Source organism: Streptomyces sp. NPDC006624, assembly GCF_040611555.1.
In the GTDB taxonomy this organism is placed as follows: Bacteria; Actinomycetota; Actinomycetes; order Streptomycetales; family Streptomycetaceae; genus Streptomyces.
Map to the genome: position 1 here is coordinate 1 of NZ_JBEXOM010000035.1, position 55,172 is coordinate 55,172.

The following is a 55,172-nucleotide window of genomic DNA, read 5'->3' on the forward strand; positions in this document are numbered from 1 at the left end:
CATCGGGCGGCCTGTCTGTTTGTCCGCTCTCGCCTCCTTTTCCGCGGCCCGTCCGGCGGGGGCGCCCCCCCCCCCCCCGCCCCCCGCCCCCCCCCCCCCCCCCCCCCCGCCGGCGGTTTGTCAGTGCCCGTGCGGCGGCTGCGGCGCGAGCACCAGCATCGTGACGTCGTCCCCGACGTCCGGGCAGTGCCGCACCAGGTCGGACCACACCCGCTCGGCCAGGGCGGCCGGGTCCTCGGCGGCGAGCCCCGGCAGCCGCTCGGCCAGCGGATAGAAGACCCCGGCGGCGTCCCTGGCCTCGGTGACCCCGTCCGACGCGAGGAACAGCAGGTCTCCGGCGCGCAGCGGCACCGGGACGACCCGGGGCGGCGCGGCCTCGGCGAGCCCCAGCCCGAGCGGTGTGCCCGGCTCGACGTCCGGCTCCAGGACCTTCCCGTCCCGCAGCAGCAGCGGACCGGACTGCCCGCACGCCACGACCCGCACCAGATCCGCGTCGGGGGAGAAGTCCAGCAGCACCGCCGTCGCGAACAGCTCGGCGTGCGGATCGCCCCCCGCGTCCACCGCCAGCCTCCGGTCCAGCCGGCGGGCGACCTCCTCCGGGTCGGGCTGGTCCAGCACCGCCTCCCGGAACGCCCCCAGCAGTGACGCGACCGTGGCGACGGCCGACAGCCCGTGCCCCTGCACATCGCCCATGACCGCCCGGACGCCGTAGGGACCCGCCCGTACGTCGAAGAAGTCGCCCCCGACGAGCGTCCCGCGCTGCGCGGCCCGGTACAGCCCGGCGCACCGCACCGGCCCCACCCGCTCGGGCAGCGGCGGCACGACGGCCCGCTGCGCGACCTCGGCGACGGTCCGCTCGGTGACCAGCTGCGCGTCCCGCCTGCTGCGCACGTACGACAGCAGCACGCTCAGCACCGCGACGAAGCAGACGGTCAGCAGATCCGTACTGCCGGGGTGGTTCAGGCTGAACGTCGGCACGATCAGCACCACGACCACCAGCGCCCCGAGCACGGCCGTCAGCACCGGTCCGTGCGCGAGGACGGCCAGCGGCGGGATGGCGCCCAGCAGGAAGCCGATGTCCAACGGTTCCGGGCTGATCAGCCCCGCCAGGCACACCGCCACCAGCAGCGCGGACGGCAGCACCCGGGCCCAGACCGGCGGCGGTGCGCCGCGCAGCCAGCCCCGCCGGTCCGGGTCCCGGCGGGGCGGCAGACCGCGCACGCTGTTCACATCACCACGCTGCTACGGCACGCGGGCCCCCGCACGCCGGGACCCGGACCGGCGGACCGCGGGCCGGGGCTAGAAGGGCGGCCGGGTCTAGAAGGGCGTGAGCGTCAGCCGGATTCCCGTGGGGGCCGTGTCCTGGATGTAGGAGGCGAAGTCGGCCACGTCGTCGAAGGCGAAGCCGTACGCCTTGCCGTCCCGGGCGGCCGCGTGCATGGCCTTGGCGTAGTGGTTGGTGAGGGCGGTGCCGTAGAAGGACGCGGGGTCGGACGTCGGCTGCTCGGCCGAGCTCAGCAGTGTGGAACGGTTGAACCCGGCGCCCAGGATCGCGGCGACCGGCCCGGTCGTCCCGTCGTTGGGGGCGGCGAGCGCGCCGTCGCAGAACAGCACGTCCCGGGTGGAGGGCCTGCCGAAGGAGACCTCCGCTGGCCCGGTGAAGGAGAACCGGTCGCCGCGCACCCGGCCGGTGAACGTGCCGGCGTTGGTGGTCACCTTCAGGTCCCGGCCGGTGTACGTGCTCCACACCTCGTCGATGGAGGGCGCGAAGTAGTCCCGGGAGAACAGCCCGGCGTCCAGGCCGTGGCCGGGGGCGATGATCCGCGTGTCGTCCACCACCAGCCGCGCGAACTCCGGGACCTCCCGCACCGCGGCGAAGGCCGCCGCCCGGCCCCCGTCCCGCAGCGTGCCCGTCGTCTGGTCCTCGGCACCGGTCAGCCGGATGCTCAGCGGCACGCTGAACATGTCGACCATGGTCGTGTTGCAGAACATCCCCGCGGAGTTGTACGTGAACTCGGCGCAGTCGTGCAGCACCCCGTAGTTGGGGTCCGAGGACACCCAGCCCGCCGGGTACTGCAGGGCCGGGTTGCCGGCCCCGTCGGCGACGACCTTGAACTTGAGCTTCGCGCCCAGCGACACGTAGATCCGGCCCGACATGTACGGCAGGGACAGCCGGGTCTCGCCGCTGCCGGCCAGGGAGATCGCGTAGTCGGTGAAGCCGTCCGGCCCGTTGTCCGACAGGGCCACCGGCGCCAGGGTGCCGTCGGGCCGCAGGCGGACCTGCCGGCCGTCCGCGTTGCCCACGACGTAGACGTGCACGGAGCCGTTGGCGAAGGAACCGCTGTCGTTGACGAGCGTCAGCGGAAGGGCGGCCGCCGCCTTCGGCGCGTTCCGGGACGTCTCCGCCAGCGCGTGGGGGGCCAGCGCGGCGACCGCCGGAGCGGCGACCACCGCGCCGCCGAGGCCCGCCAGGAGCGAACGGCGGGTGAGAGGACGGCGGTGGCGGGGAGCGGGGTGAGGAGTCATGTGGGGGGCCTCCTGGTGTACGGACGGGCAGCGTGCGCGACGGCCCGAATGAGAGCGCTCTCATGTGGGTCGACGCCACGGATGCTACGGACGGGCGGCGCCACAGCCAACCCGTCCGTCACACAGAAATCCCCAAAAACACACCACAGTTGAGGCGCCCCGGGTCGCTTTAAGCGGCTCTTAAGGACCGCTTAAGCCGCTCCCGAAACGCGATGGACGGGCTCCCGGTGATCGCGTAACGTGTGCCGCGCCACGCCCCGAGACGAGCGAAGGAGGGCAGAGCCGTGCAGTCCACACCGTTCCCGCGCTCCCTTTCTGTCGTCCCGGCGTGCCGCGCCTGATCCACCGGGAGCGCTCTCCACAGCGAACCGTCCCGGAGGACACCCATGACCGATCCGGTCATCCGCGCGCTCGACGCGAGCGACGCCGCACTCTTCGACACCCTGCCCGACCCGCTGGGCGCCCGTGAGGGCCACCGGCGCACCCGGCACCGCCCCGACTGGAAACGCGTGGCGCTGCGCGACGGCCGCGTCGTCGCCCGCGGCGCCTGGTGGGGCGGCCCCGACGACACCGAGCCCCTCAACGTCAACTGGTTCGACGTGGCGGACGGCGAGGAGGAGGCGGGCGCCGCACTCCTGCGCTCCGCCCCCTGGCAGGTGGAACTGGAACTCAACCTGCCGTCCGGCTGGCGCGACGACCCGGCCCTGCGCGCCGCCGCCGGAACCCGCGTCACCGCGGCCCGCAAGGCCGGCTACGACCTCCTCGTCGAACGCCTCATCTACCGCTGGACGACCGGCCACGGCCTGCCCGAACGCCGCGCCCGCCTGGAGTACCGCGCCGAACCGGACGACGCCGTCTTCCTCGACGCGCTGCGCCGCATCCACTCCGTCACCCTGGACGCCCACGCCCTGAAGGCCATCGCGGAGGGCGGACTCGACCGGGCCGCCCAGGAGGAACTCGACTTCTTCCACTGGTGCCCCTCGCCCCGCGCGTGGTGGCAGGTCGCGTACACCCCGCAGGGCGAGACGGCGGGCATCCACATCCCGGCCCACAACCCGTCGGGCCCCTGCATCGGCTTCATCGGCGTCCTGCCCGAGCACCGGGGCCGCGGGTACGCCTACGACCTCCTGGCCGAGTGCACCCACTTCCTCGCCGAACGGGGCGCGGAGTTCGTCGCCGCGGCCACGGACCGGGGCAACGTCCCGATGGCCGCCACCTTCGCCAGGGCCGGCTACCCGGTGGTCAAGGAACGCCTCAGCTTCCACCCGGGGTAGGGAGGAAGACCGTCCGCGGGGATCAGCGGGCGTTCAGCAGCCCGTCCGCCGCCGTCAGGACCTCCGTGACACGGAGCCCGAACGCCGCGTCGCACGCGTGCGGGCGGCCCGTCCGGGCGGCGGTGAGCAGGGCGTCGGCGGCCCGCCGGAGAGCGGGCACGGCTCCGCCGGAGTCCTCCGGCAGGACCGCGACGCCGGCCTCCCCGCGGAGTTCGACGGCGGCACCGGCCGCGGCGGGCGGTGCCGTCAGGCTCAGGGTGAGGGTGCTCGACGCGCCGCCCGCGTGGTCGAGGACGACGTGGGCGGTGTCCCCTGGCCCGTACGCCGCCGCCGTCACGTTCCGCACGTCCCCGAGCACCGGCAGCAGCACGGACAGGGCGTGCGGGCCGACGTCCCACAGGGCGCCCTTCTCCCGCCGCCACGGCGTCGCGAAGGGGCTCTCGCTGGTGAACACCGCCCCCAGCCACTGCGCCCGCGCCGTGAACCAGCCCGGCACCGCGGCCTGTTCGGCGATCCAGGCCTCGGCCCCGGGCTGGAAGCGCGTCGTGAAGAACACCACCGAGGCGACCCCGGCCTCCCGGGCGGCCTCCACCACGGCACGGCCTTCCGGCACCGTCGCCGCCAAGGGCTTGTCGAGCAGCAGATGGCACCCGGCCCGCGCCGCCCGCACGGCCAGCCCGGCCTGCACCTGCGGAGGCAGGGCCACGGCGACCGCGTCCACGTCGGCGAACAGCTCGTCGGCGTCGTCGTACGCCCGGACACCGTGCCGCTCCGCCAGCTCCCCGGCGGCCTCGGGGCGGCGCCCCCACACCCCCACGAAGTCCAGCTCCTCGTGCCCGCTCAACGCGGGTGCGTGGGCCAGCTGCGCCCAGGGTCCGGTGCCCAGCAGTCCTATGCGCATGCCGCCGCCTCTCCACGCTGCCCGAAACCGCGGACGGCCGCAGTCCCGGCGGTCGCCCGACGCAGAGCGTGTCACACGCGAACGGGCGCGGGCGAAGGGGGGCGCACAACAGAAAAGGCAAGGAGCGCTCTCCTTGCCACTCTCAACTTATAGCGCACGGGGGGTCTTGCGGCAAGGCCCCCCGTGTACCGCAGACTGTCCGGCCTGAGCCCAGGACCTGCGGAAACGGGAGCATGACGTGACCCCTGTGACCACGAGCGCGTTCGACCTTCCCGACCGCCTCTCACACAAGGCCGACCCGGCCCTGATCGCGCGGGACGAGCGGCACTTCGCCGCGGTCGCCGCCTGCCTGGAAGAGACGATCGCCGACCTGTCCCGCCGCCTGGAGGCCGAACGCAGGGCCCCCGCCGGCAGGGGCCGGCAGGCGATGGACCGCGACGCCGAGGTCCACCGCCTGACCTCCCGCCTGCGCGCCCTGCGCCGCTTCGGACTCGACCTGTGCCTCGGGCACATGGTCGGCGCGGACGACGACGAGCCCGTGTACGTGGGACGGTTCGGGCTCACCGACAGCGAAGGACGCCGGCTGCTGGTCGACTGGCGTTCCCCCGCGGCCGAGCCGTTCTTCGGCGCCACCCACGGCAACCCGATGGGCCTGGCCGCCCGGCGCCGCTACCGCTGGACCGGCGGCCGGGTCAGCGACTACTGGGACGAGGTGTTCACCCCCGACGCCCTCGCCGGGCACGCCGCGCTCGACGACCAGTCGGCCTTCATCGCCGGCCTCGGCGCCCACCGCTCCTCCCGGATGCGGGACGTGCTCGGCACCATCCAGGCCGACCAGGACGCCGTCATCCGCGCCGGCTCCCGCGGCGCCCTCGTCGTCGACGGGGGCCCCGGCACCGGCAAGACCGTCGTCGCCCTGCACCGCTCCGCCTACCTCCTGCACTCCGACCCGCGCCTCGGGCAGCACCGCCGGGGCGGCGTCCTGTTCGTCGGCCCGCACCGGCCCTACCTGTCCTACGTCTGCGACGTGCTGCCCGGCCTCGGCGAGGAGGGCGTGCAGACCTGCATCCTGCGCGACCTGGTCGACGAGGGAGCCACGGCCGGCGACGAGACCGACCCCGAAGCGGCACGTCTGAAGTCGTCCGCCGCGATGGTGGCGGCCATCGAGAAGGCCGTCGGGTTCTACGAGGAGCCGCCCGCCGAGGGCATGACGGTCTCCACCCACTGGTCCGACGTCCGCCTGAGCGCCCGCGACTGGGCCGTGGCGTTCCGGGCGGCGGACCCCGGCACCCCGCACAACGAGGCACGCGACCAGGTCTGGGAGGAACTCCTGACGATCCTCGTGGACAAGCACGAGGGCGGGATCGAGGAAGGACCGCTGCGCGCGTCCCTGGCGCGGGACGGGGAGCTGCGCGCGGCCTTCCACCGCGCCTGGCCGCTCCTCGAGGCGACCGACCTCGTCGGCGACCTCTGGTCGGTGCCCGCCTATCTGCGGATGTGCGCTCCCTGGCTCAGCCGCGACCAGGTGCGCACCCTGCAACGCGCCGACCCGCAGGCCTGGACCGTGTCCGACCTGCCGCTGCTCGACGCGGCACGCCGGCGGCTCGGCGACCCGGAGGCGTCCCGGCGCGGCCGCCGCCAGGAGGCCGCCGTCGCCGCCCAGCGGGAGCGCATGTCCGACGTCATCGACGACCTGCTCCAGGCGCACACCTACGACGACGGCGAAGGCGTGCTGATCATGCTGCACGGCCAGGACATGCGGAACTCCCTGGTCGACGAGAGCGCCCTGCCCACCGCCGACCCGGACCGGCTCGCCGGGCCGTTCGCGCACATCGTCGTCGACGAGGCGCAGGAACTGACCGACGCCGAGTGGCAGATGCTGCTGGCGCGCTGCCCGTCCCGCAGCTTCACCGTCGTCGGGGACCGCGCCCAGGCCCGGCACGGCTTCACCGAGTCGTGGGCGGAGCGCCTCGAACGCGTCGGGTTCGACCGCGTCGGCCTGGCCTCCCTGAGCATCAACTACCGCACCCCGGCGGAGATCATGGCGGAGGCCGAGCCGGTCATCCGGGCCGTGCTGCCGGACGCCAACGTGCCGGTCTCCGTCCGTGCCGGCGGCGTCCCCGTCCGCCACGGGTCCACCGCCGAACGGGACGCGATCCTCGGCGCCTGGCTGGCCGGACACGCCGAGGGGATCGCCTGCGTGATCGGCGACCCGGCGTTCCGCTCGGCGTCGCCCCGGGTCCGTTCACTGACCCCGGAGCTGTCCAAGGGCCTGGAGTTCGACCTCGTGGTGCTCGTCGACCCCGAGGACTTCGGCGACGGTGTCGAGGGCGCCGTCGACCACTACGTGGCGATGACCCGGGCGACCCAGGAACTGGTGATCCTCACCGGCTCCTGACGCCCGCCCGGGCCCCGCGGACGGCACTCCGCGGCCGGCTCCTCGCGGATCCGGTCCAGCATGAACGCCGGCGACGGGGTGGCCCGGCGGGCTGAGGATGTGGCGCAGCCCGCTGGAGCCCTGTGGTCGAAGGTGTCCGCGATGTGCACGTGCTGGAGCCTGTCACCGCGTAGCGCGTCATCGCCGCGACGTCCGCCGCCGGGTCGGCGCCCGAGAGGCGGAAGGGGTGCGGGGCGCAGTACAGGTGGTTCACCCACCGCTTGTTGAGCGCGCGGACGAGGCCGACGGCCGGGGTGTTCCCCTCGCAGAAATCGTCCGGGGTGGGCCTCCAGGTTCAGGGCGATGCCCTCGCGTTGGCACACCGGCAGCAGTTCCTCCAGCGTGCGCCAGAAGGCGGCCTCGCTCGCGGCGGCCTGCTCGGCGCGGCCCTTGAACTCCCAGTTCATCAGCGGGCGTTCGAGGCGGACGGTGATCTCGATCGTCCGCTTCCAGTAGCGGACGGCCGCCTGCCGTTCGGTCTCGTCCGGTGAGGACCACGTGTACAGGGGGAGCACCGAGGACAGGCGCACCCCGTGCGTGCGCAGCGCGTTCTTCGGCTCCGCCACCCGGGCGTCGTCCGCCCGCGGGTGCGGGAAGAACGGCATGAAGTCCTCGCGGGACGACAACTCGATGCACCCGAAGCCCAGTTCGGCGACCGCGCGCACCATCTCGCCGATCGGCAGGGCGCGGTGCAGGGCGTCGTCCGCGGCGGCGTTGACCGGGGCGGTGGCCGGTGTGGTGGCCGGTGTGGTGCCGTCCTTGACGTCCCTGGCCGCTCCGCACCTGCCCAAGCGGGGACGGCGGGTGCCCGACAGAGGAACCTCCCCTCTCGTTTGACAGCGGCACTCCTCCCGCCCACTATGTGAGTGAGCGCTCACACGCTTTGGAGGAATGATGAGTGTGATCAAGACAGCCGGACTCACCCGGCGATTCGGTGAGGTCACGGCCCTGGAAGGGCTGACGCTGCAGCTGCCGCGGGCCGGGGTGATCGGGCTGGTGGGGCCCAACGGGTCGGGCAAGTCGACCCTGATCCGCATGCTGCTCGGGCTGATCGCCCCCACGTCGGGGACGGCCGAGGTGCTGGACGAGCCGATCAGCGCGCCGGGCCGCTACCTGGACCGGGTCGGCGCCCTGGTGGAGAACCCCGCCTTCGTCCCCGGCCTGTCGGCGCGGGCGAATCTCCTGTCGCTGGCCCGGCTGCGCGGCCTGCCGGCGTCGCGGGTGGACGAAGTGCTCCAGGTCGTGGGTCTGACCGGGCGGGACACCGAGCCCGTCAAGCGCTTCTCGCTGGGGATGAAGCAGCGCCTGGGCATCGCCGCGGCCCTGCTGCCCGATCCGGAACTGCTGATCCTGGACGAGCCCACCAACGGGCTCGATCCGTCGGGCATCGTGGAGATCCGCGGGCTGCTGGCCGACCTGGCCCGCTCCGGCCGGACCGTCATCGTCTCCTCGCACCTGCTCGCCGAGATCGAGACGGTCTGCGACTTCCTGGTCGTCATCCGCTTCGGCACCCTGATCTACTCCGGACCCGTCACCGACCTGCTCGCACGCACCAGGCAGCGCATCGAGATCGCGGCGGAGCACGAACGGGACACGGCGGCCCTGCGGGCACTGCTGTCCGCGGACGGCTGGCAGGTGGAGCCCGCCCCCGAGGGGCGGCTCGGCGTCCTCGCCGACGAACGCCAGGGCGCCGACCTCAACCGCACGGCCGCCCGCGGCGGCATCACCCTCAAGTCGATGACCCTGGTGCGCGGCAGCCTGGAGGAGATCTTCCTGGAGATGACCGGCAGCAGCGACAAGGACCTCACGGCAGCCCGCGCAGGGGCTGCGGAACGGAAGGCGTCATGATCAACGCAGTGCGCAGCGAGCTCCTGCGGACCCGCCGCAAGGGCGTCGTCCTCGGCTGGTTCGGTCTGACGATCCTGTTCACCGCCATGATCAACATGGTGATGGCGCAGGTCGTCGGAGCCTCCTCCGCCCAGCCCGAATCAGGTCCCGGTGTCTCCTTCCCGACGCTCGCCCAGTGGCAGGCCGCCGACGGCATCACCGCCGGGCTGTCCTCGGCCGCCGGGATGTACGGGGTGGTGGCCCTGTCCTTCTGGGCGATCGCGACGGCCGGCGACTACAGCAGCGGCCTGATCCGGCTGACCGCCTCCGCCCAGCCCGACCGCGTCCGGCTGCTGCTGGGCAAGGTCGGCGCGCTGACCCTGTGGACGGCCGCCGTCACGACGGTGGCGCTCGTCGCCAACCTGGTCATCGCGCCCATGGCGGCCCGCAGCGCGGACATCGACGTCTCCGCCTGGGGCGAGAACATCGGCCCGACCCTGGCCGGCGCCTGGTTCAACCTGTTCTGCACCCTGTTCGTCTGGGGCGTGATCGGACTGGTGCTGGCCCTGATCACCCGATCCGCGGCCGTCTCGATCTCCGTCGGCGTCGGATACGTCCTCGTCGTGGAGGCGGTCATCACCGCCGCCCTCGACTCCATCGCCGACTGGACGCCCGGGGCCACCCTGGGCGCGCTCGCCAACGGCGGGACCAGCGGCGTGCCGTACGGTACCGCCCTGACCCTCGGCGCCCTCTACACCCTCGTAGGCTTGGGCATCGCGCTCGCCGTGTTCCGGCGCCGCGACATCACCGACTGACCACAGCCCGCCACATGCCTTGGGAAGGGGAACGTGCCATGGCCTCCCGCGGCGCCGCCACGCGCACCAAACTCGTCGACACCACCATCAGACTCGTCGGCGAACTGGGCTACGCCAAGACCACCACCCGGGCCATCGCCCAGGCGGCCGGTGTCGCCGAAGGCACGCTCTACCGGCACTTCCCCGACAAGGCCACCCTGTTCGGCGAAGCGATCCTGCAGCAGAACCAGCACGTCGTCGACTGGATCGACACCCTGCCCGCACGCGCAGGCACCGCGACCGTCGCGGAGAACCTCACCGACTGCCTCACCCAGCTCGCCGCCCTGCGCGCCGACATCCTCCCGCTCGAACTGGCCATGCTCACCGACCCCGAACTCGCCCGTGTCGCCCCGCCCCCCGGCACCCTGCCGGGCCCGCCAGGGCGGCTCGAGGAGTACCTGCGCGCCGAGCAGGGCCTCGGACGCCTGCGCGCCGACGCCGACCCGGCGCACAGCGCCGTCGTCCTGCTGGCCCTGCTGTTCGGCATGGCCATGAACCCGCCCGGCCCGCCGGAGCAGCAGGCGAGTCCCGCCCTGCCCGGCATCGCCGAAGCGGTGGACCTCATCCTCAAGGGCCTCGGACCCGGCGCGGCCTGAAACCGGCCGGCGGACCCTCACGAACCCGTTCCGGGACGCGCCCGGTGCGCGCCGCCCCGTGACGGAACCTCAGCACCGGTGCCCCTCCCCACCCGCGCGAGGCGAGGCACGGGGCGTGGGACGCGCCGCCGTGCCGGGGCTCACCCCTCGTCGGGTGCCCCGGGGTTCCAGTCGTACGGGCCGCCGCCCTGCCACTCGATCAGCTCGGAGTCGTCGACGGCCGTGTCGGCGGTCGGCAGGCCCTCGCGGTGCAGCAGGTCCAGGACGTCGAAGAGGCTGTAGGCGACGCCCATGCGCTCGCCGTGGATGGTCACCAGGCGTCCGCCGTCCGGCGCGGGCGGCTGCACGATGACAGGCGGTTGACCTTCCATAGCCCCACCATGCTCCCGAAACGGCCGTTCCGCAGCCTGATGGACTCCAGAAGCGGGACTGAGGTCTCATCAGGACCCCTCGGCAGCCCTCCGGCAGCCCTCCGGGCGCGCGCGGGTCGATGTCGCCCGGAGGCGGGGGTGGCCGATCGGCCGCGGGGGATTCAGCGGCCCGGGTGCTGAATGCGTTCTCCTTCTTCTATTGGACGTCCGCACCCCACGGCGGCCACGCTGGAGTGGGCCATCGCCCGAACAGCCGAAACGACAGCCGGAAGAGGTCACGAGCCCATGCACACCCGCCGCATCGGTGACGTCGACGTCAGTGCGATCGGTCTGGGCGCGATGCCCATGTCCATCGAGGGCCGCCCGGACGAGGAGCGCTCCCTCGCCACCGTGCACGCCGCGCTCGACGCCGGAGTGACCCTGATCGACACCGCGGACGCCTACCACCGGGACGCCGACGAGGTCGGTCACAACGAGACCCTGATCGCCAAGGCCCTCGCCTCCCACGACCTGGGCGAGGACGTCCTGGTCGCCACCAAGGGCGGCCATCTGCGCCCCGGGGACGGCAGCTGGACGCTCGACGGCAGCCCCCGCCACCTGAAGCAGGCCTGCGAGGACTCGCTGCGCCGGCTCGGCGTGGAGGTCATCGGGCTCTACCAGTTCCACCGGCCCGACCCCCGCGTCCCGTACGCCGAGTCCGTCGGCGCCATCCGGGAACTGCTCGACGAGGGCAAGATCCGCATGGCCGGCATCTCCAACGCGAACCCGGAGCAGATCCGCGAGGCGCACGAGATCCTGGGCGGCCGGCTGGTCTCCGTGCAGAACCAGTTCTCCCCGGCCTTCCGCTCCAGCGAGCCGGAACTGCGCCTGTGCGACGAACTCGGCATCGCCTTCCTCCCCTGGAGCCCTCTCGGCGGCATCTCCAGGGCCGGTGAACTGGGCTCCGAGCACGCCCCGTTCGCCCGTATCGCCGAGGCCCGCGGCGTGAGCCCGCAGCGGGTGTGCCTGGCGTGGATGCTCGCCAAGTCGCCCGTGGTCGTGCCGATCCCGGGCGCGAGCCGCCCGGAGACCGTCCGCGACTCGGCCGCCGCCCCGGAGCTCGTCCTGACGCCCGCGGAACTGGCGGAGCTGGACGCCGCCTGAGCAGACCGAGGGACCCGGGGCGCCGCCCCGGGTCTCATGCTGCGGACACCTGCGACGACACCATCCCCACCCCTGGTGTACTCCAGGCCCGCCAGGGAAGTAAGCGCTTGCCATGCGCACCGGCAACCGGGGAGGACCTCCGTCGATGGCATCGTCGTGGGAAAGACCGCTCGACCACCGCTACCGGGGCGAGCACCCGATCCGCACCCTCGCCTATCTGTTCCGCGCCGACCGGCGGCGGCTGCTCGCGGCCGTCGTCGTCTTCACCGTCAAGCACAGCCCCGTCTGGCTGCTGCCGCTCATCACCGCGTCCATCATCGACACGGTCGTCCAGCACCAGCCCCTCAGCCGGCTCTGGACCAGCACCGGGCTCATCCTGTTCATCCTGCTCGTCAACTACCCCCTGCACGTGCTGTACGTCCGCCTCCTGTACGGCAGCGTCCGCCGGATGGGAACCGCCCTGCGCTCCGCCCTGTGCACCCGCATGCAGCAGCTCTCCCTCGGCTACCACTCCCGGGTCAGCGCCGGCGTGCTCCAGGCCAAGGTCGTCCGGGACGTGGAGACCGTCGAGCAGATGGTCCAGCAGACCGCCGAGACCGGGCTCGGCGCCATCACCGTGCTCACCGGCGGACTCGTCATCATCGCCGTCCGCACACCCGAGTTCCTCCCCGTCTTCCTCGTCGTCGTGCCCGCCGCCGCGCTCCTCGTGGCCCGGCTCCGCGCCCGGCTGCGCACCCACAACGAGCACTTCCGCCACGAGGTGGAAACCCTGTCGTCCCGTGTGACCGAGATGACCCGCCTCATCCCCGTCACCCGCGCCCACGGCCTGGAGGGCAAGGCCCTGCGCCGGATGGACGGCACCCTCGACCGCCTCCTCACCTCCGGTCTCCGCCTCGACCTGGTCAACGGCCGCTTCGGCTCCCTGGCCTGGGTCGTGCTCAACGTCGTCGGCGTGCTGGTCCTGGCCGGCGCGGCGCTGATCTCGTACCACGGCGTCTGGGGCGTCACCGCCGGGGACGTCGTGATGCTCAGCGCCTTCCTGACCACCCTCACCAACTCCACGACCACGCTGGCGGGACTCGCGCCGGTCATCACCAAGGGACTGGAGTCGGTCCGTTCGGTGGGGGAAGTGCTCCAGGCCCCCGAACTGGAGGACAACGAGGGCAAGGCGGAGCTGACCGCCCTGCGCGGCGCCGTCAGCTTCGAGCACGTCGACTACGCCTACGAAACCGACGGGCGCACCGCCGTCCGCGACTTCACCCTGGACGTCCGGCCGGGCGAGACGGTCGCCCTGGTGGGTGCCTCCGGCGCCGGCAAGTCCACCGTGCTCAACCTCGTCATCGGCTTCATCCGCCCCACCTCCGGGCGCCTGCTGCTCGACGGCACCGACATGAACACCCTCGACCTGCGCACCTACCGCCGCTTCCTGTCGGTCGTGCCGCAGGAGCCGACCCTCTTCGACGGCACCGTCCGCGAGAACGTCGCCTACGGCATGGACGACGCAGACGAGGAGAGGGTGCGGGCGGCCCTGCGCGACGCCAACGCCCTGGAGTTCGTCGACCGGCTCCCGAGGGGCCTCGACACCCTGGTCGGCGAGCACGGCGCCCGGCTCTCCGGCGGCCAGCGGCAGCGGCTCGCCATCGCCCGGGCCCTGGTCCGCGACCCCAAGGTGCTGGTGCTGGACGAGGCGACCTCGGCCCTGGACACCCGCTCGGAGGCCCTCGTGCAGCAGGCGCTGACCCGGCTACTGCGCGGACGCACCACGTTCGTCGTCGCGCACCGCCTGTCCACGGTCCGGGGCGCCGACCGGATCGTGGTGATGGGCGATGGCCGGATCGAGGAGGTCGGCACGCACGAGGAGCTGCTGCGCCGGGGCGGGGCGTACACGGCCCTGCACAGCGGTCAGCTCGCATGACGGCGTGATGAGCCGTCCGTCCGGCGGGACCGTCCCCACGGACGATTGGTCGTGAAGCGAATGAATTCGGTCAATGATGAACCGGTGCGCGAGGGGGGTGATTGCTTCGGCACGGTCCGGGCATACGCAGCGAAAACATAGAGAGGGGCGCTTCGTGCTCGTACCGGACCCGAAGGTCGTGAGGACGTTGCTGACGCGGTACGCGTCACTGCAGATCGCGCAGGCGGAAAGGCACACACCGGCCAGGGCACGCGAGGTGGAGGACGTCAGTTACACCCTGTGCGTGATGATGGGGACGTCCGTCATCCATGACGCCATCGCCCGGGCAGACGCCCTGCTGCTCGCCAAGGGGCAGCCCGCGGACGTCACGCCCGCCGACCCCGAAGGGGAGAGCGACCTGTCGCTGGCCGTCTGACACGGCCACGGCCGACGGACCGACGCACGCCCCGACGGCCCTCAGGGGGCCGCCGGGGCGGCGGTCTTCCCGTGGAACGCCGTGCGGTACGCGTACGGCGTGGTGCCCACCACCTTGCGGAACCGCTCCCGGAACGCCGTCGGCGAACCGAACCCCGCCTGCCGCGCGATCCGCTCCACGGAGTGGTCCGTGTTCTCCAGGAGGTACTGGGCGCGCCGCACCCGCGCCCGCAGCAGCCACTGCAGCGGCGTGGTGCCGGTCTGCTCGCGGAAGCGGCGGCTGAAGGTCCGCTCGCTCATCCCCGCGCGGGCGGCCAGCGTGCCCAGCGTCACCTCGTGCGCCAGGTTGTCCTCGATCCACTCCAGCAGCGGCTCCAGTGCCGAACCCCGGGGCACGGGCGGGTGCTCGTGCACGATGAACTGGGCCTGCCCGCCTTCCCGTTCCAGCGGCATGACCGACATCCGGGCGATGTCCGCCGCGACCGCCGAGCCCAGGTCCCGCCGGATCATGTGCAGACACAGATCCAGCGCGGCGGCCGCCCCGGCGGAGGTGAGGATCTGCCCGTTGTCCACGTACAGCACGTCCGGCTGCACCTCGACCGCCGGGAAACGGCGGGCCAGTTCGCCGGCGGCCACCCAGTGCGTGGTGGCGCGCAGCCCGTCCAGCAGCCCGGCCTCGGCCAGCACGAAGGCGCCCACGCACACGGACGCGATCCGGGTCCCGGCCCGAGCCGCCTGCCGCAGGGCCGCCAGCACCCGGGCGGAGGGCGACGCGGCGCCGGGGGCGCAGCCCGGCACGATGACGGTGTCGGCCTCCGCGAGGGCCTCAAGGCCCCGGTCGACGTGCAGGGTGAAGTCGCCGTCCGCGCGTACCCGGGGTGTCTCCGCGCAGAGCCGCACCCGGTAGGCCGGACGCCCGTCCGGCATCCGGGTCCAGGCGAACGTCTGCTGGGGCGCCGCCATGTCGAACGGCACCACTCGGTCGAGAACCAGGATCGCCACGGAGTGCATGACCGCCACCCTAGGCGGGTTCCCGCCAGGCACGGGATACGGGGTCAGAGCGAGCCTCCGGTGCGCGGGCCCATGTCACGGCGGTTGGCGGGAACCCGTGGGAAGCTGTCGTTCCAGCCCATGGGCGCTCGCGCCCCGGCTCCCTAGCGTGAGCCGGGCACCGTCGATCGCACCCATGGAAAGAGCCCCGGTGACCAAGATCCTGCTGTCCCTCCACGTGCTGGCCGCCATCGTCGCCATCGGTCCCGTGACCGTCGCGGCCAGCATGTTCCCGCCCGCGGCCCGCCGCGCCGTCGCCGCCGGCGGTGACGCCCCCGATCCGTCCGCGGCCGGCACCCTCGCGCTGCTGCACCGCATCTGCCGGGTCTACGCCCGTGTCGGAGCGACCGTCCCGGTCCTCGGCTTCGCCACCGCCGCCGCGATGGGCGTGCTCGGCAGCGCATGGCTCGTCACCTCCATCGCCCTGACCGCCGCCGCGGCCGGCGTCCTGGTCGCCTTCGTCCTGCCCCGCCAGGAGGAACTCCTCGACCGGCTGGGCGGCGAACCGACCGCCGACCGCGGCGACACCGTCCAACTCGCCGTGTTCACCGGCGTCTTCAACCTCCTCTGGGCCACGGTCACCGTCCTGATGATCGTCCGCCCGGGCTCCACGACGGGAGCCTGAGGTCCCGGCGGAGCCCGGCGCCCGCCTGTCACAGATGTCCGGTCTGCGTCAAGTCCTCCCCGGGAATTCACACTCCGGGACCTCGGGACGCCTACACTCGCAGTCTTGCCCCTGGACGGGGGCGGCGAGCAGAAAGGCACGTTGACGGGTGTTCCAGGATTCCCCCATCTACGATCGACTCATCGCGGAGCGCGGCGATGTGCCCGGACAGGTGCGCCGCGAGGCCGAACGAGTCAGCAGGGAACTGGAGCTGGTCATGCGGCCCTCACAGTCCCTCGGCTACGACCGCCCGCAGTCCCCGGGCGCCGGCTGGCAGCGCGCCGGGATGCTCCCCGCACCGCGGCCGCAGTGAGCGGTGCGCCAGGTCCGGGCCCGGTGCCTGCCGGGCCCGGTGCTCAACGTACCGTCGTGCCCGAGCCGTTGACGTGCGGCGACGGCTCCAGCGGCACCGGCCGGGCCAGCCACCCGGCGATGGTGCGGGCGATGGGCTGCCCCGTCTCCACCTCCACGAAGCCGAACTGTCCCGACTGATTGCACTCCAGGAACCACCACGTCCCGTCCGCGTCCTCCGCGAAGTCGAAGGCGCCGTAGGCCAGTCCGGCCTCGTGCAGATAGGCCAGGACACCCGGCGCGATACGCGGGGGCACCTCGGTGGGCAGCCAGGGCGAGCCGGGCGCGGCGAACCGCACGTCCACCTCGTCCGGATCCGCGTCCGCCGGGGTCGCCTTACGGGCTGCCAGCATCTGCTCGCCGACCACGGTCAGCCGGATGTCGGCCCGCTTGCTGATCCGGCGCTGCAGCAGCGTCGGCCCGAACGCCACGGCGGAGAAGTCCGTGTCGGGCGCCACCCGGCTCGTCGGCACCGCCCGGGGCGGGTCCTGCGGATGCGCGCCCGACACCGGCTTGACCACCAGCTCCGGGTAGCGCTCGGCGAACTCGCGGGCGGCGCGCGGGAAGGTCGTGATCAGCGTCGCCGGCACGGGCAGCCCGGAACGCTGGGCGAGCCGTAGCTGCCAGGGCTTGTGCCGGGCTCGGCGGGCCGCGTCGGGATGGTTCATCCAGCGCGCGTCGGAGCCCCGCAGCATGCCGTAGAGCGCCTGCGCGGCCTCCTCGGTCAGCCATGCCGACGGCTGCGCCGCGTGCGCTGCCGGAGTGCCGGGGCGGCGCACCCACACCGACCGGAGCCCCCCGATGCTCACCAGCCGCCCCCCGGCGGACAGATGGCCGCGGAACCGGCCGTGGACGTACTCACCCGACAGCGCGACACCCCCGGTCAGGTCCGCGGGATCCACCCGGACCACCGGAACCCCCGTCGCGTTCAGGTGCACGACCACCATGTCCGCGGTCACGTCCTCCTCGCAGGTGAGGATCAGTACGGTCATCTTCGGCGGCCCGCGGTCAGTCGTCGAAGTGCGTCTTGGAGCCGGCGGTGGACGTCGTCGTGCCGAACTCCCTCAAGAGGGCGAAGTCACTGGCCGCCACCCGGCCGTCGCGGAGCACGTTCAACTGCAGTCCGGCGTCGTACGCGTACGGAATGGCAGCTTCCAACTCCACTGCTGGGCGCGCGTAGTTGAGCGCGAACGGTTGCATCGTCTCTCCCTCGTCGGTACTGCGCCGATCCGAGTCGGCGGACCGGAGGGCGCGGCCGCCCCGGTCCGCCGACTCGAAGCGGCTTCCAGAGACTTATACGAATCGAACGGGTGGTTGGTTTCCTTACTTTCCGTAGTCATGCGCCGGTTGCTGGTCAGGCGGGCGTGTCGTGCTGCGCTCCCGTTCGCCGAGGGAGCCGCGGACGGTGCGCAGAGCAAGGAACAGGACGCCGATGTCGTCCAGATACACGGGATCGGGCAACAGATCGACCGGGAGCACGAAATAGAGCAGGGCGCCCCAGAAGACCCAGCGCGGGCCGGTGGGCAGCCCGGCGCGCCGCAGTTCGCGCCGCGTCCGGACCAGCCGGACGAGGACGCCGACGGCGAGACCGAGGACCACGGCCGCGAGCACCGCGGCCAGGATGATCACCGATGTGGTCGTATCCACGGGCTGCCCTCCTCCCGGCGTGCCGTGACACGGGGTGTCCCTAGCTGGATTCCCGTTTCCGGCGGCTGTATTGCCGCCGGGGCAGGACATGTCGGCGAGTCGGCGGATTTTGCCGTGCCGGCGGTCATCCCGGTGGCTCACCCGAGTGGCACGGTGTGACGCGGGCGCCTAGTAATGGTCAGCGTAACGTCGCTCGTCACACGACGGGGGGCGCAGGAGCGGCCGCACTCTTCCCTTGGAGGCGAGTATGACCACCTGCTCTTCATCACCCCGCTCGAACGAACCCGCCATACCGAACGAGCCGAACGGGTCCGCCCAGCCGTCCGCCGAGACAACCGCCGCCACCGGCACGCACGAGGTGGAGCAGACGAGCACGCAGCCCACCACCCCCGGCACGCACCGGACGGGCCAGACCCCCGCCGCCCCCGGCACCGCCCCCTCGGACGGGGCCCGTGCGCCGGTCACCGGGCCCGGCCCGGACGAGGCGTACGCTCCCACCGCCGCCTCCGCGGCACCCCGGCCGGACCAGGCCCCGCCCGCACCGGCCTCCGCACCCGGCCAGGCCCCGACGAGGGCGCGAGACGCTCCCACCGCGACGAACCCGGCGTCCCAGCGCGCCGCACCGCCCGGCCAGGACTGGCCGGATCCCGTGCACCCGCACCCGGCCCCGCCCGCCCAGGACTGGCTGGACCTCGCTGAGGCCCGCCCCCTGGCGCCCACCGCCGACCGGACGAACCCCGCCCCGCCCAAGCCCACCCGCGCGTCGCCGTCCGGCCCGGCCGAGGACGCGCGAACGGCCGTGCCCGCTGAGGACGACGACACCGAGCGGCCTGCCGATCACCGCCCGGGGGAGACCCACCGGCCCGGGGATGCACGGCCCGGGCAGGCCGACGGGCCTTCCGATTCCCGCCCGGACGATGTGCACGCGCCTACCGCCTCCGGCCCGGAGAGGGTCGAACCGTCCGCCGACGCCCGGGCGGAGGAGTCGTCCTCGCTTGCCAACTCCCGTCCCGGGGAGGCGAAGTCGTCCGGCGGGCCCCGTCGGGAAGGTGCGTTCCGGCCCGCCGATCCCCGTCCGGGAGAGGCGAAGGCGCCCGCCAACACCCGCCCGGCGGGGGTAGATCCGTTTGCCGAGTCCCGCCCGGCGGAGGCAGATCCGTCTGCCGGCTCCCGCCCGGTGGAGGCGTCCTCACCCGCCAACTCCCGTTCGGCACAGGCGTCCCCGCCAGCCAACTCCCGCTCCACGCAGGCGAACCAGCCCACCGGCTCTCACCCTGACGACACCCACCGGCCGACCGCCCCCTCCTCCCCGGCGGCGGACCGGTCGGCCGTCGTTCCCGGTGCCTCCGGTCCGGGTGGCGGGGAGCAGCCCGTCGCCCGGCCGTTCGTCATTCGCTCCCTCGACGACAACCCGGTCGAGCTCAGGCCCGGCGCCGGGCCGGCCGGTGGTGCGCCGTACGGTGACGCGGTCAGCGACCTCGTGCACGCCGCCGTGGCGGACCGGCCGCTGGAGGAGGTCGTCGACCTCATCACCTCGCTGGAGGAGTCGCCCGACCACACCCAGGCGAGGGTCGACGCGCTGCGCACGGCCGGGGTCACCCGGCCCGTCGAGGACGTGTCCCGGCTGATCACCCTGCTGACCCGGCCCCCGCGAGACGCCGCGTGCGCGGACGAGGCCATCCGGGCCGCCGCCGCCCACCGCCCGGTGGAGGAAGTGACCCGGCTGGTGACCCTGCTGCACAAGGAGCCGCAGGAGCCCCACGTCCGTGAGGAGGCACTGCGGGCGGCCGCCACCGGCCGGTCGGTCGGGGAACTGGTCGAGCTGATCGACCGCCTCGGACTGGAACGCCTGGACCCCGACGGCCTGCCGTCCGGCGGCACGTCGGGCCCGTACGGCGGCGGCGCCGAGCCCGAGTCGTCCGAGCGCCGCGGCGCCCGCACGGCGCACGCCGCTGGGACGCACCGCACACTCGACGCCCCCCGGGCCGAGACCGACCACCGTTCCGGTGGCCGGTTCTCCCGGTCCGTGTCCTGGTCGGGGTGGCTCGCGGCCCTGGCCCTCGCGGTGTGCGCGGTGACCCACTTCCCGCTCGAACGCGGCGACGCGTCCCTGCGGCTGCACGCGTTCGCCCTGGGCCTGTCGGTGCTGTGCACCGTACTGGCCCTGCTGCTGGCCCTGCGCCCGGTGGCGCTGGTGCTGGCCGGGGCGGTGCTGGTGCCCACGGTGCTGGCCGGGGCCCAGGCGTACGGGAGTTCCTTCCCGTCGGCGTCGCTGACCCGGGCCGTCGACCTCGCGCTCGCCCCGCCGTGGCTCGCCGCCACAACCGCCGTGTGCGCGGCACTGCTGGCCCTCGTCGCGCTGGTCTTCCGCGCGCTGGCGCCCATCGCCGCCCGGCAGTGGGAGCCCGAGGCGCGCCAGACCGCGGAGTGACGTCCTGCGGCTGCCCACCGGACCGGACCCGCTCCCGGCGGGTCCGGTCCGGCCCGTGTGCTACGCCCCGGTGCCGAGCAGCCCGGCGAGCACCCGGTCCGGCGTGAGGGGGAGTGCGCGCAGGCGGATGCCGGTGGCGTGATGCACCGCGTTGCCGATCGCCGCCGCCGTCCCGACGATGCCGATCTCCCCGATGCCCTTGCTGCCCATGGGGTTGAGATGCGGATCGTCCTCGTCCAGCCAGTGGGCCTCGATCCCGGTCACGTCGGCGTGCGCGGGCACGTGGTACGACGCCAGGTCCGACTCGGCGAAGTCACCGAACGCCGCGTCCATCGTGCTGCCCTCGGTCAGTGCCATGCCCAGGCCCATCGTCATGCCGCCGACGAACTGCGAGCGCGCGGTGCGGGCGTTGAGGATGCGCCCGGCGGCGTACACCCCGAGCAGCCGCCCGACCCGCACCTCGCCGGTGACCGTGTCCACGGAGACCTCGGCGAAGTGCGCCCCGAAGGCGTGCCGCGCCCAGTCGCTCTCCGTCCGCGCCACGCCCTTCGTGTCGGCGCGGGCCTCCAGTCCCGGCCCGGGCAGCGGACCCGTGTGCCCGGCCAGCTGCCGCGCCAGCCGGGTCCCGGCCTCGTGCACCGCCCAGCCCCAGGAGGCGGTGCCCGACGAGCCGCCGGCCAGCGGCGCCGACGGCAGTTCCGTGCTGCCGACCTCGACGGCCACCCGCTCCAGCGGCACGCCCAGGGCGTCGGCGCCGATCTGCGCGAGCACGGTCCGGGCGCCCGTGCCGATGTCGGTGGCGTTGATCCGCACCAGGAACGTGCCGTCGGGCCGTGCGCGGACCGCCGCCGTGGACGGCCCGACCATGACGGGATACGTCGCCGCAGCCACACCCGTACCCCGCAGCAGCGGTCCGTCCCGGCGGGAGCGCGGCCGGGGGTCGCGGCCGTCCCAGCCGAAGCGCCGGGCACCCTCGCGCAGACACGCGACGAGCTGCCTGCTGCTGAACGGCTTGCCGCTGTCGGGCTCGACGTCCGGCTCGTTGCGGACGCGCAGCTCCACCGGGTCCATGCCGAGTTCCGTGGCCAGCTCGTCCAGGGCGGACTCCAGCGCGTACATGCCGGGGGCCTCGCCCGGCGCCCGCATCCAGGACGGCGACGGCACGTCCAGCGCCGCGACCCGGTGCACCGTACGCAGGTGGGGCGCGGCGTACATCACGCGCGCGGGCACCGCCGCCTGTTCCACGAACTCCTTGATGCGCGAGGTGTGCGTGGTGACCTCGTGCGTGAGGGACTCCAGCCGGCCGTCGGCGCCGGCACCGAGCCGCAGCCGGTGCAGCGTCGGGGCGCGGTGCCCGACGACGGCGGCCAGGTGGCGGCGCGGCAGCGCCACCGTCACGGCACGCCCGGTCCGCCGGGCCGCCATCGCGGCGAGCACCACGTCGGGCCTGGGCGTGCCCTTGGAGCCGAAACCGCCCCCGACGTGCTCGGCGTGGACGACGACCCGGTCCTCGGGCAGGCCGAACAGCGCCGCCAGCGCGGTCCGGACGGCACCGGTGCCCTGGCTTGAGGTGTGCACGACGAGCCGGCCGTCCTCCCAGCGGGCGGTGCTGGTGTGGGGCTCCATGGGATGGTTGTGCAGCGGCGGCACCCGGTAGGCGACGTCGACGCGCACGGCCGAGGAACCGAACGCCCCGTCGGGGTCGCCCTGTTCCCGCACGGCGGGATGACCCCCGTTGGCCTCCTCGGGCACGTACACGCCCGGGTGCGAGGCGCCGAGCACCACGTCGTGCTCCTCGGTGTCGTAGCGGACCCGTACGGCACCGGCCCGGGCCGCCTCCAGGGTCTCGGCCACCACCAGGGCCACGAACCAGCCGCGGTGCGGCACCCGCGGGTCCTGGAGCACGGCGAGCGTGGGGTCGTCCGGCTCCGCCAGCCGCGGCGCGTCGCCGGGGGTGAGCACATCGAGGACACCGGGCACGGCCAGCGCGGCCGCCGTGTCGACACCGCTCACCCGGCCCCGGGCGACGGCCGCTGGCACGGGCCAGGCCTGCGCCCGGCCTGGCACGGGGTACTCGGCCGCGTAGCGGGCGGCGCCGGTGACCTTCTCCCGGCCCTCCCGTCGCTCGGCCGGGGCTCCCACACTGCCGCCGGATGTCTCCCGCCCTTCCCGGCGCCCGGCCTGGGCCTGCTCACCGCTCGTCATGAGGCCCTCCTCGCGGGGCTCGCGTCCGTGAGCCGGGACAGCACGTCCACGGCCAGGTTCCTGGCCAGCGGCACCTTGTAGGCGTTGTCCCGCAGCGGCTGCGCCGCGGACAGTTCCAGCTCGGCGGCGTGCTCGAACGCGGCGGCGGTCGGAGCCGCGCCCACCAGCGCCTCCTCGGCCCGCCGGGCCCGCCAGGGCCGGTGCGCCAGCGCCCCGAAGGCGATCCCCGCATGGCCGATCACACCGTCCTCCAGCCGCAGCACGACGGCGACGGACGCGAGGGCGAAGGCGTAGGAGGCCCGGTCGCGGGCCTTGCGGTACGCCGACGGCAGCCCGGCGGTGGCGGCCGGGAGCACCACGCCGGTGACGAGCTCGCCGGGCCGGATCTCGGTGTCCTGCTCGGGCCGGTCGCCGGGCAGCCGGTGGAAGTCCGCCGCCGCGACACTCCGGGCACCCTCGGGCCCGTACAGCTCCACCCGCCCGTCCAGAGCGGCCAGCGCCACCGCCATGTCCGACGGATGGGTGGCGACGCAGTGCGGGGAGTGACCCAGCACGGCGTGGTCGCGGTGCACGCCGTCCCGCGCGCCGCAGCCGCTGCCCGGCTCGCGCTTGTTGCACGGCTTGGACAGGTCCTGGAAGTACGGGCACCGGGTGCGCTGCAGCAGGTTCCCGCCGGTCGTCGCCGCGTTGCGCAACTGCCCCGAGGCACCTGCGAGCACCGCCTGGGACAGCGCCGGGTACCGGTCGCGGACGAGGGGGTGGGCCGCGAGGTCGCTGTTGCGGACCATCGCCCCGATGCGCAGCGCGCCGCCGGGCAGTTCCTCCACCGCGTCCAGCGGCAGCCGGGTGACGTCGACGAGGGCGGTGGGCGTCTCGACGCCGAGCTTCATCAGATCGACGAGGTTCGTGCCCCCGCCGAGATAGCGGGCCCCGGGGCGGGAGGCGTACGCGGCCGTCGCCTCCTCGACGCTCCCGGCGCGGACGTAGGCGAACTCCCTCACGCGATCACGTCCCGCACGGCCTCGGCGATGCGCGGGTAGGCACCGCACCGGCACAGGTTGCCGCTCAGCCGCTCGCGGATCTCCTCCTGGCTCAGCGGCACCGGCTCACCCGAGGGCGCCGCCGGGTCGGTGACGTGCGAGGGGTGACCGGCCGCGGCCTCGGCGAGCACGCCGGCGGCGGAGCAGATCTGGCCCGGGGTGCAGTAGCCGCACTGGAAGGCGTCGCGCTCCAGGAAGGCCCGCTGCAGCGGATGCAGCTGCTCCCCGTCGCCCGGCAGGCCTTCGATCGTCGTGACCTCGCAGCCGTCCAGGGCGACCGCGAACAGCAGACAGCTGTTGACGCGCCGCCCGTCCACCAGGACCGTGCAGGCGCCGCACTGGCCGTGGTCGCAGCCCTTCTTGGCGCCGGTGAGGTCGAGGTCCTCCCGCAGGAGGTCCAGCAGGACCCGCCGGTGGTCGACGGTGAGGGTGTGGGGTTTGCCGTTGACGCGGAGCGTCGTTTGCGAGTGGTGCTGGTCGTTGCCCATGCGTGGTGGACCTTTCCCGGGCGGGCCGTGATGCCGTACGCACCCGCGTATCCACCAGACCGCGACCGACACGTGCCCCGGACGCGGAAGCCGCTACGGCTCCGACGTCACCTGCCGGGCCCCGCTGCCCTGCGCCTCCGGGGACTGGGCCGCGGGGCGCCTGGGCTTGAGGCGTTCGAAGGTGCGGGTGAGCTGCTGCAGCGGGGACGCGGCGGGCGGCCCCGCGGACGGCGCTCGCACGGGCGCGGTCGCGGCGGACTCCTGGAAGGCGGCCAGGGCCTCGTGGGCCCGTTCGGCGGCCTCCCGGTACAGGTCACGCGACTGCGTCATGGCCTCCAGCGCCTCGGCGTACATGGCCACCAGCGCGCGCTGGCGGTCCAGCTCCTCCTGGAGCGTCAGCAGGTGCCAGTCCTCCCGCAGCGCGGTGAGGGCGTCCTCGGCGCCTTCGGGCAGGGGCCGGGGCAGGGCGGCGAACCGCTGGACGGCGTCGACGAGGTCGGCGGGCTCCGAACCGTCGAGGAAGACCGCGCGCACGGAGAAGTCCCGGGCGTCGTAGCCCTCGGGCGCCGGGGTGCCGGGCAGGACCACGGCACCGCCGCGCGGCACCTCCACACCGGTGTCCCGCAGCGCCCAGTTCAGGCCCCGCAACTGCTGCGGGGCGGCGCGGTGCTCCACCACCCGGTGCCGCAGCCCCGGCGGCAGCCAGCGCACCAGCGGCACCCGGCCGCGGTCGTCGGTGGTCATCGCCTCGTGGACGACCACGTGGATGTGCCATCCGCCCCGCACCGCGCCGCGGAGCAGGCGCCGGGTCTCCTTGTCGTCCTGGGGGAGCGGGTTGATGCGCTCCGGGGACAGCCGCGTCTCGGCGTCCCGGTCCCAGGCGAGGCCGGTCCCGTCCGGCCAGAACAGACCGGCGGGGGAGGGCCACGCGTCGCGCCAGGGCTGCTCGGCCTCGGCGACCAGGAGCCACTCCGGCGCGTCACCGGGGGCGAGGCTCAGCCGGGCGCGCACGGTCACCTCGCCGTCGACGCGCCAGCGGGCCTCGAAGACCCGCTCCGACGGGTCGGTCCGGTCGTCGGGCAGCTCCAGGAAGTCGTCGATGTCCTGGCTGTCCTTGCGCTGCTGGAGCGAGCGCCGGAGAACGTCTTCCGCGGCTGTGGAGGCGTGGCGGCCGCGCGCCAGCCACACGGTGGCGGGTGTCACGGGGCGGACGGTGGTGGAGGTCGACATGGATCCATCTGTGAGCGGGGGCACCTGTGCCTGTCAGTATCGTCACCGCAGGCCGGTGGGCTTGAGCCGGGGTCACGCAGCACCTACCCAGGCTGCGCCGACCCATGTGGGGGCGGGGCCGGGCGGTGCGGCGCACATCCGTGCGACCAGCGCGCGGGTGCGGGCGCCCGGGCCGTGCCGGCGGCGCGCGGGACGTGCGCCACGCGCGCGGGGTGTGCGCGGCGCGCGCATATCGGCGGATCGCACTCGTGGCCCGTCCGGTACGCGGTCCCGACAATGGTGCGCACGAGCAGGGCCCGCCCACCATCCGCATCGGGGCGGGTCCTGCTCGCTCCCGGAGCGTCCCTGCCGCCGCCTTACAAGCTCGTGACTTCCTTCACGAGCGAGGGGGACAGGACTCATGGGCAAGGCGGACGTGCTGGTCGTCGGCGGCGGTGTGGTGGGGGCCTCGGTGGCCTGGCACCTCACCCGGCTGGGGCAGGACCGGGTGACGGTCGTCGACGCACGGGAGCGCGAGGTGCTGCCGGGGGCGACCGGGCTGGCGCCCGGCCTCGTCGGCCAGCTCAGCGCCACGGCGGAACTGGCCGAGCTGGCCAAGGACAGTGTCGCCACCTACCGCGACCTCTCCCGTTCCGCGCCGGAGCCGCTGTTCTGGCAGGTGGGATGTCTGGAGGTCGCGACCAGCGCCGCCCGCCTGGAGCGGGCCCACCAGGACGTCGAGCACGGGCGGAGCCTGGGGATCGAGGCCCGGGTGGTCGACGCCGCCGACGCCGTGGCGATGGCCCCGGCACTGGTCGACGCCGAGCGGGCGCTGGGCGCCCTGCACATCCCGTCCGACGGTGCCGCCGACCCGGCCGCCCTCACGCACGCGCTGGTCGCCGCCGCCGAGCGGGGCGGCGCCCACTTCCGCTGGAACACGCCCGTGCGGGCCCTGGAGCGCGAGAACGGCCGGGTCGTCGGTGTCCGCGTGGGCGAGGACGGCGCACTGATCGCGGCCGACCGGGTCGTGCTGGCCGCGGGCATGTGGGGCCCGGTGCTGGCGGCGGAGGCCGGGGTGCGGCTGCCCATGGTGGCCGTCCAGCACCCCTACCTGTTCACCGCCGAGGTGCCCGGCCTCGACGACACCCCTGTCGACGCCCCGATCGTGCGCTACCCCGACCACCTCGTCTACACCCGCCGCCACGGCCGCCGGTACGGCCTCGGCACCTACTCCCACCTTCCGCTCCCGCTGACGCCCACGCGCACCCTCGTGTCGGCCGAACAGCCCTTCCGGGAGGCCGACTTCGGTGCCGCCCTGGCCGAGGCGACGGCGCTCGTCCCGGCGTTCCGGGAGACGGCCCACGGCCGCAGGCTCAACGGGGTGTTCGCCCTGACCCCGGACGAACTCCCGCTCGTCGGCCCCGCCCCGGCCCTGCCCGGCCTGTGGTTCGCGGAGGCGTCCTGGGTGACGCACGCCGGTGGCGTCGGCCGCCAGCTGGCCGGCATGCTCCTGGACACCGGCGACCACCTCGTCCCCCCGGACCGGCTGGCCCCCGACCGCTTCGCCGACTGGAGCGACGAGAAGATCCACGAGACCGCGCTCGGTCACTACCGGGGCATCTACGACGCGCACTGAGACCGCGCCGGCCGGCAGCGGCCGAGGCGGCTCGTGCCCTCCTGCGGCCGCACGCGGGAGGACACGAGCCGCCGGCCCGGGGCGGGCGGCTCAGGGGGTGTAGACCGCCGGGCGGGGCGCCGTCCCCATGCCGGCGCCAAGGAAGAAGCTCGGGTGCGGGGGCTGGTTGTAGGCGGTGTTCTGCCAGGCCAGGGCCGCGCGGTACTGGGTGTCGTGGAGCAGGGTCGTGATCTTCGTCGTGGTCTCGTGCGGGGTGGCGTAGATGCGCAGGGCCGTGTTGTCACTCGTGCGCCAGACGACCTCCTCGCGCCAGTCGCCGAGGATGTCGCCCGAGAGGACGGGGGTCGCCTTCGTGCCGTTGTTGGAGGAGACGCCCGAGCCGGTCAGCAGCCGGGTGTCGCCGGACGTGCCGTACTTGTCGATCCGGGTGCCGTCGAGCAGTTCACGGACCGGGTCGCCGTCCCACCAGGACAGGAAGTTGACGCTGGACGGTTCGCGGCCCAGGGAGGCGCCGGTCGCCGAGCGCAGGGTGGTGTCCGCGGCGGACCAGGCCTCGGCGCCCGGGCTGCCGGCGTGGACGTCGGCGGCGACTCCGCGGCCGTTGTCCGAACCGGAGGCCGTCTGCCAGAGGATCTGTCCGGTGCGGGCGTCGGCCATCCAGGAGCCCGGCTTGCTGGAGTCCTCCGAGACCTTGAAGTACTCCAGGCCCGCGCGGGACGGGTTGAGGTCGCCGACGTGTCCGGCGTCGCCGTGGCCCAGCCTGGTCGTCCACAGTCCGCTGCCGTTGTCGTCCACCGTCATCGCGCCGTAGACGATCTCGTCCTTGCCGTCGCCGTCCACGTCCGCGACGGACAGGCTGTGGTTGCCCTGGCCGTCGTAGCCCCTGCCGCTGTTGGTCGAGGAGGAGCTGTCGAAGGTCCAGCGGCGGGTGAAGGAGCCGCCCCGCCAGTCCCAGGCGGCGACGACCGTGCGGGTGTAGTAGCCGCGCGCCATGATCAGGGAGGGGCGGGCACCGTCGAGGTAGGCGGTGCCGGCCAGGAACCGGTCGACGCGGTTGCCGTAGCTGTCGCCCCAGGAGGAGACGGTGCCGCGGGACGGGACGTAGTCGACGCTCTGCATCGCCCTGCCGGTGCGGCCGTTGAACATCGTCAGGTACTCGGGGCCGGAGAGGACGTAACCGCCGGAGTTGCGGTGGTCGGCGGAGGAACTGCCGATGACGGCGCCGGTGCCGTCCCGTGTGCCGTCGCTGGTCCTCATGGCGACCTCGGCCGAGCCGTCGCCGTCGTAGTCGTAGACCTGGAACTGCGTGTAGTGGGCGCCGGAGCGGATGTTGCGGCCCAGGTCGACACGCCACAGCCGGGTGCCGTCCAGCTTGATGCCGTCGACGACGGTGGTGCCGGTGTAGCCGGACTGGGAGTTGTCCTTGGCGTTGGTGGGCTGCCACTTCAGCACCAGGTCGGGGGCGCCGTCGCCGTCCAGGTCGCCGACGGAGGCGTCGTTGGCCTCGTAGGTGTAGGCGACCCCGTCGGGTGTCGTACCGCCGGGGGGCGGGGAGATCGGCACGTCCTTGTAGCCGGTGCGGAACTGGATCGCGTGCACCGAGTCGCCCTGCTCGATGCCGTCGACGACCGCGCGGACGGTGTAGTCGGCATGGGACGGGGCGCCGGAGTGGAAGTAGTTCGTGGAGCCGGTGACCGGCGTCGCGTTGACCTTCGTACCGGCCCGGTAGACGTTGAAGGCCACGTTGCCGGGGTCGGTGCCGAGCCAGCGCCAGCTGACCAGGTTGCCGCTGCCGGTGGCGACGCTGACCACGCCCCGGTCGAGCTCCTCGACCTGCCGGGCCGTGGCGGCCTGCGCGGACGGCGGCAGGGCGACGAGTGCGGACAGGGCCAGCGCGGCGGCGCTCATCCCGGCGGTCAGCCGGCCGCCCGGCCGGCGGGATGCTCTCCGGAGCCGTGACATGAGGCGCGCACGCCGGTGGGGGTCGGTCACGGGGGCCTCCGGGGTGTGGGGGGCGTGGAGGGTGTGGGAACGCTCCCACGAGGAGGCAGAGTAGGAAGCGGCTGATTCCTCGTCAAGGATTCTGTCGCTTCTGCTGTTTGTCCCTGCGCGGAACCGTGAGTTCTCGCGGCTGACGGATGGACAGCCGGGCACCGTACCCCAACACTTCCGGTGCCCCGGTCGCCAACTGCCTGGAGCGGGCCGGTGCCGCCCGGGCCACCCGGCTGCTGCTGCCGGGACCCGACTACGATGGTCCGCCGGCATGCGACGCCGGTCCCGCACCGGCCGGTCCCGACGCGCAGGGCAGGAGAGACGCAGCATGATGACGGGTGTCCGCGACGCCGTAGCCCTCGACGACCCCGTGGGGGAGTCCCTGCGCGGTCGCCACGCGCATCTCGCCCGCCGGCACGGCACCGCCGCCGCCTATCTGCCCGAGGTCGCGACCTTCTGCGCGCTGCCCGCCGAGGCCGGTGCCACGCAGTGGGCCGACCTGGCCGCACTGCTCGGACCGGGCGCGCTCGCCGACCTGTTCAGCTCCCCGGCGACGCCGCCGTCCGACTGGGAGCCGGTGTTCGTCCTCGAAGGCCGCCAGATGATCTGGACGGGCGACGGCAGTCCGGACCCCGCCTCGGCGGAGCCCGTTTCCGGCATCGTCGAACTGGGCGCCGAGAGCGTCCCCGACATGCTGGACCTCATCGAGCGGACCCGGCCGGGGCCCTTCCGGCCGCGCACCCGCGAACTCGGCACCTACCTCGGCATCCGCGACGGCGGCGCGCTGGTGGCGATGGTGGGGGAGCGGCTCCGGCCTCCCGGGTGGACCGAGGTCAGCGCCGTCTGCACCGCCCCCGAGGCCCGCGGGCGCGGCCACGCCGCCCGCCTGCTGCAAGCGGTCGTCGCGCGCGTCGTGGCCCGGGGCGATCGTCCCTTCCTGCACGTCGCCGAGGCGAACACCGGAGCGATCGCCCTCTACGAGCGGCTGGGCTTCGAGACCCGCAAGGCCGTGACCTTCCGGGGCTTCCGCACGCCGGGCAGCGCCACGGCCGCCGCGAGCGCAGCGCTGTAGACGTGCGCGCCCCGCCCGTGGGCTGCGCCGGCTGATCGTCTAACGGCCGGCCCCCGCCCCGCCGTCCCGCCGGCGCACCATCTCCTCGATCCAGACGGGGGCGAAGGGAGAGGTGCAGCCCGGGGACGTCGGGTAGTCCTTGAGCACCTCCAGGCGCTCGCCGATGGCGATCGCGCGGGCGCGGTGCCCGGCGTGCCCGATGCCGATCCGGGCCAGGCAGTGGTTCATCGCCCACTGCAGCCGCTCCGGGGCGTCCTTCATCTCCGCCTCGATGACGTCGAGCAGCCCCGGCAGGTCGAGACCCCCGGGCCTCTTCGCCACCCGCTCGGCGGTCAGCGCCCAGCCGGCGGCGGCGACCACCGGATCGGGGTCGGCGGACCAGGCCACCCGCAGCTCCTCGGCGTGCGGGCTCTTCTTCACCACGTAGTTCACGAGCCAGTCGTGCACCTTGGGCGTGCGTGCCTCCCGCAGCATGGCGTCCAGCCGGTCGCGCGCGAACGCCTTCGGCCGGCAGATCAGCAGCGCCAGCAGCCTCGCCGCGCTGTCCCCCGTCTCCCAGAGCCCGCACGCGAGGTCCTGCCGCGTCTTCAGCCGTTTCGCGAGCGCGCGCAGTGCGCCGAGGTTCACCCCGTGGTCGTCCCCGTGCCGCTCGTGCACCGCCCGCGCTCCCGGGTCCTCGAGCGCGGCCAGCTCGGCCATCACCTCGGCGACCGTGGTCCCGTCCTCCGTCGTCCCGGCCACCCTCGGCCTCCTTCCCTCTTCGCCGGCCCCGATTGTCGGCGGTGCCCGTACTGGCGCGGTGGGTCCGGTGAGGGCAGCGCGGCCGGGGCCACTCGGCGGAGGCGGCGCGGGCACTGCGCGACCGGGGCCGGACCGCGCTCGGCGCCCACCGCGTCGCGTGGTGGGCCATGGCCGGCGCCACCGGCTCGTGGGCGGGGGCCCGCGCAGGCCGCAGCGTTCACACGGAGGCCGCACCGTTCGCACGGTCCCGGCCTCACACCGAGGGGTGCTGCCCGAAGACGTGGTGCTCCAGGAGCCAGCGGCCCAGGAGCGCTCCGCCGTAGAGGACATAGCCCACGCCGATCAGCCAGGACTCCACGATCAGGACCACGCCGACCGCTCCGTAGCTGATGGCGTTGGTGACGATGAGCGGTGCGAAGACGAAGTGGGAGAACAGACGCAGGCCGACCAGGCCCAGCATGGTGGCCACCGCTCCGGGGAGCAGATCGCTCCAGCTGACCTGACCGCCCAGCAGGAAGCGCTGCCCCCACCAGAAGAACAGCACCCCGGACGCGGCGCTCAGCGCGATCCGCTCCGGGCCCGAGACGAGGCTCCGCGTCTGGACCTCCTGATACAGGTAGGCGGTCATGGCGATCATCCACACCGCCTGGCGCCAGACGCGGTGCCAGGGACCGGCGGTCAGACCCCAGATCCGCTCGTAGCCGTTCTGCACACTGCCCCCGAGCGCGATGCCGAAGACGGCGAGGGCGACCCCGCCGAGCACGCTGGTGGTGCCGATGACCTTGCGCGGAGGACTGATGATGTCCGTCAGCAGCCGTGCGGACCGCCCGGACAGCCCCATGCCGTCCGCCAGCCAGAACGCGAATCCGCCCCGCTCCAGCGGGTCGGCGGCGGCCACCACGATCAGCAGCGGTGCCAGGGTGACCAGCGCGAGCGTGGCGAACCCCATGGCCCGGTGCAGCAACTCGATGTCGCGCCCCTGCCGGATCAGGGTGGTCGCCCCCAGCCGCTCCCACCCACGGCGCAGTGCGCGCCCCACCTGTCGTACGACGTGCCGCTTCATACCCGGGCGACGGACCCGACCGGCCGTCGCCCGCCGGACGTGCCGGTCCTCGACGGCGCTGTGGTGACGGTCATCCTTCGGTCCGCCTCCCGGTAGGGTCTCCGTGCCACTGCGGGAATCCGTTGACCGTTCCGAAGTGCGACAAACGCGACCAACGGGGCAAAGTGTCCCGGCCGGGTCGTCCTCCGTTCACCGAGTCCCCGCGGGCTCCGGCGGCCGGGACTGGCCCTCCACGGCCACGGTGCCCTCGGCTGCACCGAGGAACTGGACCTCTGCCTGCGGACCCCAAGGCCCGTGCCCTGCGCACCGCCTGGGGAAACCGACCCCACCGCCGACGCGGGCCGCACCTGGCGGAACACCCGCGGCCCGCCGCGCGCCCGCGTCCCGGCCGACTGACCCGCCCTGGGCGTCGTGCGGGCGCACCCCGACCGAGCCGCACGCGGAGCTACACCCCGGCCCGGCCGCCGACCGGGAGAGCGAGGCCGGACGGACGCCGGGCCCTGATCACCACCCGCTCACGCGCGGCCAGACGGCCCGGATCACCGGGGGAGTGCCCGCGTCACGGCCGCTGTCGATGACGTGGTAGCCCTGGTGCTGGGCGCCGGTGGCGCAGGCGTGGTTGGGCAGGACGCGCAGCCGGGTGCCCACCGGCAGGTCGGGCAGCGGGGCGCCGTCGCGGGCGGTGAGGGTGCCGTGCTCCTGGCTCGCCGCCGTCATGACCAGGCCGGGCAGGAGGGTGCCCTCCAGGTCGGTGACCAGGCCGTAGCCCTGGTCCTGTGCCTGGGCGGAGGTGCCGCGGTCGCGGGACAGGGCCATCCAGCCGCCGTCGGTGAGGATCCACCCGTATTCCGGCCGGTGGCCGATGACGGTGACGACGACCGACAGGGCGAGATCGTCGAGGGTGCAGACACCCAGGCCGGCCATGACGAGGTCGAAGAAGACATAGTTCCCGGCCCGGAGTTCGGTGACGCCGGTGAGGTCCTCGGCGGCGTGCGCGGTGGGGGTGGAGCCCACACTGACGGTGGGCACGGGCAGGCCGGCCGTACGCAGCCGCCCGGCCGCGGCGACGGCGGCGTCGCGCTCGTGCCCGGCTGCCAGGCGCTGCGCTTCGGCGGTGTGGGCGAAGTAGGACTCGCCGGCGTGGGTCAGGACCCCGTCCAGGCAGCCCGCGTCGTGCAGGATCCCGCCGATCGCGGTGAGGGCGGGATCGTCCGGCCTGATGCCGCCGCGGTGGCCGTCGCAGTCGATCTCGATCTGCGCGGGCACCGGCAGGCCCGCGCGGCGGGCGGCCTGCGCGACGGACTCCGCCTGCTCGACGCTGTCGAGGAGGACGCGCAGGCGGACGCCGCGGCGCAGCAACGCGACGACGCGCGGGAGCTTGTGCGGGTCGATGCCGACGGCGTAGGTGATGTCGGTGTAGCCGCCGTCGGCGAACGCCTCGGCCTCGGCGAGCGTGGACACCGTGACCGGGCAGGGCGCGGCGCCGTCGTGCAACAGGGCGGCCACATCCAGGCTCTTGGCCGTCTTCACGTGCGGGCGCAGAATGACGCCCAGCCGGTCGGCCCTGCTCCGGAGCCGCTCGACGTTGCGCCGGACCTTGCGGACGTCCACGACGGCGAACGGCGTGTCGGGCCCGGCCAGTGTGCGGGTCGCGGTGTCCGGGTCGGCGGCGCGCGTGGGGCTGTTCACGGGGAGAGGTCCTCTTCCTTCGGACGGGCGGTCACGAACCGCCTTTCTGCCTGGCGTAGTTGTAGGCCGTCGCCCGGGACACCCCGAGCCTACTACTGGACAGAAAGAGCAAGGAGCGAGCCCGGCGACCCGGAAGCGTACGATCGTACGTTCCAGAGTGTACGATCGTACGCATGTCGACGGACCACTTCGCGGGCGACCCCCGCACCCACCTGGAACGCATGCTCGCCGGCGACCTCTACATCGCCGACGATCCCGAGATCGCCCGCCGCCAGCAGCACGCCGTCCGGCTGGCCGCGCGCTTCCAGGCCGCCTACGCCGAGGACGCGGACGCCGCCCGGCCGCTCCTCGCCGAGCTGCTCGGCTCCCTGGGCGAGGAGGCGCACGTGCGGCCGCCGCTGCATGTCGACTACGGCAGCAACATCACGATCGGCGCACGCACCTTCGTCAACTACAACCTCACCGCACTGGACGTCGCGGCCATCACCATCGGCGAGGACTGCCAGATCGGCCCCAACGTCCAGCTCCTCACCCCCACGCACCCCCTGGAACCGCAGCCGCGGCGGGACAAGCTGGAGGCCGCGCAGCCGATCGTCATCGGCGACAACGTCTGGCTCGGCGGCGGCGCCATCGTCCTGCCGGGCGTCACCATCGGCGACAACTCCGTCATCGGCGCGGGCGCCGTCGTCACCAAGGACGTCCCCGCGAACGTCGTCGCCGTCGGCAATCCCGCCCGGCCGGTGCGGAGCCTGTAAGCCTGTCGCCATGGCCACCGGACACACCGACCCCCAGCGCCGCGAACGCATCCTCGCCGCCACCCTCGACCTGATCGCCGACGAAGGCGTCGCGGGCGTCTCCCACCGCAAGATCGCCGTCCGCGCCGGAGTGCCCCTGGGGTCCATGACCTACCACTTCAGCGGCATCGACGACCTGCTGCGCGAGGCGTTCCGCCGCTTCACCGACCACATCGTCGCCCTGTTCGACGCCTACCTGGCACCCCCGGCCGACCGCGACCAGGCCAGGGCCGCGGTGGCCGACCTCATCCACGCGCTGTCCGAGGGGAGCCGGCGCGACCTCGTCCTCACCCAGGAGCTGTACACCGTCGCCGCCCGCCGGCCCGCCTACCGGGAACTCACCCAGGAGTGGATGGCCCGCAGCCGCACCCACCTGGAGAAGCACTTCGACCCCCGCACGGCACGCCAACTGGACGCCCTCATCGAGGGCCTGACCCTCCACCGCGCCCTGACCCAGGAGCCCCACGACCGCGCCCTCACCCTGGAGGCCGTCACCCGCATCACCACCACCGGCGGGCGCGGCCACTAGCCGCCCGTGCGGCACGGACCTGACACCGTGCCGCACGGGCCTGCCGGGCGGGCCGGGCAGCGGTGTTCAGCCGGCCCCGCGGTCCAGGACGCGGCGTGCCGCCTCCTCCTCGGCCGCCGCCGGTGACAGCTCGTCGAGGGTGTCGAGCTCGTCGTCCGATTCCAGTTCCCGTTCCCAGGCCGCCGCGAGGCGTTCCTGCTCCTGGCGGGGCCTGGCGCTGACGTCCTCGCGGTGGCGTGCGTCCAGAGCTGCCAGGAAGCGTCCGACGGGGTCCGTGGCCATGCGGTGCTCCTTGTCGTGGGGGAGGGGGTGCCGCCTGCCCCAGCATGGCCGAACGCCTGGTGACCCACCGTTCGACACAGCCGGGGAACACCGGGTTGGCCTCACCCGCGAGCGCGAGCGCGTGCCCGGGGACGGCGGGACGCGGCCGTGCGGCGGCGGACGTGTCAGGGCCGATGCACCCGGACGTAGTCGAACTCCGCCGTGGCGCCGCTGCCGCCCATGGCGCCCAGGCCGATCCGGATCCGGCTGTCCGCGGGCAGTGTCCAGGTACCGCCCGCGATCCAGGTGCGGCCGTCCCGGCTGGTGTACGCGCGCAGCAAGTGCTCGCCCGTGCCGGGGGCGACGCGGTGGCGCAGCCGGAGCCAGGTCGTCTCGGCCGGCGGCCCCACCGTCATCGAGCCGTAGGCCTGCCGCCCGGCGTACGGCTGCTCCTGGGCGAACTCGGTCTGCCGCGTGTTCCAGATGGCGGTGTGCGCCAGCCGGAGATAGCGGTCGTCGTCGACGTACGCGAGGATCCCCGCCTGCTGGTAGTTGCGGACGGCCTCGACACCGACGTCGAGGCGCACCTTCGTCTCCACGGTCCAGGCGCCTCGGGGGGCGTCCCGCAGCAGGAGCGAGGCCGAGTTGTTGTCCTTGTGCAGGTCGGCGTCCTGGGTGGGCCACACCAGACGGCCCTTCTCGACGCGGGCGGCCGGGGAGCGCAGCCAGGTCCAGCCCGGCCGGGGGCGCTCCTGGTCGAAGTCGTCACCGAAGACGACGGAGGACGCCGGGGCAGGGGGCGTGGGGGCAGGGCCCGGCGAGGCGGGCCCTTGGCCGGTCCGCCGGGTCACCGGAGCGGGCTGCGGGCCGTCCGACGCGCCGCGCCCGCCGCGGACGGCCGGCCAGCCGTCCACCCAGTCGAGACGGTCGATGAGCATCGGGCGGCGGTTGATGCCGTACGGCTCGTCGAGGTACGGGTTCCGGCGGTCGATGGCGTGGTAGACGATCCAGTCCTGACCGGCCAGGTCGGTCACCATCGCGTTGTGCCCCGTGCCCACCCAGCGGTTGCCGTTCGGGGTGAGGACGACGGTGCCGCCCGTGCGGGACGCGGTCAGCGGGACGCCCTCGCGGTCGACGAAGGGCCCGCGCACCGAGCGGGAGCGCCCGACGAAGACGGAGTAACCCGTCGTCGGGCCGGCGCAGCAGTCGCCCGACGAGGCGAACAGGTACCACCAGCCCCCGCGCCGGACGGCGTACGCCCCCTCGAAGCGGTTGTCGGTGGCCACCATGACCGGCTCGCCCACGGCACGGGTGCCGTCGGCGGACAGCCGCGTGACCCAGATGCCGCCGTAGTAGGAGCCGTAGTACAGGTGGCGCGTGCCGTCGGTGTCGACGACGTGGGCGGGGTCGAAGGTCCACTTGAAGTCGTCGGCGCCGCCCGCCCCCGGGCGCGGCGCGACGACCGGTGCGTCGTGCGTCGTCCACGGTCCTGCGGGGTTCGCCGCCGTGGCCACGGCGATCGCGGAGTCGTTGCGCCCGGCGCCGGTGGTCTGGGTCACCACGTAGTACAGCCAGTACCGGCCGTCGTGGTAGCTGATGTCGGGAGCCCAGTAGGACGCGTCGGCGGCGGCCCAGTCCGGGCGGTTCCCCTCGTCGAGGGCGTCCGTGACGTGGGTCCAGTGCACCAGGTCCGAGGACCTGGCGATCGGCAGCGAGTGGGACCTGCCTTCACCGCTGCGGAGCGGGTCCGTGGTCCCGAACGCGTACCAGTATCCGTCGTGGCCGCGGATGACCGCGGGGTCCGCGTAGGTGTCCGCCATCCCTTGCGACACGGGATTGACGTACGTGCCGGACCCGCCGTACGGGTCGTCGGCCGCGGCGCCGGGGACGGCCGCGGGGACCATGACCAGACCCCCGACGGTCACGCCGGTGAGGAACAGTCGGGTGACCCTGCGCAGGGACGGACCGGTGACGGCCATGGGGCCTCCAGGTGGTGAGGGAAGGGAAGCCATGGTTTTACAACGCTGTAACAACGTTGTACAAGACACCCGGTCGAAGTTCTCCGTCCGTGATCGAGGTCGTGGGGCGTCCGGCGGCCCGTCCTCCGGGCTGCCGGACCGGGTTCGCGGCGCCCCTCCCGCGCCGGCGGCTCAGCGGCCGGCGGTGCTCTCCCTGATGCTCAGGGCGTGGTCGACGGTCACTTCCCGGGGCGACGCGGGGCTGCCCGCCGCGGTGCCCTTGATGCGCTGGTCCAGCAGATCCACCGCCGCCCGGGCGATCTGCACCTTGTCGGGGGAGACGGTGGTCAGCGTCGGGGTGCTGTACCGCGCGTCCTCGATGTCGTCGAAGCCGGCGAGCGCGATGTCCTCCGGGACGCGCACGTCCGAGCTGAGCATCGCGCGCAGGGCTCCGAGTGCCAGGAGGTCGTTGAAGCAGAACACGGCCTGCGGCGGCTCGGGGAGGGAGAGCAGCCGGTGCATCGCCTCGGCGCCGTCCCTGCGGTGGTAGGACTCGGTCGACGCCACCAGCCGCTCGTCGTAGGGGAGTCCCGCCGCTTCGAGGGCCTGCCGGTAACCCGCCAGGCGCAGGTGCGCCGTGCCGGCGGTGGGACGGTTCTGGGCTCCGATCGCGGCGATCCGCGTGTGCCCGAGCCCGATCAGGTGGGCGGTCACGTCGCGGGCGGCGGCGAGGTTGTCGATGGCGACGTGGTCCGCCGGGCCGTCCATCACGCGCTCGCCGAGCAGCACCATCGGGGTGCGGTCGGTCCGCGCGGTGAGATCCTCCTCGCCCACGGCCAGCGGGCTGAAGATGAGGCCGTCGATCAGGTGCTCGCGAATGCCCTGCAGCACCTGGCGTTCGCGCTCCAGCAGGCCGTCCGTCTGGTCGATGAGCACCGTCCACCCCCGCTCCGCCGCCGCGTCGATGACGAAGCGCGACAACTCCGCGAAGTAGGGGGCGTCGAGTTCCGGCAGCGCGAGGGCGATGATGCCGGTCCTGCCGCGCCTGAGGTTCCTCGCCGTGAGGTTGGGCCGGTAGTCCAGCTGCGCGAGCGCCTGCTCGACCTTCTCGCGGGTCTGGGGGGAGACGTACGCGTATCCGTTGACAACGTTGGACACGGTCTTGATCGAGACCCCCGCCAGCCGAGCCACGTCCTTCAAGCTCGCACTCACAGCACAACCTCCACTGGTGCTCCGGGCACCCCTCGGCCCCGCGACCGGTCCACAGTAGTGACCTTCCCGGGATCATGACCTCTTCGGTCTCCCGCCCGCGGGCCCGGCTGCTTCGAGATTCCGCTGCGGAGTGTCTTTACAACGCTGTTTCAACGATGTAAACCTACCACCACGAGAGCGCCAGGACAGCGTCTGACGAGCGACGGCGCGGCCGCCCGGCCCCCCTTGGGGCGGTGGCTCCTCGCGTCGCGCTCCGCTCCGTCATCGCCCCGCCCGCGGTGGGGCGCCTCATCCCCCGAGATCCCTTGGAGTCCCCATGCCGACGGCCCGTCTGACCCTCGATCCCGGCTTCCGGATCGGGGCGGTCGACCGCCGCCTGTTCGGCTCGTTCGTCGAGCACATGGGCCGGTGCGTCTACAGCGGCATCTACGAGCCGGGCCACCCGGCCGCGGACGAGCACGGCTTCCGCACCGACGTGCTGGACCTGACCAGAGAGCTCGGTGTGACCACCGTCCGCTACCCCGGCGGCAACTTCGTCTCCAACTACCGCTGGGAGGACGGCGTCGGCCCCGTGCAGGACAGGCCGGCCCGGCTCGACCTCGCCTGGCGCAGCGTCGAGACCAACGCCTTCGGCCTCAACGAGTTCATGACCTGGGCGCGCAAGGCCGGGGTGGAGCCGATGATGGCCGTCAACCTCGGCACCCGCGGCGTGGCCGAGGCCCTGCAGCTGCTGGAGTACACGAACCACCCCGGCGGAACGGCCCTGTCCGACCTGCGCCGGGACCACGGCGCCGCCGATCCGCACGGCGTGCGCATGTGGTGCCTCGGCAACGAGATGGACGGCCCCTGGCAGATGGGCCACAAGACGGCCGAGGAGTACGGCCGGCTGGCCGCCGAGACCGCCCGGGCCATGAAGCGGTTCGACCCGGACCTGGAACTGGTCGCCTGCGGCAGTTCCAACGCCTACATCGACACCTTCGCCTCATGGGAGGCGAAGGTGCTGGAGCACACCTACGAGTTCGCCGACTACATCTCGCTGCACGCCTACTACGAGCCGGTCGGCGACGACCTCGACTCCTTCCTCGCCAGCGGCGCCGAGATGGACCGCATGATCGACTCCATCGTGGCGACGGCCGACCACGTCGCCGCCAAGCGGCGCACCGGCAAGAAGATCAAGCTGTCCTTCGACGAGTGGAACGTCTGGTACCAGAGCCGGTTCCCCGGCGAGACCGCCCTGGACTGGCGAGAGGCTCCCCGCCTGATCGAGGACGTCTACGACGTGACCGACGCGGTGGTGGTGGGCAGCCTGCTGATCACCCTGCTGCGGCACGCCGACCGGGTCGGCGCCGCCTGCCAGGCGCAGCTCGCCAACATCATCGCCCCGATCATGACCGAGCCCGGCGGCACGGCCTGGCGCCAGACGATCTTCCACCCCTTCGCCCTCACCGCCCGCCACGCTCGCGGCACGGTGCTCCGGGTGGAGCCGCAGTCACCGGTGATCGACACGGCGCGCTACGGAGAGGTCCCGGCCCTGTGGGCGACGGCGACGCACGACGAGGAGAACGGTGAGATCGCGCTCTTCGCCGTCAACCGCGGCCGGGACCAGGCCCTTCCCCTGACCGTGGACCTGCGCCCCTTCCCCGGCAGCCGGGTCGTGGAGCACCTCGTGCTGACCGACCCGGACACCACCGCTGCCAACACCGCCGAGCAGCCGGACCGGGTGCGCCCGCGCCCGGTCGAGGGGACCAAGACCGACGGCGAGCAGCTCGCCGTCGAACTCCCGCCGGTCTCCTGGACGATGATCCGCCTCGCCACGGACGGGTGACGACCCGCCGCCGTCCGCCCGGGCCGCCCTTCCCTTTCGCACCGCACCCGCCACAAACCCTTCAAAAACGTACAATCCGATGTCATTCGGCTGACCACCAGGAGTCCCGATGAACCATCCTCTTTCCTCCTCTCCGGCAACGGTCGGCCGTCGCCGCGTGCTCGGCGGCCTGGCCGCGGCCGCGGGCACCGGGCTGCTGGCCGCCTGCGGCGGTGGCAGCAAGATCGGCGCGGACGACGCGCCCAGCGCGGTGCCGAGTTTCAAGGGCGGCGACTACAAGGGCCCCAAGACGGCGCTCGAATACTGGAACGGCTTCACCGGCGGCGACGGCCCGCACATGAAGAAGATGCTCGCCGCTTTCAACAAGGAGTACGCCGGACGCATCGAGGTGCGGAACACCACCCGTCAGTGGGCGGACCTCTACCCGGCCCTGCCGACCGCGATCGCGGCGGGCAAGGGGCCCGACGTGGCGATCATCCACAACGACTGGATCGCCACCCTGGCGGCGCGCGGCACCCTGCTGCCGCTGGACGACGTGGTGTCGGCCCTGGGACTGTCCGAGGACGACTTCATCCCGGCGGTGTGGCGGGCCGGTGTCTGGCAGGACAAGCGCTACAGCGTCCCCCTCGACGTGCACTGCCTGGCCGACTACTGGAACCGCCGTCACCTCGCCAAGGCCGGCCTGAAGACCGCTCCGGCGGACCGGGACGGGTACCAGGGCGCCCTGGACGACCTGCGGAAGTCCGGCGTCGCGGACCCGTTCTGGATGCCCAACAAGTGGCCCGCGCACCTGATGTTCATGTCGCTGCTGTGGCAGTTCGGCGGTGAACTCTACGACGCGGAGGGCACCTCCGCCCTCTGGGGCTCGGACGCCGGCGTGCAGGCCCTCACCTGGATGCGGCAGCAGATCGAGAAGGGCCACAGCCCTCGCCAGGTGCCCCAGGACGGCCAGTACAACGCGTTCAAGAACAACAAGGTCAGCTTCACCTGGGACGGCATCTGGCAGATCAACGACCTCAAGACCAACGCCACCAACCTCGAATGGGACATGTCGGCGATCCCCACCATCGGTGAGAAGCCGGCCGTGTGGAGTGCCTCGCACAACTTCGTGCTGACCTCCCAGGCCGCGCGGGGCGACCACAAGGCGGAGGCCGCCAAGGTGTTCATCGACTACATGAGCAAGCAGTCCGCCGCCTGGGCGCGGGCCGGCATGATCCCGGCCCGCAACTCGGTCCGCAAGCAGGCGTCCGTGGCGGAGCTGCCGCAGACGGCGCTCGCCCGGAACCCCTCGTCGCTGCACTTCCTGCCTGCCCTCCCCGGCATCGGCGACGTACAGACCGCCGCCCTGGAACTCGCCGTCCAGAAGGCCGTCCTCGGGCAGTCCAGCCCGGCAGCCGCTCTCCGGGAGGGGGTCGGCACCGCCGACAAGATGCTGGCCGCCAACCGCAAGAAGTACGCGAGCTAGGGGGCTCCGTGTCACCTTCGCCGATCAAGGAGGCGACGGCCGTGACCCCGGTGCCGGACGGCGGGAGCTCCCGCTCCGCCCGGCACCGGGCGCCCCACCGGTGGTGGACGCCGTACCTGTTCCTCGCCCCCTATCTCCTGCTCTTCACCGCCTTCATGCTGATACCCATCGGCTACGGCCTGTGGATCAGCCTGCACGCCTGGGACATCAACCTCCCCGCCAAGCCGTTCACGGGCCTGCAGAACTACGCCGACCTGATGAGCTCCGACAGCGTCGAGGGCCCCCGCTTCTGGACGGCGATGAAGGCCACCGGCATCTTCACCCTGTTCTCCGTGCCCGTGCTGCTCGTGGTCCCGCTGCTGGTGGCGCTGCTCATGAACGGCCGGTTCCGCGGACGCAACCTGTACCGCGCCGTCTACTTCGCCCCCTACGCGCTCGGCGTCGCCGTGGTGGGCCTGCTGTGGAAGTTCCTCCTCGACGGCAACATCGGGCTGGTCAACCACTACCTGGGGGTGCTGGGACTCCCCGACGACATCCAGTGGACCACGTCCACCCCCGCCGCCTGGGTGGCACTGATAGCGGTGACCGTGTGGTGGACTCTCGGCTTCAACGCCGTCATCTACCTGGCCGGTCTGCAGGACATCCCCGCCGAGCTCTACGAAGCGGCACGGATGGACGGGGCGGGTCCCTGGCAGCGCTTCCGGGCCGTCACCCTGCCCGGCCTGCGTCCGGTGATCCTGTTCGTGGTCAACTCCACCATCCTGGCCTCGGCCAACATGTTCGGCCAGTCCTACCTCATCACGGCGGGCGCACCCGCCGACGAGACGAAGACCGCCATCTACCTGATCGCCGAAACCGGCCTGCGCCGCTTCGACATGGGCACCGCCTCGGCCATGAGCTTCCTGCTCGCCCTGGCGCTGATGGTCGTGAGCACGCTGGTCTTCGCCCTCTTCCGCGACCGGGAGCCGAAGCGATGAACCCCACCACCCTCTCCGACCGCACCGCGCCGGAGACCGTCCGGCCCCCGGCCACCCGCCCTCCGGCCGCGCGCCGCGCGGGCCGCTCCCTGCGCCACCTCTTCCTCGCCGTCATCGCTGCGCTGTACCTCAGCCCGCTGGTGTACATGGCGGTGACCTCCTTCAAGTCACGCGGAGCCGCGGGCGCCACCAGCCCGCAGTGGATCCCGGAACCGGTCACCACCGACGCCTACCGGGAGATCCTGACGGCGGCGGACAGCCCCGTACTGCGCTGGTTCCTCAACAGCCTGCTCTCGGCCTCGGGGCACGCCCTGCTCATCCTCGTCACCGCGACACCCGCCGCCTACGCCCTGGCGCGCATGCAGTTCCGCGGACGCAACCTGCTGTTCGTGGTCATCGTGGCCACGCTCTTCGTGCCCCCGGTGATCCTGCTGGTGCCCAACTTCCTCATCGTCAACGAACTGGCCTGGGTGGACAGCCTGCCGGCGGTCATCGTCCCCGGCGCGGCGAGCGCCTTCGGGGTGTTCTTCCTGCGGCAGTTCTTCCTCTCCCTGCCCGCGGAGCTGGAGGAGGCCGCGGAACTCGACGGGTGCAACCGGTGGCAGATCTTCACCCGTGTCGTCCTGCCGCTCGCCAAGCCCGCGCTGACCACGCTGGGGGTGCTCGCCTTCCTGGGCAGCTGGAACGACTTCCTGTGGCCGCTGTACGTGCTGCTCAGCTCCGACACCCTGACCCTGCCGGCCGGCCTGGCCACCTTCCAGAGCGCCAACAACGTCCGGTACGACCTGCTCATGGCCGGGGCCGTGCTCGCGAGTGTTCCCGTCATGCTGCTCTACCTCGTCGCGCAGCGCTGGGTGATCGCGGGCATCGCGCGTTCCGGCCTCAAGGGCTGACCCCGGCCCGGCAGCCGGCCCCCCACCCCGTCGCACCCCGCGGAGCACGGCTCCGGCGGTGCGGCGGGGCTTTGGGCTGTGGGGCTGTGGGGGCTGTGGGCGGTTCAGGCGAACTGGTGAGGTTTGTCGCCGAACGTCGCACTCGCTCCGGACGATCGCTGCTCGCTTTGGTCCGACCTCGTTCACGATCCTCACCGCTTTTGCACAATGCCGTTGGAAAATGCCAAAGCGTTCACCTGCGCCGAGCACATTCCGTAGTGTCGTGCTCACGTTCGCGGGAACGGCCGTGCAGGGGGAGGGGATTCGGCGTGCCCGGAATCGACGAGAGTCTGCTGGAAGCCATGCGGCTGCCCGGCGCTCGAGGGGCGTCGGTGGTCGACTGGATCAGCGGTCTTGCCCTGGGCGCGGTGGGTGACGCACCGGGGGGTGACGCGGAGGCGATGGCTGCCGAGACCGCCGAACTCGCCCGGCTCGCCACCGAGAGCGGCGCGCTGGCCGGCACCGACACGGGAGGAGACACCGGAAAGGAACCACCGGTACAGGACCTGATCATCACGAACGCCGACTCGTACCACCTGCTCAGATTCGTGAGCACGACGTTCGACAGCACCGTGTTCCTGCACTTATGGCTGGACCGCGAGGAGGGCAACCTGGCCCTGGCGCGGATCCGGCTGGGGGAGATGGCGGAGCGACTGGTGCTCGGATGATCACGCAGATCCTGACCTCACGCACGGACGAACCGGCCTCGGTCCAGCTCGCCACCCTCGCCGCACAACGCGCGAGCGGCGCCCTGTCGACCGAGTCGGGGATCGTCTATCTGGCCGCAGGACACGTCGTCCACGTCGAATCGGCCGTCACACCCGCCCTCGGCGATCTGCTCACCCACAGCGGCGCACTCGCCGCGGACGGCTGGTGGGCGGCGATCGACCAGGCCGGCCGTCGCTGCCGCGTCGGCCGCCAGCTCGTGGACGACGGCCATCTCGCCGCCGGGGCACTGGAGTTGTGCCACCTCGGGGCCCTCTTCGACGCGGCGTACTTCGTCCTCGCCCACGACGGTCCCGTGCTCCGCTTCCGGCCCGGCGTGGCGCACTGGCTCGGCGCGGTGCGCTCCGTACCGGTCGACACCGTCCTGCGCGAGTCCCGGCGCCGCCGCGAACTGCTGCAGCGGATATGGCCCGAGCCCGCGATCGACCTCGTCCCGCTCGACCGTGCGCCGGACAGCGACTCCGTGGAACTGCCGGCCCGCCGCGGCCGGATACTCGCCCAGGTCGACGGAGTCCGCACCGCCGCCCAGATCGCCACGGCCCTGGCCTGCCGCACCTTCCACACCCTCGTCGAACTGCGCCGCCTGGCCGCCGCCGGACTCGTCACCCCCTCGGCCCCGGCGCCCACGGCCCCCACCGTCGCCCCGACTCCCGCCCCCACGCCCCCCGTTCCCGCCACCGCGTCCGCCGAGCCGGGCCCCGCCGCACTGCCCATGGCGGTGGACGAGCCCGAGACCGCCCTGCTGCGACGGCTCCTGCACGCCTTGGAGGCACTGTGATCCGCGCGCGACGACAGCGTGCCGAAAGGAGACTGCTCATGGCCGTCGAGACCGACGTCCTGGACGAACTGCGTCGCCTGCGCACCCGTGTACCCCGGCTGACCGGCTCCCTCGCGGCCACCGTCGACGGACTCGTCCTCGCCCACGACGTGCCGGACACGGAACCGGAAGGACTCGCCGCGCTCACCGCCGCCGCCCTCGGCGTCGCCCACCGCCTGACCGACGCCGCCGCCCGCGGCGACTTCCGCGAACTGCTGGTCCGCGGAGCCGACGGCTACGTGGCGACCTACGCGGCCGGGACCACCGCCGTCCTGACCCTCCTGGCCGAGGACCGCGTCAACGTCGGCCGCCTCCACCTGGAAGGCCGGCGCAGCGGTGCGCGGATCGCGGACCTGGTCGCCACACGCGTCGTCGCCGGCACCGGCCGCCACGCCGAGCGGTCCACGACGGCGCCCGCCTCGGCGTCGTCCCCGCCCGGTGAGCACCTCACCGCGGCGCCCCAGACCCCCACCATCCGCCCCATCGGCACCCTCCCGGTCCGCTCCCCACAGCGGCCCGCCCACCAGACCCGTCCCCAGCCCGGCACTTGAACCGCCGGTACCGAACCTCCCGGCCGACCGAAGAGAAGAACAAAGGAAAGGAACCGCTCACATGGCCAACACCGAGACCGCACTGAAGGAATGCCTGAGCTCCATCGACGGAGCCACGGCCGCCGCCCTCGTCGACTACACCAGCGGCATGGCCCTCGGCACCCTCGGCGGCAGCAAGAACTTCAACCTCGAAGTCGCCGCCGCGGGCAACACCGACGTCATCCGGTCCAAGCTGCGCACCATGGAACACCTGGGCCTGAAGGAGGAGATCGAGGACATCCTCATCACCCTCAACACGCAGTACCACCTCATCCGTCTGCTCAAGGGCCGCGGCGGCAGCGGCCTGTTCCTCTACCTCGTGCTCGACGGCAGCCGCGCCAACCTGGCGATGGCCCGTCACCAGCTCCGCCGTATCGAAGCCGAGCTGGAGGTCTGAGCCGACACCACCCGACGGGAGCCCTCCGCCACGCACACGCCGCGGAGGGCCCCGGCATGCCGAACGGCTGCGTCTACGGTTGACGCCATGACGGCACCCCAGGACGTCCTGGTCGTGGGTGCGGGCCCCACCGGACTCGCCCTCGCCACCCAACTGCGCGCCTGCGCGACACCGTTCCGGATCGTCGACCGCGCGCGGGAGTCACGCGCTCCGGCCATCCAGCCCCGCACCCTGGAGATGCCGGCCGGCCTCGGCGCCACCGACGACCTGGTCGACTGCGGGGTACCTGGCACGCGGAACCGATCTGACAGGCCTGCATTTACCTCGACCGGTGGCTGCCCCATCCCTGACGTGACCTCAAGGCGCGCAGGCCCAGAGCCACTCGACCAGCAGCCGGTTGGTCTCCTCGGGACGCTCCTGCTGCACGAAATGCCCGCAGCCGTCGAGGATGTGGGACCCCGTCAGCCCGGGCAGCGTGACCGGGTACGCCTCGATCGCGTCCGACAGCCACGCCAGCGAGGCGTCCAGGCCGCCGCCGATGAACAGCGACGGCTGGGTGACGGGGGCGCCGGCGAAGTCCGCCAGGTCCTGCCAGTCCCGGTCCATGTTCCGGTAGCGGTTCAGGGCGCCGGTCATCCCGGTGCGTTCGAACTCCCCGGCGAACACGTCCAGGTCGGCCTCGCTCAGCCAGCCGGGCAGCCGTCCTGCCGGGAAGCGGTCGCGCAGTTCGCCGCCGCGCGCCACGAAGTACGGGGCGGTCTCGGGCATAGAAGCCCGCGAGCCAGCCGCGCACATCGGGCTCGATCTCCGCCTCAGCCCGGCCGGGCTGCTGGAAATAGGAGACGTAGAACTCCTCGTCGCCGCCCATGCGGGCGAAGACCTCGCCGGGCCTGGGGCCGCCGGGCGGGGTGTAGGGCACGCTCAGCAGCCCCACTGCGCGGAACACGTCGGGCCGGACGAGCGCGGAGGCCGCGGCGATGCCCGCTCCCCAGTCGTGCCCGACCAGCACGGCCGACCGCTCGCCCAGAGCCTCCACCACGGCCACGTTGTCGGCCACCAGCTCCAGCATCCGGTACGCCTCCACGGGCTCCGGCCGGGACGAGCGGCCGTAGCCGCGCACGTCCACCGCCACCGCCCGGTACCCGGCCGCCGCCAGGGCCGGAAGCTGGTGCCGCCACGCGTACCAGGACTCCGGGAATCCGTGCAGCAGCAGCACCAGCGGGCCTTCACCCTGCTCGACGAGATGGAGGCGGCCGGCCGGTGACGGCACCAGGCTATGGACGGCGTCGGCGGCGGACGTCTGCGGCATGGTTCCTCCCGGGATCGCGAGGGCACTCGGTCCCCTCGATCATCCGGCGCCCGCCGCGCCGCGCACCAAGCCTGTTGCCGTTCCGGCAAAGAGGCAGAAGGCTCAGCCGTGGTACGTGATGTACCCGTTGCGGTCCGGGTCGGAGCCGCTCCGGGTGTACGAGTGCACGTCGGCGCGGCTGCCTGACGGCTTGTACACGTAGATCGTGTCCTTGTCGTTGTTCCACATGAAGTTGCAGTTGTCGCGGTACACGACGTTGCCGGCGTCGGAGTCGGTGCCGTTGCCGCCGCGCAGCTTCACGTAGTCACCCGGCTGAAGGCTGTGGCTCGCGGTGAAGGTGAACCTGTTCCCCGCGGCGTCCTTCACGACGTAACCCTTGAGGTTCACCGTCGTGGACCGCGAGTAGTTCTTGATCGTCAGGTACTCCTCGTCGGTGTTGCCCGTCGAGCAGCGGTTGGAATCGCTCCCGGGAGCGTCGTACTGGATGCCGCGGATCTTCAGTGCGGAGTCGTACTCGGCGGCCTGGGCCGGGAGCGCCGTGAGCACGGTCAGTGCTCCGGCAGCGGCGGCGGTGGTCGCGACAAGGCGTATGCGCATGGACGTTCGTCCCCCCTGGCAGGGCCCTCAGGTGAAGGCGATGTGATGGTTCGGTGAAGCGCTTGAATCGTACACGGTTCAGGCATGCGAAAAGGCGGGTCCGGTGACATCGCCACCGGACCCGCCTCGAAGGTGTGTGGGCGTCAGGCCCCGCTCGCCCGCAGCATGTCCTCACGCTCGACGATCTTCACGCGCTCGCGCCCCTGGGACTCGCCCAGCGCCTTCTCCGCGGCGTCCAGCCGGTACCAGCCGTCCCACGTGGTGAAGCGGACCTCCCGCTCGGCCAGGAAGGCGTCCACGGCCTCGGGGGCGGGAGCGGCGGGCGTGTGCAGCCGGCCGCCCGCGTAGTCGTCCAGCAGGTTGGCCACCGTCTCGTTGGCGTCGCCCTTGGTGTGCCCGATCAGGCCGACCGGACCGCGCCGGATCCAGCCGGTGACGTACGTGGACTGCAGGTGCTCACCGGACTCCTGCACGACCCGGCCGCCCTTGTCCGGCACGGTGCCCGAGTCCAGGTCCCAGGGCAGCTTGGGGAGTTGGTCGGACAGGTAGCCGACGGCACGGTAGACCGCGCCGACGTCCCAGGTCTTGAACGTGCCCGTGCCCCGGACGTTGCCGGTGCCGTCCAGTTCCGTGCGCTCGGTGCGCAGCCCGACGACCCGGCCGTCCTCGCCCAGGACCTCCACCGGCGACTCGAAGAAGTGCAGGAACAGCTTGTGGGGACGGTCGCCGGTGTCGCGGATCGCCCAGTTCTCCAGGGTCTTGGCGACCATGTCGGCCTGCTTGTTGCCGCGCCGGGTGGCGATCGAGCCCTCGTCGTAGTCGATGTCCTCGGGGTCGACGATGACCTCGATGCTGGGGGAGTGGTCGAGCTCCCGCAGCTCCATCGGGCTGAACTTCGCCTGCGCCGGGCCGCGTCGGCCGAAGACGTGGATCTCCTTGGCCCGGTTGGCCTTCAGGCCCTCGTGGACGTTCGGCGGGATCTCGGTCGGCAGCAGCTCGTCCGCGGTCTTGGCCAGGATGCGCGCGACGTCGAGCGCCACGTTGCCGACGCCGAGCACGGCGACCTTCTCCGCCTCCAGCGGCCAGGTGCGCGGTACGTCCGGGTGGCCGTCGTACCAGGACACGAAGTCCGCGGCGCCGTACGAGCCGTCGAGCTCGATGCCGGGGATCGGCAGCGCCCGGTCCGCCGTCGCGCCGGTGGCGAAGATGACGCCGTCGTAGAACGCGCGCAGGTCGTCCAGGCCGATGTCGGTGCCGTAGTCCACGTTGCCGAAGAGCCGGATCTGCGGTTTGTCGAGAACCTGGTGCAGGGCCGTGATGATGCCCTTGATCCGCGGGTGGTCGGGGGCCACCCCGTAGCGGATCAGGCCGAACGGCGCGGGCATCCGCTCGAAGATGTCGATGGACACACCGGGGTCGGCGGCCACCTCGGACTTGAGCAGGGCGTCGGCGGCGTAGATCCCGGCGGGGCCGGATCCGACGATGGCTACCCGCAGGGGGCGGGGCATGGTCAGGTTCCCTTCGAGCGGCGACAAGCGATCTCGACGGGAAGCCTAAGCTAAGGCAAGCCTAAGTTGGTACGGGGGTCCGGTCTATGAGCCCATAAGGCTCTTTTATGAGCAGCCCCCAGTGTCGCTTATGGCCGGGCCGAGCCGGGCGGCAGGGGCTGCTCGGCCCAGATCACCTTCCCCGCGGGCAGATAGCGCGTGCCCCAGCGCTCGGCGAGCTGGGCGACGAGGAACAGCCCCCGGCCGCCCTCGTCGGTCATGGTCGCGTACCGCAGGTGCGGCGAGGTGCTGCTGTTGTCGAACACCTCGCAGATCAGATTGCGGCCTCGCAGCACACGCACGTGGATGGGGCTGCCCCCGTAGCGGAGCGCGTTGGTCACCAGCTCGCTCAGGATCAGCTCCGTGGTGAACGTCAGCTCCTCCAGCCCCCACTCCGCGAGCTGCCGGCTGACCGCCGCCCGCACCTCGCCCACGGCCGCCGGGTCCGCCCGTACCGGCCACTCGGCGACCTGGTCGGCGGCGAGCGCCCGCGTCCGCGCGACGATCAGCGCGATGTCGTCGAAGGAGCGGGCCGTGAGCTGCGCGTCCAGCACCACCCGGCAGGTGTCCTCGGGCGACTCCCCGGCCCGCCCCAGCGCCTCGCGCAGCATCTCCAGGCCGACGTCGATGTCCCGCTCCCGGTCCTCGACCAGCCCGTCGGTGTAGAGCACGAGCCGGCTGCCCTCGGCCAGCTCCAGCTCCGCCGTCTCGAACGGCAGGCCGCCCAGCCCGAGCGGGGGACCGGCGGGCACGTCGGGGAACTCGACCTGGCCGTCAGGATGCACCAGGGCGGGCGGCGGATGCCCGGCCCGGGCGACGGTGCAGCGGCGGGACACCGGGTCGTACACGGCGTACAGGCAGGTCGCGCCGGTCACCGGGGCGCCGCCCTCCTCCTCCGTCTCGTCCTGGTCGATCCGGCCCACCAACTCGTCCAGCAGCGCGATCAGTTCCTCCGGCGGCAGGTCGAGGGCGGAGAAGTTGTGCACGGCGGTGCGCAGCCGCCCCATGGTGGCCGCGGCGTGCAGCCCGTGCCCGACGACGTCCCCGACCACCAGCGCCACCCGCGCGCCGGACAGCGGCAGCACGTCGAACCAGTCGCCCCCCACCCCGGCCTGCGCCGGCAGATAGCGGTAGGCGATCTCCAGCGCCTCCTGCTCGGGCAGGCTCCTCGGCAGCAGGCTGCGCTGCAGCGTCACCGCCATGCTGTGCTCCCGGGTGTAGCGGCGCGCGTTGTCGATGGAGACCGCGGCCCGCGTCACCAGCTCCTCCGCCAGGGCCAGCTCGTCCTCGTCGAACGGCTCGGGCTTCTCGTAGCGCCAGAAGCTCACCACGCCCAGGACGAGCGTCCCGGCCCGCAGCGGCACGGTGATCAGGGAGTGGATGCCGTACTCCACGATCTGCGCCGAGCGCTCCAGGTCCTGCGCCTGCCAGCCCGGTGCCTCGGCCAGCCGGGGCTCCAGCACGGGCCGGCCGGTGTCGAGGCTGCGGCCCTGGGGGGAGGACGGGACGAACCGGATCCGTTCCCCCACGGGATAGAGGGGAGCGTCCTTGCGGATGCCGCCGAGCGCCGTGCGGCTGAGGGAGGCGGCGGCGTCCGGCTGCCCGCCGCCCAGCACCGCGTCGAACAGGTCCACGGTCGTGAAGTCGGCGAACCGGGGCACCGCCAGCTCGGCCAGCTCCTCGGCCGTACGGGTCACGTCCAGGCTGGTCCCGATGCCCACCCCGGCGTCGTACAGCATGTTCAGCCGTTCCCGCGCGGTCTCGGCCCGGCCCGACAGGGCCCGCAGCTCGGTGGAGTCGCGCAGGGTGGCGACACTGCCCGGCGGGCCGCCCGCGCCGTCCGTGGTGCGCTGGTTGACGGCCAGGAGCCGGTCCCCGACGAGGTGCACCTCGTCCGTGGCCACGCGCCCCGAGGCCAGCAGCTCGGCGGTGCCGGGGTCGAGCCCCAGGTCGAGCACGTGCCGTCCCTCGGCGTCGGCCGGCAGCCCCAGCAGGCGGTGCGCCTCGTCGTTGGCGAGCATCAGGGTGCCCCCGCCGTCGAGGATGAGCACGCCCTCCCGGACCGCGTGCAGCACGGCGTCGTGGTGTTCGTACATCCGGGTCATCTCGTCCGGCCCGAGCCCGTGGGTCTGGCGCAGCAGCCGGCGGCTCACCAGGGCGGCGCCCGCCGTCGCCAGCACGAGCGCGACCGCGGCGGCGGACAGGACGAGCGGCAGCTGGCGGTCGGCGGTGCCGCCGACGTTCTTGGTCGTGATGCCCGCGGACACCGCGCCCACGACCCGGCCGTCGGCCGGGTCCCGCACCGGCACCACGGCCTGCACGAGCGGGCCGATGGTGCCCTCGATCTCCTCGATCACCGTCTTCCCGGCCAGCGCGGGCGCCAGGGTCCCGACGAACTTCTTCCCGATCCGGTCCGGCTTGGGGTGGGTGTAGCGGATCCCGTCGGTGTTCATCACGACGAGGAAGTCGACCTTCGACCGCTCCCGGGCCGCTTCGGCGCGCGGCTGGAGCACGGCCGTGGGATCGGGACCCTCCAGCGCCTCGACGATGCCCGGAGCGTTGGCGAAGGACTCCGCGACGGCCAGGGAACGGCCGCGCGCCTCCTGCGTGCTGTCGTGCCGCACCTGCAGCACCAGCGCCCCCACCGCCGCCATGACGAGCAGCAGCACGATCACCACGACCAGCAGGAACACCTGTCCGGCGACGCTGCGCCCGCCCAGCACCGACCGCAGCCCCGCCGCCGTATGCCACCGCGACGGACCCGCCTCCTCATGTCGCCGTGCGGACGGCGCGGCGCCGGGCCGCAGGGGCGACCGAGTCCCGGATCGACCCATGAGTCGGACCATGTGCCATGTCTACACTGCCCGGCCCCGGGAGGCGAGGGGCATCACCCACGGTGACAGGGGGCCCTCACCGTTTCGTCACACTCCCCGGCGCAGGGGCGCCTCGGGTCCCGGCCGGGAGCCTGCGGGCGCCTCAGGCGCCCAGCGAGCGGGCCAGTTCGCTGGTGGCCCGGGCGATCTCCGTGTCCCCGTCCGCCATCAGCCGGCCGAGCTCGTCGCGCCGTGCCCGGACCGCCTGGCGCGCGGCCCGCTCCCAGACCACCGGGTTCTCCCGGCGGTTCATCAGCTTGGGGTAGACGGCGGCGGTGCTCTCCCACTGCCGCGCGTCGGCGATGCTCTTCAGCAGCTGGATGATCTGGGGACGGCAGGTCACCTGCGGCAGCTTCGCCAGCTCCCACAGGAAGGGGACCGTGGCCGCCGTCGCCTGCTCCACCACGAAGCCGAACTGGCAGATGCGTTTCCGCAAGTCCTCGAGCGCGGACCGGGCGGTGTCGGCATCGCCCCAGGCGATGCCGCGCAGCAGCACGGGAATGGCCGCCGCCGATCCGGTGGAGTCCTGGATGTCACCCCAGGGCACGCGGTCCAGTGCCGTGAGCGGCGTGTTCCGGGCCGGTCCGGCCGGGGTGTCGGGGCGCTGGGGGCGCTCACTGATCGGGTGTTCCGTCGAAGCGCTGCGCATGGCGAGGGGCCTTTCCGCAACAGTCGTGTCAGATGGGGGGACGGGTCGACAGCCTCGCCCAGACCGTCTTGCCCGCCGGCGGTGTGGGGATCCAGCCCCACGCCTCGGACAGGGCGTCGACGATGCACAGGCCCCGGCCGTGTTCCGCAAGGGCGGCGTCAGGGGCGGGCGCGTGCACGGGCAGGCGGTCGTCGGGGTCGGAGACGGTGACCAGGAGGAACGCCGGATCCAGGCGGAGGGCCAGCAGGATCTCCGGCGCACCGGACGTCCCGGGCGCCGCGTGGGTCGCGGCGTTGGCGGCGAGCTCGGTGACGACGAGGGTGGTGTCGTCGCAGCGGTGGCCGAGCGACCAGAGGCGCAGGGTCTCCCGGGTGAAGGACCGGGCCCGCGCGAAGCCCTCCCGGCTGCACTCGACGCGCAGGGCGACCGAGGCGGGCGGGGCTTCGGGTGGAGCCGCGGACGGAAGCAACGGGAGCGCGGCCTCGCAGCGGGCCGGCCCGCGCGGGCCGGTCGGGAAGCCGTCGATCGCATCGGGCGCGCTCGTGGGGGCCGCCACCACACTCGGCGGCCGGAGCAGGTGCTGCGCTGGTGATGACACGGCATCTCCCCGATGCGACGTCAGGACGCGGCGCCAGCACGGGGGTTGACGCCGCAGCTATTATCCACGCTGACGGCGCTTCCGTGCAATTGCACGAGAAATTGCGTGAAAAACAAGCCGCCGTGGGTACGCAAGCCGGGACGAGTACGGCCGGAGAGCAAGGAGACCGCGATGCCACCAGTGCGGAACGGAGTGCAGGCGAGTTCGCTGGACGCCTGCTGGATCAAGAGCCGGCACAGCAACGCCGAGGGCAACTGCGTCGAAGTCGCCCCCTTGGTCGACGGGGGCATCGCCATGCGCAACTCCCGTGATCCCGACGGGCCCGCCCTGGTCTACACGGCGGCGGAGGTCGCCGCGTTCCTCGCCGGGGCGAAGGACGGCGAGTTCGACCACCTGGTGTGAGGAAGCCTCGGGAGCGGTGAAGCTCCCGGGAGGAAAGCGGAGCCCAACTCCCCAGTTTCGTAAGGCTCCTACGGGGATGCGAAGACGCCTGGCAGGGTGCGATAGTGTAAGTCGTCCTTGTGCCGGTCTGCTGGGAGTCAGGATGTCCGCCGCGTCGCATCGCATCTCCCGCCTGGAACCCTACCTGGACAGGCCCGAGCCGGCGCCGACTCTGCTGAAGATGCTCGTCGGTGTGCAGCTCGCCGGTTTCCGTGAGGACGCCGGACTGGCCCAGGACCAGGCGGCGCGCGCTGTCGGCTTCAGCGCCGCGAAGCTGTCCCGCATCGAGTCGGGCAAGGGCCGCCGCCCGCCGACCGAGAACGACGTCCGTGCGCTGCTGCAGCTGTACGGCACCGACGAGTACGAAGCCTCGGTGCTGCTGAAGTTGCTGCAGCGCGCCGGCGAGCCGGGCTGGTGGCAGCGGTACGACAAGCGGCTGATGCCCGAGTGGTTCGACCGGCTGGTGGGCCTCCAGGAGGCCGCGGCCACGATCCGTACGTTCGAGATCCAGTACGTGCCCGGTCTGCTGCAGACCCCCGCCTACACCAGGGCGGTGGTGGAGCGCGGCCTGCCGAACGCCCCGGCGAGCGAGGTGGAGCGGCGCGTCGAACTCCGCAGGACCCGGGCGCGGTTGCTGTTCCGGCCGGACGCGCCGCAGCTGTGGGCGGTCATCGACGAGTCCGTGCTGCTGCGTGTCCTGGGCAGCGCCGAGGTCATGCGCGAGCAGCTCGCACACCTCGTCGAGATGGCCCAGCGTCCCAATGTCACCGTGCAGGTCGTGCCGTTGAGCGTCACGAACGCCTCGGCGCCGGCCATCCCGGTCACCTATCTGCGCTTCGGCGGCCTGGACCTGCCGGACGTGGTCTACCTCGAGCACATCAAGAGCGCCAACTTCCTCGAGGACCGCGACGAGACCGAGGAGTACCGCATCGCGCTCGACCGGCTCGCGGACGAGGCCCTCAGGCCCCGCGACTCGCTCGCGCTGCTGCGGCAGACGATGGAGCAGCGCTACCCGTGACATACGGCTGCGGGGGGGGGGGGGGGGCCGGCGGGCGGCCCGCGCGGCCGCGGGCCCCGGGGGGGGCCGGGGCCAGGCGCGGGGGGGGGGGGGCCCCCCCCCGCGCTCGGGGCACCCGTGG

Annotated in this window: 50 protein-coding genes and 3 pseudogenes; 26 read left to right on the forward strand and 27 right to left on the reverse strand. The window is 73.2% G+C overall.

The annotated features are described in order from the left end of the window. Positions 1-120: 120 nt before the first annotated feature. Both ABZY20_RS35545 and ABZY20_RS35550 read right to left on the reverse strand, forming a co-directional pair. Positions 121-1,230: a PP2C family protein-serine/threonine phosphatase gene (locus tag ABZY20_RS35545; protein WP_356447391.1), complete on the reverse strand. Its 1,110-nt coding sequence runs from the start codon at positions 1,228-1,230 to the stop codon at positions 121-123. 87 nt (positions 1,231-1,317) lie between these two features. Further along, positions 1,318-2,526 carry a glycoside hydrolase family 64 protein gene (locus ABZY20_RS35550; protein WP_356447393.1) on the reverse strand — a complete coding sequence of 403 codons (1,209 nt, stop codon included), beginning with the start codon at positions 2,524-2,526 and terminating at the stop codon, positions 1,318-1,320. A gap of 386 nt (positions 2,527-2,912) precedes the next feature. On the opposite strand from ABZY20_RS35550, the gene ABZY20_RS35555 reads away from it, so the two are divergent. After that, positions 2,913-3,800 carry a GNAT family N-acetyltransferase gene (locus ABZY20_RS35555; protein WP_356447395.1) on the forward strand — a complete coding sequence of 296 codons (888 nt, stop codon included), beginning with the start codon at positions 2,913-2,915 and terminating at the stop codon, positions 3,798-3,800. Between the two features lie 22 nt (positions 3,801-3,822). On the opposite strand, the gene ABZY20_RS35560 is transcribed toward ABZY20_RS35555, so the two are convergent. Further along, complete coding sequence (locus ABZY20_RS35560) at positions 3,823-4,701, reverse strand: Gfo/Idh/MocA family oxidoreductase (protein ID WP_356447397.1); 879 nt, start codon at positions 4,699-4,701, stop codon at positions 3,823-3,825. A gap of 238 nt (positions 4,702-4,939) precedes the next feature. Here ABZY20_RS35560 and helR point away from each other — a divergent pair, with 238 nt between their 5' ends. Then, positions 4,940-7,099 (forward strand): RNA polymerase recycling motor ATPase HelR, encoded by a 2,160-nt coding sequence (gene helR, locus ABZY20_RS35565; RefSeq protein ID WP_356447399.1) that lies wholly within the window; start codon positions 4,940-4,942, stop codon positions 7,097-7,099. Between the two features lie 81 nt (positions 7,100-7,180). Here helR and ABZY20_RS35570 read toward each other — a convergent pair. Further along, positions 7,181-7,806: pseudogene (locus ABZY20_RS35570) on the reverse strand (sugar phosphate isomerase/epimerase family protein); the annotation flags it as partial. Between the two features lie 232 nt (positions 7,807-8,038). On the opposite strand from ABZY20_RS35570, the gene ABZY20_RS35575 reads away from it, so the two are divergent. The 3 genes from ABZY20_RS35575 to ABZY20_RS35585 are packed head-to-tail and all read left to right on the forward strand — an operon-like array spanning position 8,039 to position 10,415. Next, on the forward strand, positions 8,039-8,986 hold the full coding sequence (locus ABZY20_RS35575; protein WP_356447401.1) for an ATP-binding cassette domain-containing protein: 948 nt from the start codon (positions 8,039-8,041) through the stop codon (positions 8,984-8,986). Then, positions 8,983-9,780 (forward strand): hypothetical protein, encoded by a 798-nt coding sequence (locus ABZY20_RS35580; protein WP_356447403.1) that lies wholly within the window; start codon positions 8,983-8,985, stop codon positions 9,778-9,780. Before ABZY20_RS35575 ends, ABZY20_RS35580 begins: the two co-directional genes overlap by 4 nt. A 38-nt stretch (positions 9,781-9,818) precedes the next feature. Next, positions 9,819-10,415 (forward strand): TetR/AcrR family transcriptional regulator, encoded by a 597-nt coding sequence (locus ABZY20_RS35585; RefSeq protein WP_356447404.1) that lies wholly within the window; start codon positions 9,819-9,821, stop codon positions 10,413-10,415. A 140-nt stretch (positions 10,416-10,555) separates the two neighbouring features. On the opposite strand, the gene ABZY20_RS35590 is transcribed toward ABZY20_RS35585, so the two are convergent. Then, positions 10,556-10,786 carry a hypothetical protein gene (locus tag ABZY20_RS35590; RefSeq protein ID WP_356447406.1) on the reverse strand — a complete coding sequence of 77 codons (231 nt, stop codon included), beginning with the start codon at positions 10,784-10,786 and terminating at the stop codon, positions 10,556-10,558. 285 nt (positions 10,787-11,071) lie between these two features. Here ABZY20_RS35590 and ABZY20_RS35595 point away from each other — a divergent pair, with 285 nt between their 5' ends. The 3 genes from ABZY20_RS35595 to ABZY20_RS35605 all read left to right on the forward strand — a co-directional run bounded on the left by ABZY20_RS35595 (position 11,072) and on the right by ABZY20_RS35605 (position 14,259). Beyond that, a complete protein-coding gene (locus tag ABZY20_RS35595) occupies positions 11,072-11,929 on the forward strand; it encodes an aldo/keto reductase (RefSeq protein ID WP_356447408.1) in 858 nt (285 codons plus the stop codon). Positions 11,930-12,074: 145 nt separating this feature from the next. Continuing rightward, entirely contained in the window at positions 12,075-13,844 is a 1,770-nt protein-coding gene (locus tag ABZY20_RS35600; protein ID WP_356447410.1) for an ABC transporter ATP-binding protein, read from the forward strand. A 154-nt stretch (positions 13,845-13,998) separates the two neighbouring features. Then, complete coding sequence (locus ABZY20_RS35605) at positions 13,999-14,259, forward strand: DUF5133 domain-containing protein (protein ID WP_356447412.1); 261 nt, start codon at positions 13,999-14,001, stop codon at positions 14,257-14,259. 41 nt (positions 14,260-14,300) lie between these two features. Here the strand turns inward: ABZY20_RS35605 and ABZY20_RS35610 are convergent, their stop codons facing one another. Next, positions 14,301-15,269, reverse strand: a complete 969-nt coding sequence (locus ABZY20_RS35610; protein ID WP_356447414.1) for a helix-turn-helix domain-containing protein — start codon at positions 15,267-15,269, stop codon at positions 14,301-14,303. Positions 15,270-15,459: 190 nt separating this feature from the next. On the opposite strand from ABZY20_RS35610, the gene ABZY20_RS35615 reads away from it, so the two are divergent. Together ABZY20_RS35615 and ABZY20_RS35620 are read left to right on the forward strand one after the other, a co-directional pair. Continuing rightward, a complete protein-coding gene (locus ABZY20_RS35615; RefSeq protein ID WP_356447416.1) occupies positions 15,460-15,933 on the forward strand; it encodes a hypothetical protein in 474 nt (157 codons plus the stop codon). Between the two features lie 148 nt (positions 15,934-16,081). Beyond that, positions 16,082-16,285 carry a hypothetical protein gene (locus ABZY20_RS35620; protein ID WP_356447418.1) on the forward strand — a complete coding sequence of 68 codons (204 nt, stop codon included), beginning with the start codon at positions 16,082-16,084 and terminating at the stop codon, positions 16,283-16,285. 43 nt (positions 16,286-16,328) lie between these two features. On the opposite strand, the gene tgmB is transcribed toward ABZY20_RS35620, so the two are convergent. The 3 genes from tgmB to ABZY20_RS35635 form a co-directional block, all read right to left on the reverse strand. Next, a complete protein-coding gene (tgmB, locus tag ABZY20_RS35625; protein ID WP_356447420.1) occupies positions 16,329-17,315 on the reverse strand; it encodes an ATP-grasp ribosomal peptide maturase in 987 nt (328 codons plus the stop codon). Positions 17,316-17,331: 16 nt separating this feature from the next. Next, positions 17,332-17,523, reverse strand: coding sequence for a putative ATP-grasp-modified RiPP (tgmA, locus tag ABZY20_RS35630; protein ID WP_356447422.1), 192 nt, complete (start codon positions 17,521-17,523; stop codon positions 17,332-17,334). A gap of 123 nt (positions 17,524-17,646) precedes the next feature. Next, a complete protein-coding gene (locus ABZY20_RS35635; protein WP_356447424.1) occupies positions 17,647-17,970 on the reverse strand; it encodes a YkvA family protein in 324 nt (107 codons plus the stop codon). A 247-nt stretch (positions 17,971-18,217) separates the two neighbouring features. Here ABZY20_RS35635 and ABZY20_RS35640 point away from each other — a divergent pair, with 247 nt between their 5' ends. Further along, the gene (locus ABZY20_RS35640; RefSeq protein ID WP_356447426.1) at positions 18,218-20,401 is read left to right on the forward strand and encodes a hypothetical protein; all 2,184 of its coding nucleotides are present in this window, start codon (positions 18,218-18,220) and stop codon (positions 20,399-20,401) included. A 60-nt stretch (positions 20,402-20,461) separates the two neighbouring features. Here the strand turns inward: ABZY20_RS35640 and ABZY20_RS35645 are convergent, their stop codons facing one another. From ABZY20_RS35645 to ABZY20_RS35660, 4 genes are all read right to left on the reverse strand, one after another. Next, the gene (locus tag ABZY20_RS35645; RefSeq protein WP_356447428.1) at positions 20,462-22,606 is read right to left on the reverse strand and encodes a xanthine dehydrogenase family protein molybdopterin-binding subunit; all 2,145 of its coding nucleotides are present in this window, start codon (positions 22,604-22,606) and stop codon (positions 20,462-20,464) included. Further along, positions 22,603-23,607: a xanthine dehydrogenase family protein subunit M gene (locus ABZY20_RS35650; RefSeq protein WP_356447430.1), complete on the reverse strand. Its 1,005-nt coding sequence runs from the start codon at positions 23,605-23,607 to the stop codon at positions 22,603-22,605. Before ABZY20_RS35650 ends, ABZY20_RS35645 begins: the two co-directional genes overlap by 4 nt. Then, a complete protein-coding gene (locus tag ABZY20_RS35655) occupies positions 23,604-24,134 on the reverse strand; it encodes a 2Fe-2S iron-sulfur cluster-binding protein (RefSeq protein WP_356447432.1) in 531 nt (176 codons plus the stop codon). The genes ABZY20_RS35650 and ABZY20_RS35655 overlap by 4 nt, the downstream gene beginning before the upstream one ends. Before the next feature lie 93 nt (positions 24,135-24,227). Further along, entirely contained in the window at positions 24,228-25,364 is a 1,137-nt protein-coding gene (locus ABZY20_RS35660) for a hypothetical protein (RefSeq protein WP_356447433.1), read from the reverse strand. A 400-nt stretch (positions 25,365-25,764) separates the two neighbouring features. Here ABZY20_RS35660 and ABZY20_RS35665 point away from each other — a divergent pair, with 400 nt between their 5' ends. Further along, the gene (locus ABZY20_RS35665) at positions 25,765-26,979 is read left to right on the forward strand and encodes an FAD-dependent oxidoreductase (protein WP_356447435.1); all 1,215 of its coding nucleotides are present in this window, start codon (positions 25,765-25,767) and stop codon (positions 26,977-26,979) included. 90 nt (positions 26,980-27,069) lie between these two features. On the opposite strand, the gene ABZY20_RS35670 is transcribed toward ABZY20_RS35665, so the two are convergent. Then, positions 27,070-28,941 (reverse strand): rhamnogalacturonan lyase, encoded by a 1,872-nt coding sequence (locus ABZY20_RS35670; RefSeq protein WP_356447479.1) that lies wholly within the window; start codon positions 28,939-28,941, stop codon positions 27,070-27,072. 361 nt (positions 28,942-29,302) lie between these two features. Here ABZY20_RS35670 and ABZY20_RS35675 point away from each other — a divergent pair, with 361 nt between their 5' ends. Then, positions 29,303-30,043, forward strand: coding sequence for a GNAT family N-acetyltransferase (locus tag ABZY20_RS35675; RefSeq protein WP_356447481.1), 741 nt, complete (start codon positions 29,303-29,305; stop codon positions 30,041-30,043). A 39-nt stretch (positions 30,044-30,082) separates the two neighbouring features. On the opposite strand, the gene ABZY20_RS35680 is transcribed toward ABZY20_RS35675, so the two are convergent. The 3 genes from ABZY20_RS35680 to ABZY20_RS35690 form a co-directional block, all read right to left on the reverse strand. Then, positions 30,083-30,742 (reverse strand): DNA alkylation repair protein, encoded by a 660-nt coding sequence (locus ABZY20_RS35680; protein WP_356447482.1) that lies wholly within the window; start codon positions 30,740-30,742, stop codon positions 30,083-30,085. A 295-nt stretch (positions 30,743-31,037) separates the two neighbouring features. After that, on the reverse strand, positions 31,038-31,847 hold the full coding sequence (locus ABZY20_RS35685) for a ribonuclease BN (RefSeq protein ID WP_356447437.1): 810 nt from the start codon (positions 31,845-31,847) through the stop codon (positions 31,038-31,040). A gap of 504 nt (positions 31,848-32,351) precedes the next feature. Then, positions 32,352-33,536 carry a DSD1 family PLP-dependent enzyme gene (locus ABZY20_RS35690; RefSeq protein ID WP_356447439.1) on the reverse strand — a complete coding sequence of 395 codons (1,185 nt, stop codon included), beginning with the start codon at positions 33,534-33,536 and terminating at the stop codon, positions 32,352-32,354. A gap of 173 nt (positions 33,537-33,709) precedes the next feature. Between ABZY20_RS35690 and ABZY20_RS35695 the strand changes: the two genes are divergently transcribed. Next, on the forward strand, positions 33,710-34,291 hold the full coding sequence (locus ABZY20_RS35695; protein WP_356447441.1) for a sugar O-acetyltransferase: 582 nt from the start codon (positions 33,710-33,712) through the stop codon (positions 34,289-34,291). A 10-nt stretch (positions 34,292-34,301) separates the two neighbouring features. Beyond that, entirely contained in the window at positions 34,302-34,859 is a 558-nt protein-coding gene (locus ABZY20_RS35700) for a TetR family transcriptional regulator (protein ID WP_356447443.1), read from the forward strand. A gap of 66 nt (positions 34,860-34,925) precedes the next feature. Here ABZY20_RS35700 and ABZY20_RS35705 read toward each other — a convergent pair whose 3' ends face one another. The 3 genes from ABZY20_RS35705 to ABZY20_RS35715 all read right to left on the reverse strand — a co-directional run bounded on the left by ABZY20_RS35705 (position 34,926) and on the right by ABZY20_RS35715 (position 38,290). Further along, positions 34,926-35,141, reverse strand: a complete 216-nt coding sequence (locus ABZY20_RS35705) for a hypothetical protein (protein ID WP_356447445.1) — start codon at positions 35,139-35,141, stop codon at positions 34,926-34,928. A 164-nt stretch (positions 35,142-35,305) separates the two neighbouring features. Next, on the reverse strand, positions 35,306-37,099 hold the full coding sequence (locus tag ABZY20_RS35710) for a family 43 glycosylhydrolase (RefSeq protein ID WP_356447447.1): 1,794 nt from the start codon (positions 37,097-37,099) through the stop codon (positions 35,306-35,308). A gap of 171 nt (positions 37,100-37,270) precedes the next feature. Continuing rightward, positions 37,271-38,290 carry a LacI family DNA-binding transcriptional regulator gene (locus tag ABZY20_RS35715; protein ID WP_356447449.1) on the reverse strand — a complete coding sequence of 340 codons (1,020 nt, stop codon included), beginning with the start codon at positions 38,288-38,290 and terminating at the stop codon, positions 37,271-37,273. A 316-nt stretch (positions 38,291-38,606) separates the two neighbouring features. Here ABZY20_RS35715 and ABZY20_RS35720 point away from each other — a divergent pair, with 316 nt between their 5' ends. From ABZY20_RS35720 to ABZY20_RS35760, 9 genes and pseudogenes are all read left to right on the forward strand, one after another. Continuing rightward, positions 38,607-40,115 (forward strand): alpha-N-arabinofuranosidase, encoded by a 1,509-nt coding sequence (locus tag ABZY20_RS35720; protein WP_356447451.1) that lies wholly within the window; start codon positions 38,607-38,609, stop codon positions 40,113-40,115. 109 nt (positions 40,116-40,224) lie between these two features. Next, the gene (locus tag ABZY20_RS35725) at positions 40,225-41,580 is read left to right on the forward strand and encodes an ABC transporter substrate-binding protein (RefSeq protein WP_356447453.1); all 1,356 of its coding nucleotides are present in this window, start codon (positions 40,225-40,227) and stop codon (positions 41,578-41,580) included. An 8-nt stretch (positions 41,581-41,588) separates the two neighbouring features. After that, entirely contained in the window at positions 41,589-42,557 is a 969-nt protein-coding gene (locus ABZY20_RS35730; protein ID WP_356447455.1) for a sugar ABC transporter permease, read from the forward strand. Next, complete coding sequence (locus tag ABZY20_RS35735; protein WP_356447457.1) at positions 42,554-43,450, forward strand: carbohydrate ABC transporter permease; 897 nt, start codon at positions 42,554-42,556, stop codon at positions 43,448-43,450. Before ABZY20_RS35730 ends, ABZY20_RS35735 begins: the two co-directional genes overlap by 4 nt. A 308-nt stretch (positions 43,451-43,758) precedes the next feature. Beyond that, on the forward strand, positions 43,759-44,157 hold the full coding sequence (locus tag ABZY20_RS35740) for a hypothetical protein (protein WP_356447459.1): 399 nt from the start codon (positions 43,759-43,761) through the stop codon (positions 44,155-44,157). Further along, positions 44,154-44,993: a hypothetical protein gene (locus ABZY20_RS35745; protein WP_356447461.1), complete on the forward strand. Its 840-nt coding sequence runs from the start codon at positions 44,154-44,156 to the stop codon at positions 44,991-44,993. Before ABZY20_RS35740 ends, ABZY20_RS35745 begins: the two co-directional genes overlap by 4 nt. A gap of 38 nt (positions 44,994-45,031) precedes the next feature. Beyond that, the gene (locus ABZY20_RS35750) at positions 45,032-45,583 is read left to right on the forward strand and encodes a roadblock/LC7 domain-containing protein (protein ID WP_356447463.1); all 552 of its coding nucleotides are present in this window, start codon (positions 45,032-45,034) and stop codon (positions 45,581-45,583) included. A gap of 61 nt (positions 45,584-45,644) precedes the next feature. Next, complete coding sequence (locus ABZY20_RS35755; RefSeq protein WP_356447465.1) at positions 45,645-46,019, forward strand: hypothetical protein; 375 nt, start codon at positions 45,645-45,647, stop codon at positions 46,017-46,019. An 87-nt stretch (positions 46,020-46,106) separates the two neighbouring features. Continuing rightward, positions 46,107-46,295 (forward strand): annotated as a pseudogene (locus tag ABZY20_RS35760) (FAD-dependent monooxygenase); the annotation flags it as partial. 81 nt (positions 46,296-46,376) lie between these two features. Here the strand turns inward: ABZY20_RS35760 and ABZY20_RS35765 are convergent. The 7 genes and pseudogenes from ABZY20_RS35765 to ABZY20_RS35795 form a co-directional block, all read right to left on the reverse strand. After that, a complete protein-coding gene (locus ABZY20_RS35765) occupies positions 46,377-46,655 on the reverse strand; it encodes an alpha/beta hydrolase (RefSeq protein WP_356447484.1) in 279 nt (92 codons plus the stop codon). Next, positions 46,633-47,328, reverse strand: a pseudogene (locus ABZY20_RS35770) (alpha/beta hydrolase); the annotation flags it as partial. The gene ABZY20_RS35765 and the pseudogene ABZY20_RS35770, both read right to left, overlap by 23 nt. 102 nt (positions 47,329-47,430) lie before the next feature. Further along, the gene (locus ABZY20_RS35775) at positions 47,431-47,925 is read right to left on the reverse strand and encodes a lamin tail domain-containing protein (RefSeq protein WP_356447467.1); all 495 of its coding nucleotides are present in this window, start codon (positions 47,923-47,925) and stop codon (positions 47,431-47,433) included. A gap of 143 nt (positions 47,926-48,068) precedes the next feature. Then, on the reverse strand, positions 48,069-49,433 hold the full coding sequence (locus tag ABZY20_RS35780; protein WP_356447469.1) for an FAD-dependent oxidoreductase: 1,365 nt from the start codon (positions 49,431-49,433) through the stop codon (positions 48,069-48,071). Between the two features lie 128 nt (positions 49,434-49,561). Continuing rightward, complete coding sequence (locus tag ABZY20_RS35785; protein ID WP_356447471.1) at positions 49,562-52,318, reverse strand: SpoIIE family protein phosphatase; 2,757 nt, start codon at positions 52,316-52,318, stop codon at positions 49,562-49,564. A gap of 130 nt (positions 52,319-52,448) precedes the next feature. After that, positions 52,449-52,994 carry a hypothetical protein gene (locus ABZY20_RS35790; protein ID WP_356447473.1) on the reverse strand — a complete coding sequence of 182 codons (546 nt, stop codon included), beginning with the start codon at positions 52,992-52,994 and terminating at the stop codon, positions 52,449-52,451. Positions 52,995-53,022: 28 nt separating this feature from the next. Then, a complete protein-coding gene (locus tag ABZY20_RS35795) occupies positions 53,023-53,592 on the reverse strand; it encodes an ATP-binding protein (RefSeq protein WP_356447475.1) in 570 nt (189 codons plus the stop codon). A 171-nt stretch (positions 53,593-53,763) separates the two neighbouring features. On the opposite strand from ABZY20_RS35795, the gene ABZY20_RS35800 reads away from it, so the two are divergent. Both ABZY20_RS35800 and ABZY20_RS35805 read left to right on the forward strand, forming a co-directional pair. Then, positions 53,764-53,994, forward strand: a complete 231-nt coding sequence (locus ABZY20_RS35800; protein ID WP_311686249.1) for a DUF397 domain-containing protein — start codon at positions 53,764-53,766, stop codon at positions 53,992-53,994. A gap of 142 nt (positions 53,995-54,136) precedes the next feature. Further along, positions 54,137-55,051, forward strand: coding sequence for a helix-turn-helix transcriptional regulator (locus ABZY20_RS35805; protein WP_356447477.1), 915 nt, complete (start codon positions 54,137-54,139; stop codon positions 55,049-55,051). Positions 55,052-55,172 lie beyond the last annotated feature (121 nt).

Coding starts and splice junctions, on each gene's coding strand:
- ABZY20_RS35710 (WP_356447447.1), bottom strand. CDS start 37,099: ATGGCCGTCACCGGTCCGTCCCTGCGCAGGGTCACCCGACTGTTCCTC.
- ABZY20_RS35780 (WP_356447469.1), bottom strand. CDS start 49,433: ATGCCCCGCCCCCTGCGGGTAGCCATCGTCGGATCCGGCCCCGCCGGG.
- tgmB (WP_356447420.1), bottom strand. CDS start 17,315: ATGACCGTACTGATCCTCACCTGCGAGGAGGACGTGACCGCGGACATG.
- ABZY20_RS35555 (WP_356447395.1), top strand. CDS start 2,913: ATGACCGATCCGGTCATCCGCGCGCTCGACGCGAGCGACGCCGCACTC.
- ABZY20_RS35685 (WP_356447437.1), bottom strand. CDS start 31,847: ATGAAGCGGCACGTCGTACGACAGGTGGGGCGCGCACTGCGCCGTGGG.
- ABZY20_RS35700 (WP_356447443.1), top strand. CDS start 34,302: ATGGCCACCGGACACACCGACCCCCAGCGCCGCGAACGCATCCTCGCC.
- ABZY20_RS35725 (WP_356447453.1), top strand. CDS start 40,225: ATGAACCATCCTCTTTCCTCCTCTCCGGCAACGGTCGGCCGTCGCCGC.
- ABZY20_RS35735 (WP_356447457.1), top strand. CDS start 42,554: ATGAACCCCACCACCCTCTCCGACCGCACCGCGCCGGAGACCGTCCGG.
- ABZY20_RS35670 (WP_356447479.1), bottom strand. CDS start 28,941: ATGTCACGGCTCCGGAGAGCATCCCGCCGGCCGGGCGGCCGGCTGACC.
- ABZY20_RS35675 (WP_356447481.1), top strand. CDS start 29,303: ATGACGGGTGTCCGCGACGCCGTAGCCCTCGACGACCCCGTGGGGGAG.
- ABZY20_RS35790 (WP_356447473.1), bottom strand. CDS start 52,994: ATGCGCAGCGCTTCGACGGAACACCCGATCAGTGAGCGCCCCCAGCGC.
- ABZY20_RS35765 (WP_356447484.1), bottom strand. CDS start 46,655: ATGACCGGCGCCCTGAACCGCTACCGGAACATGGACCGGGACTGGCAG.
- ABZY20_RS35645 (WP_356447428.1), bottom strand. CDS start 22,606: ATGACGAGCGGTGAGCAGGCCCAGGCCGGGCGCCGGGAAGGGCGGGAG.
- ABZY20_RS35695 (WP_356447441.1), top strand. CDS start 33,710: ATGTCGACGGACCACTTCGCGGGCGACCCCCGCACCCACCTGGAACGC.
- ABZY20_RS35600 (WP_356447410.1), top strand. CDS start 12,075: ATGGCATCGTCGTGGGAAAGACCGCTCGACCACCGCTACCGGGGCGAG.
- ABZY20_RS35595 (WP_356447408.1), top strand. CDS start 11,072: ATGCACACCCGCCGCATCGGTGACGTCGACGTCAGTGCGATCGGTCTG.
- ABZY20_RS35550 (WP_356447393.1), bottom strand. CDS start 2,526: ATGACTCCTCACCCCGCTCCCCGCCACCGCCGTCCTCTCACCCGCCGT.
- ABZY20_RS35805 (WP_356447477.1), top strand. CDS start 54,137: ATGTCCGCCGCGTCGCATCGCATCTCCCGCCTGGAACCCTACCTGGAC.
- ABZY20_RS35750 (WP_356447463.1), top strand. CDS start 45,032: ATGGCCGTCGAGACCGACGTCCTGGACGAACTGCGTCGCCTGCGCACC.
- ABZY20_RS35580 (WP_356447403.1), top strand. CDS start 8,983: ATGATCAACGCAGTGCGCAGCGAGCTCCTGCGGACCCGCCGCAAGGGC.
- ABZY20_RS35560 (WP_356447397.1), bottom strand. CDS start 4,701: ATGCGCATAGGACTGCTGGGCACCGGACCCTGGGCGCAGCTGGCCCAC.
- ABZY20_RS35775 (WP_356447467.1), bottom strand. CDS start 47,925: ATGCGCATACGCCTTGTCGCGACCACCGCCGCCGCTGCCGGAGCACTG.
- ABZY20_RS35800 (WP_311686249.1), top strand. CDS start 53,764: ATGCCACCAGTGCGGAACGGAGTGCAGGCGAGTTCGCTGGACGCCTGC.
- ABZY20_RS35785 (WP_356447471.1), bottom strand. CDS start 52,318: ATGGTCCGACTCATGGGTCGATCCGGGACTCGGTCGCCCCTGCGGCCC.
- ABZY20_RS35655 (WP_356447432.1), bottom strand. CDS start 24,134: ATGGGCAACGACCAGCACCACTCGCAAACGACGCTCCGCGTCAACGGC.
- ABZY20_RS35745 (WP_356447461.1), top strand. CDS start 44,154: ATGATCACGCAGATCCTGACCTCACGCACGGACGAACCGGCCTCGGTC.
- ABZY20_RS35680 (WP_356447482.1), bottom strand. CDS start 30,742: ATGGCCGAGCTGGCCGCGCTCGAGGACCCGGGAGCGCGGGCGGTGCAC.
- ABZY20_RS35720 (WP_356447451.1), top strand. CDS start 38,607: ATGCCGACGGCCCGTCTGACCCTCGATCCCGGCTTCCGGATCGGGGCG.
- tgmA (WP_356447422.1), bottom strand. CDS start 17,523: ATGCAACCGTTCGCGCTCAACTACGCGCGCCCAGCAGTGGAGTTGGAA.
- ABZY20_RS35590 (WP_356447406.1), bottom strand. CDS start 10,786: ATGGAAGGTCAACCGCCTGTCATCGTGCAGCCGCCCGCGCCGGACGGC.
- ABZY20_RS35755 (WP_356447465.1), top strand. CDS start 45,645: ATGGCCAACACCGAGACCGCACTGAAGGAATGCCTGAGCTCCATCGAC.
- ABZY20_RS35640 (WP_356447426.1), top strand. CDS start 18,218: ATGACCACCTGCTCTTCATCACCCCGCTCGAACGAACCCGCCATACCG.
- ABZY20_RS35705 (WP_356447445.1), bottom strand. CDS start 35,141: ATGGCCACGGACCCCGTCGGACGCTTCCTGGCAGCTCTGGACGCACGC.
- ABZY20_RS35660 (WP_356447433.1), bottom strand. CDS start 25,364: ATGTCGACCTCCACCACCGTCCGCCCCGTGACACCCGCCACCGTGTGG.
- ABZY20_RS35610 (WP_356447414.1), bottom strand. CDS start 15,269: ATGCACTCCGTGGCGATCCTGGTTCTCGACCGAGTGGTGCCGTTCGAC.
- ABZY20_RS35665 (WP_356447435.1), top strand. CDS start 25,765: ATGGGCAAGGCGGACGTGCTGGTCGTCGGCGGCGGTGTGGTGGGGGCC.
- ABZY20_RS35585 (WP_356447404.1), top strand. CDS start 9,819: ATGGCCTCCCGCGGCGCCGCCACGCGCACCAAACTCGTCGACACCACC.